Below are 57671 nucleotides of genomic sequence, written 5' to 3'. Positions count from 1 at the left end.
AGCCATTTTTGAAGATGGACTAATATCGCTCTTTCCTACCAATGCAATGCGACCACCGGAAGCCGAGATTGAATTTAATTTAGAGATTATATCCGCATCAACTTTGTCCCATTCTGCTTTTTCTCCTTTGATGGTGGCTTGAGTTAATCGCTCTTTGCTATATAAATCTAAAACGGAAGCAATTGCTCTTGCATTTAATGCGCCGCTTGTTACCGAACTCAATTTGTTTCCTTCAACAAAAATAGGTCGACCTTCTCTTGTTTTTACAAGAATACTGGCATAAACACCGTCCTGTGTATATGACGAAGCATAATAATTCGGAATGCCCGGATCAACATCTTCGGGTTTATTTAAATAAGGTATAGCTTTTCTTACAGGCGCTTCACAAGCAACCAGGGATGCCGCTGCAACGCTAAAACCCATAAGCTTAAGAAAATCCCTCCTACTTGTACCTTCTTCCTGATCTTCCTCTTTGGCAGGACCATTTTGTTCCTTTACAGGAAGGTACTCGGGAAATTCTTTATTGGCATATTGAAGGAATTCCGGATCCTGATTCAGTTCCTCAACACCTTTCCAATATTTCTTGTTGCTTCCCATATTATCTGTTTAAATATTTTTCTATTAATAATGACACTTAGAACATTCCAAACCACCAATATCTTCAACGGTCATGATACCGTCGTCCTGATTTGCTTCATGGAATTCTATTAATTTATCGTAGTATTCATTGCCCTCGTAGTTCACCGCAGTTTCCCGGTGACAATTAATACACCATCCCATTGTTAGCGGAGAGTATTGCTGAACAACTTCCATTTCTTCAATCGGGCCATGGCAAGTCTGGCATTCAAGTCCACCCACTTTCACATGCTGAGAGTGATTGAAATAGGCCAGATCCGGCAAATTGTGAATTCTTACCCATTCAATTGGCTGATCATTTTCAACAGCTTTCCAGATTTTCTGGATTTCGGGTGAGGTTGTTTTTACATGGTTATGGCAATTCATACAAATATTCGCTGAGGGAATATTCGCATTTTTACTTTTTTCTACTCCTGTATGGCAATACTGGCAGCCTATTTCATACATTCCTGCATGTAATTTGTGTGAAAATGCTATCGGTTGAGTTGGAGCATATCCTTGTTGCACACCGACAGAAAATAAGCCATCAATGACTGATCTCAATATGATGAGGGTGAATATAATTCCAACCGTATTAAGGAAAGGAGCACTTGTAAATAATTTAGACCATTGTAATTTAGGTTCTACATAAGCTTTTTCTTCTTCGGAAACACCTTCCATTTGATTTACAAATCGCTTCATTACAGAAAGCAATAGAGCGAGTGCAATAATAATTGCGAGAAGTATTACAACCAGAATTCCAATAATAGCTATCAAATATTCTTGTGGCAAAGCAGCACCGCTGGCAGCTGTACCACCTGCCCCTGCATCGGCTACCTGTGCTACCTCCTTCGCCGGAGGGTTATCCGTCATTTCAACGATATAAGCATAAAGGCCGTTTAGTTCCTCATCACTTAAAAAGTCGTGATTAGGCATGTATTGTTTGTATTGCTCGTAAAGCCCTTTTGCATATTCATCGCCTCCATCTATAACTTTCTGTGGATATTTTATAAAATACAGCATGGCTTCTTTCGATGGCCATCTTGTATGAGCACCCGTAAGATTCGGGCCTACAACCACTTTGTCAAAGGCGTGGCATTGTGTACAATTGCCTTCAAATACTGATTTTCCTAGCGAAATTAATTCTGCATCTCCACCTCCGGAGGCAGCGGCTTCAGCAGCCGGTTCAGCAGATGCATCTGCGGCAGTTGTATCCGAAGCTTCCTGACCGAAACCGGTAGAAATAGTAAATGAAAGAATAAGTGCGCCTAGTAATTTTCCTGAAGTTAAAAAGAGTCGGTTAAGCATTAGCAGTTTATGTCTAGAAACCGTCACAAATCTATTACCCATACTCAATTAATCAAATAGTATTTTTGAGCTAAATCATATTAGAAGCAAATTTCACACTTAAAAATAACCTATGATATTGATTTATAGCCTTTTAAATGTCTGTATATACTTAGGAATACTAATAATTTAGAATTGTTCTAAATTATTATCATAAATAACATTGACCAAGTCTACAAGTAGGATTTTTTCATATGGAAAGGCACGGTTACTTTAAATAATTAATGTCTTAAATATTAATGAATACAAAGATTTTGCAATTATAAATCAAGAGAACTACAATTATTAAAATATTAAACCGAGGAGGTCTCGTCCGCAGATTAATAATGAAAAAACCCCAAAGTTCCATTCGCTTTACGAACACACTTTGAGGTTTGGTTGAGGCGCTGAGCGGACTCGAACCGCTGTAAAAGGTTTTGCAGACCTCTGCCTAGCCTCTCGGCCACAGCGCCATTTGAATATCAAAAATAGGTATTTAAGAAAAAAGGAAGGCCGAAACCTTCCTAATTTTTCAATATTTAAAGACTATTTCTTTTCGGAATCTTCCTCTTCTTTCTTTGAGGCTTTTTCCTTAGTCTTTGTTTTCGCTTTGGCTTTTGGAGCTTCTTCTTTCTTAACTGCTGCTGTTTTAGCACTTGGCTTTTTTGCTGCAGCTTTAATCTTATCCTCCTTGTCCTGCTCCATTTGCTCCTTCAGTGCAGAAAGTGCTTCCAATTCACCAAGTGTTGTTTTCTCAGTTGAACTGTTCACATTTCTAACTGCCTTAGAGGTTTTTCTGGCCGGTTTTGCAGCGGGTTTCTTTTCTGTAGAACCGGCGTCCTCTTCCTTCCAGGTTTTAGTATGCGATAATGAAATTCTTCTTTCATCCTTGTTAAAATCAAGAACATTGAACTTCAATGTTTCGCCTACCTGTGCATTTGACCCGTCTTCTTTAGCCAAATGTTTTGGTAGAGCCGCACCTTCGATTCCATATTGAAGTTCAATTCTCGCACCTTTGTCATTGAGCTCAATTATTGTTCCCTGATGCTCTGAACCTCTGGTAAATACTGATTCAAATGCATCCCATGGATTTTCTTCAATATGCTTGTGGCTCAATGCAAGTCTTCTGTTTTCTACATCCAACTCCATTACTACCACCTCTAGTTCATCATTAACCTTTACGAATTCAGAAGGGTGTTTAATTTTCTTGGTCCATGACAAATCTGATACGTGAACCAAACCGTCGATTCCTTCTTCCAATTCAATAAAGAGTCCGAAATTGGTTAGGTTTCTCACCACACCAACGTGTCTTGTTCCGATGGCATATTTCTCAAGTATCTCAGCTTTTGTCCAAGGATCCTCGGTCAATTGCTTAATACCTAACGACATTTTTCTTTCTTCTCTATCAATTGTTAAAACTACTGCTTCAACTTCATCTCCTACATTGATGAAATCCTGAGGATTTCTCAAATGCTGAGACCATGACATTTCAGAAACGTGGATAAGTCCTTCCACTCCGGGCTGGATTTCAAGGAAAGCTCCGTAATCAGCAACATTTACAATTTTGCCTTTTACTTTTGATCCAACTTCGATTTCTTTTGGTAAAGAATCCCATGGGTGCTCGGAAAGTTGTTTCATTCCAAGAGAGATTCGTTTTTTACCATCGTCAAAATCAAGTACTACTACCTGAACTTTTTCATCAAGTTTTAATACTTCCTCAGGGTGATTTATTCTTCCCCATGAAATATCCGTAATGTGAAGAAGACCGTCAACGCCTCCAAGATCGATGAATACACCAAAATTGGTCATGTTTTTAACGATTCCTTCAAGCACCTGACCTTTTTCAAGGTTATTTAGAATTTCAGCTTTTTGAGCTTCTATGTCTTTTTCGATCAGGACTTTGTGAGATACAACAACGTTATCATTGGAATAATTGATCTTCACAACTTTGACTTCCATTGTTTTTCCAACAAAAACGTCAAAATCCCTGATAGGCTTTACGTCTATTTGAGATCCCGGCAAGAATGCTTCTATACCGAATATATCAACGATCAATCCACCTTTAGTCCTTCTTTTAACAAATCCTTCAATTACAGAATCTTTTTCATGAGAGTTCTGAATAGCCTCCCATGCCTTTACAATATTTGCTTTTCGTCTTGAGATGACAACCTGACCGCTTTTGTCTTCCTGTGTTTCAAGGTAAACTTCTACGTCATCGCCAACTTTGAGATCCGGTAAGTCTTTGAATTCAGACAATGAAACCAGACCATCTGATTTATATCCTATATTAAGGATCACATCTTTAGCTGTGATTCCTACCACAGAACCTGTAATTAATTGCTTTTCTTCGACCTGATTGATTGTACCTTCGTACATCTTGGCCATTTCTTCTCTTTCCTTAGCCGAATACTCCTGACCGAAACCTTCTTCGGTTAAATTGTCCCAGCTGAATGGCTCTTCAACCGTAGCTTCTTCTTTAGTACTTTCAGCTTTCGGAGTAGCAGCTTCTTTTTTGGCTGCAGGCTTAGCTTCTTCTTTTTTAGATTCGTCTTTAGCAGGCTCTTTCTTCTTTGGTTCGGCCTTAGCTTCTGCCTTTGACTCCTCCTTTTTAGTTTCTTTTTTAGGCTTTGCTTCCGCTTTTGGCTTTTCTGCCTTTGCTTCTGCCTTTACTTCAGCTTTTTTTTCTTCCGTAGCCTTTTTAGTCGTTGCTGATTTTTTTTCAGCAGCTTGCTCCTTCGTTTGGTCCGGAGCCGGGTTTTCCTTTTTGGTTTTTGTTTCTTTTACTTTTTCTTCTGACATATGTTTTTCTCCTTCTCCTTATTCGCTATTTTATTTTGATTTGCGAAAAAGGACTGCAAAAGTAGAAAATTTAATTATAGATGAAAAGCAATATGAGAATATTGTTAATCTGCCCGAAAGGAGCGAGGACAAATTAACTTGAGCAAATTCAAGGTTTTTGATTTATCCGAGTCGTCTGATCGAATGCAAATGATGTGATATTTCTCCATTATCATTCACAATACCGTTCTTATTTAATTCACTCTCCCTTACCCAGGAACTGGAATGGATGATCCTATTCTTTTCTGAAATGATACCTACATGATTTATTTTGCCTTTATTATTAGCAAAAAATGCCAGGTCGCCCTTTTTATGATCGGAATACTGATTTATTTCTTCTCCGGATTCAATTTGCATAGAAGCATCCCTTTTCAATTTGATTCCACTTAGTTTAAATACAATTTGAACGAATCCGGAACAGTCCAATCCGAAAATTGAACGGCCACCCCATAAATAAGGTGCTCCTAAAAATTTTTGAGCATCGCGTATGATTTGATCCGGATCATAACCATCAAAACCTTTGGATCGCATAAATTTTAAATCGTTATTCATCCAGGAAAGGGGCACTTCAGAGCCGGGGCTCAGACTCAGGAGACCAAATCCATCTATGCTGATTTTAATATTATGCGTAATCAGAAATGTTTTTTGAATGTGAAATTCTTTTCTGTTCTCGGCATCTAGCTCCTGGAATTGGCCTTTGTCAATAAAACCTTCATAGGCATCGTATTCCATTTTAATCTTGTACCATTTGTCATCTTCACTTATGATAGTGTAAGACTCGCCAAATAAAATCTGACTTACCATTTCGGATGTATCCGATGCTTTTGCTCTTACCGGTATGGCCGATAAGAATGCTATACCTTTTTTATCCAAATCGCTCTATTTCTCTCTTCATGTCCTTACTCTTAATATCCTGACGTTTATCGTATATCTTTTTCCCTTTAGCCAATCCTATTTCCATTTTTGCAAAGCCTCGGGAATTAATAAATAGGCGCAAAGGCACAATGGTCAGTCCTTTTTCCTCGGTTTTTTTCTGAAATTTCTCAATCTCTTTTTTCTTTAATAAGAGTTTTCTTTTTCTGGTTGGCTCGTGATTGGCATGACTGGCCTCCGTATATTCGGCAATGTGCATATTCTTAATCCACATTTCATCTTTATCGATAAAACAATATCCTTCCTGCAAACTCGCTTTACCCATGCGAATGGATTTAATTTCCGAGCCTGTCAATACTATTCCCGCTACTTCAGTATCGAGGATCTCAAATTCGTATCGCGCCTTGCGGTTTTTGATATTAATATTTTGTTGAATTGAACTGCCTTTTGACAATTTTAATCGTATTTAAATTTTTTCTCCAAAACTGATTTAGGCAATATTTTCTGACCGGTCCTTCCCGTGGCAATCAATCTGTCGCCTACTTTAATTTCAAAGCTGCAAATTAATTCGTCGTGTTCATATGAATCCACCTCGGCATTAACCACAAATTCCTCGTCCATGAAAACCGGATTGTGATGCAATATTTCAAGCATGGTGCCTATACCTTCTTCATCCTCTTTTTTTATCTTTTTTATATACTGCCGCGTGGTCCATTCAATTTCTCTTGCCAGGGCAAATGTAGAACAGACATAATGCACCTTTTCATATCTGAAATGTGCCAGATCATCCTGAGTCACTCTATGACGGTGAATTATTTTTTTAATCAATTCGGGCTGCATGCGCTGTAAATCTACAATTAAGTTTGAATGTCCGAGGCAGAAATATAGTATTAGAAATTAACACTTGGAAATTATACCTTTGCATCCCGTATGCATAAATCCTCAGAATGGCAGCGGTAAAATTTATTTTTGTAACAGGCGGAGTGACCTCCTCACTCGGTAAAGGTATCATCGCAGCTTCTTTGGCCAAACTATTACAGGCCAGGGGTTTCAAAGTTACCATCCAGAAATTCGATCCTTACATTAACATCGACCCCGGGACAATGAATCCTTATGAGCACGGTGAATGTTATGTGACCGAAGATGGCGCTGAAACTGATCTTGACTTAGGCCATTATGAGCGATTCTTAAATACACCTACTTCACAGGCCAATAATGTCACTACCGGAAGAATTTACAATACTGTTATTTCTCAGGAAAGACAGGGCGTATACCTGGGCAAAACCGTACAGGTGATTCCACATATTACTGATGAAATAAAAAGAAATTTTAATCTGCTGGCAGAAAAACACGATTACGATATTATCATCACTGAAATTGGTGGTTGTGTTGGAGATATTGAATCATTGCCATTCATTGAAGCATTGAGACAATTCAAATTTGATCAGGGGCCCTCCAATTGTGCCGTTATACATTTAACCCTTATCCCTTTTCTCAAAGCATCGGGCGAATTAAAAACAAAACCAACTCAGCATTCGGTCAAAACATTGCTGGAAGCAGGAATACAACCTGATATTTTGGTATGCCGCTCGGAGATGTCACTTCCAATGGACATCAGAAAAAAGATTGCGCTTTTCTGCAATGTCCCGATCAATTCGGTGATTGAAGCACAGGATGCGGAAAGTATTTACGATGTTCCCATCATGATGCTCAAGGAACATCTCGATGTTCGTGTAATGTCGAGGCTTGGATTAAAAAAGAATAAGAAACCGGAAATTGAAACATGGAAAGATTTTCTTGGTAAACTAAAGAATCCTACGGGCGAAGTAAGTGTAGCAATCGTTGGGAAATATGTGGAACTCCACGATGCCTATAAATCCATACACGAATCTATTATTCATGCAGGTGCGGTAAATGAATGCAAAGTCAATGTCAAATGGATTTCATCAGAGCACATTACAGACCAAAATAAACATCGTCAACTGGCAAATCTGGATGGGATTCTTGTAGCACCGGGATTTGGTGAAAGAGGTATTGAGGGTAAAATTGAAACCGTGAATTATGCCAGAACCAACGGCATCCCATTCTTTGGGGTTTGTCTTGGAATGCAATGCGCCGTAATCGAATTTGCTCGAAATGTAGCCGGATTAAAACATGCTGAATCATCCGAGGTTAATGAAAAAGCAAAGGATAAAGTCATTGATATAATGCCAGATCAGAAAAATATTGAAAATAAAGGTGGCACAATGCGATTGGGAGCCTATGTTTGCAATCTGAAAAAAGACAGCCTGGCTAATAAGCTTTATGGAAAGAAAAAAATATCTGAAAGACATAGACACCGTTATGAATTCAATAATGCTTATAAAGAAACGTTTGAAAAAAATGGAATGATAGCTTCAGGAATTAATCCGGAAAACAATCTGGTGGAAGTCGTAGAAATAACAGATCACCCATTTTTTATAGGCACGCAATTTCACCCGGAATTTAAAAGTACCGTCTTAAATCCTCACCCTTTATTTGCAGGTTTTATCAAAGCAGCTATACAATATAAAAACGAGAGTAATTAATTTTCAATGGATAGAAATCAATTAATCGGACTTGTTCTGATTTCCGCGATGCTCGTGGGATATCTTTATTTCTTCGGTGAACAGCCAAAACCCGAAGAAACTATTAGCGAAGCACCTGCTGAGCAAATAGAAAATAATACTGAAAAAAATAATTCAGGCTCAGAAGAGCGAATGCCTGAGAGCAGCCCTGTTAATGTAGGAGATAGCACTGAGCTGCAAGCCGATAGCATTTCGGTACAGGAAAAAGCGGGGAAATGGGGTGCACTCTATGCCAACACAGAGGGTAAAGAAAAGTACTATGTACTTGAAAATGAAGTATTCAAAATTAAAATCTCAAACAAGGGTGCAGGAATAAAAGAAGTTGTACTCAAAAAGCACGTTACTTACGAAAAACAAGCTCTGGTGCTTTTGGATTCGGCCAATCACCAAATGGATTGGTTATTGACATCTGTTGAGGGTAAAACACTCAATTTGAGTGACCTTTATTACAGTGGTAAACTGACGGAAAGCGAAGAGTTCAGTATACTAAGCCTGAGTGCCAGCGCATCCAAAGGTTCGATTAAGCACATTTTTAAAATCAGTCCGAAATCTTATGTGGTGGATTACAAAATTCAGGTGAATGGACTAAACGACTTAATCGCCAATAAAAATGTTCAATTCTATTGGCAGGAAGACCTCAAGCGCTTTGAAAATGTAATTGATCAAAGTCGAAACCATACCGCGGTCAATTATTACAATACCAAAGGTGATTTTGAAGAAGTCACCAATGATGCCGATGCCGAGAAGGTTATAGAAAAAGGAGTGAACGATGTGAAATGGCTCTCGATGAAACAGAAGTTTTTTAATTCGGGACTCATTTCAAGCCTTCCTATGCAAAATGGTGAATTCAGTAGTGAATTTGACCCCAATGATTCGAGCACCGTCAAATCGCAAACTGCAAGCATTGAAATTCCCTTTCAGATGTTTTCCGACGAAGAGCAATCCTTTCAGTTTTATTTTGGACCAAATAACTTTTCCATACTTAAGAAAGTTACCGAGGGCTATGGGGAAAATGTTTATCTCGGTTGGACAATTTTCGCATCGGTCAACAAATACACCGTTGTCCCCTTCTTCAATTTTCTTGAAAACTATATAAGCAATTACGGATTGATCATTCTGATCCTGGTATTTGTGGTAAAACTCATTTTGTCGCCACTCTCCTACCGCTCTTATGTTTCCATGGCCAAGATGAAAGTGCTTCGGCCGGAAATAGAGCAGATCAAGGAAAAAATCGGCGATGACCAGCAAAAAGTACAGATGGAAACCATGCAGCTGTATCAAAAATTTGGTGTAAATCCATTGAGTGGCTGCGTACCAATGATTTTACAAATTCCCGTATTATTTGCGCTCTTCAATTTCTTTCCCAATTCGGTAGAGTTAAGACAAAAAAGCTTTTTATGGGCCCATGATTTGTCGACCTATGACAGTATACTGGATCTGCCATTCAATATTCCTTTTTACGGAGACCATGTCAGTTTATTTACCTTATTGATGACCTTATCGACCTTGGCATATACCTATGTTCAAAATCAAAATAACCCGATGCAACAACAGGGGCCAATGAAAACGATGCAGTACTTCTTTCCGGTTATGATTATGTTCTTTTTGAACAATTTCTCTTCCGGATTGACTTATTACTATTTTCTTTCGAATGTAATTACAATAGCGCAGCAGCTTCTAATTGCGAGATTTATCGACGATAAAGCCATCAGAGATAAACTGGAGACTAAGAAGGAAAAGAGATCCAACAAAAAGAAATCCGGATTTTCTGCTAGACTTGAGGAGGCAATGAAAGCCCAGCAGCAAAAGCAAAAAAACAAGGGCAAAGGCGGAAGAAAAAAATAAGGAGCTTATCCACATTTTAGTATAAAGAAGCACACAATTCATCATTAATTTTTTGATTATCAATCAATTAAATGTCTTAAAAAGTGTGCATAACCTTTTGAAACAGATACTGTTGCATTGTTTATCTTTGCAATAACAATTTAATTCGACATCAGAATTTCACATGGGAAAAATCATTGCAATAGCTAATCAAAAAGGAGGAGTTGGGAAAACTACCACAGCAATCAATTTGGCTGCAAGCCTTGCTGTATTGGATTTTAAAACACTAATAGTAGATGCCGACCCTCAGGCCAATTCTACTTCAGGGACAGGACTCGATCCCAAGGAAATACAACACGGCATATACGAATGCATGGTTGATGACATCAGCCCTGTAGATTGCATTATGCAAACGGATATTCCATCGCTTGATATTCTTCCATCACACATCAATTTGGTGGGAGCAGAAGTTGAAATGATCAACCTTGAAGCCAGAGAGGAAATAATGAAGGGCGTGTTGAACGGAATTCGTGGGAATTACGATTTTATAATTATCGACTGTTCCCCCTCGCTGGGTTTAATTACCGTCAATGCCCTAACCGCTGCCGACTCGGTGATCATTCCGATACAATGCGAGTATTTTGCCTTGGAAGGATTGGGTAAGCTATTGAATACCATTAAAATTATACAAACCCGTCTAAACCCCGAGCTTGAAATTGAAGGAATGTTGCTGACCATGTACGACGTCCGTTTAAATCTTTCAAATCAGGTTGTGGAAGAAGTTAAGACCCATTTCAAACACCTTGTTTTTAAAACCATTATTCCGAGAAATATAAAATTAAGCGAAGCGCCGAGTTTCGGTTTGCCGGCCATAGTTCATGATGCAGAAAGCAAAGGAGCGATCAGCTATTTAAATCTTGCGCATGAAATGCTTCAAAGCAATGGTGTCAAAATCGGTTCAAAGAAAATGGCATGAACGAAAAGAAGACAAGGAAAACAGGTGGATTGGGAAAAGGCCTAAGTGCACTTTTACAGGGTTCTGAGGAATTTGAAAACAGAAGGGATCTTACGATTACCCGGAATCCACTGAATTTTAAAGATATTCCGCTTGATCAAATAGAGGCAAATCCATATCAGCCAAGAACGGAATTTGAAGTGGAAACATTAAATGAACTGGCTGAGTCCATAAAAGTTCAGGGTATTATTCAGCCCATAACCGTAAGAAAACTTTCGGATAAACAATATCAGTTGATATCCGGAGAGCGAAGACTAAAAGCTTCCAAAATTGCCGGGATTGATAGCGTTCCTGCTTATATACGTACTGCCAACGACCAGGAAATGCTTGAAATGGCATTAATCGAAAATATACAAAGAGAAGACCTCAATGCCATCGAGGTAGCACTCTCCTATCAGCGTTTGCTCTCGGAATGCGAATTGCGTCAGGAAGATTTGGGAACAAGGGTAGGCAAAAACAGATCTACCGTAACCAATTACCTGAGACTTTTAAAACTGCCGCCTGAGATTCAATTGGCGGTTCGAGATAAAAAGATAAGTATGGGCCATGCACGGGCATTGATTTCAATAGAAAATGTGGATCTTCAGCTGGCTATATTTAATGAAATCATTCGAAAAAATTTATCCGTCAGAAAAACCGAAGACCTTGTGCGGCACGGTTTTGAAGGAAAAAAAGACTCTGGGAAAAAAGAATTAAAGCTCAGCCCTGAGTACAAAGATTTAAAAACAAAACTATCTTCGCATTTTGGAACCAAAATATCCTTAAAGGTAGAAGATGATGAAAAAGGAGAAATTAAAATTCCTTTTGTATCCACCGAAGACCTCAACAGGATATTAGAGATTCTGGATGTCTAATGTTTGAAGTTTATTTCAGATCCTTACTGATCGTCATTGTTATAATAATCTCGGCAAATCTCAGTTTTGCTCAGGATGAGGCCTATTTTGCCAAAAAAGATTCCATTCGGGCTGAAAAGAGAGCCATGAAGGCTGAGAAATACGCTTACCTAAACCCTTCAACGGCTGCTTATCTTTCCATGGCATTACCGGGTGCGGGGCAGTTTTATGTTAAAAGTTATTGGAAAATACCATTGGTTTACGGAGGCCTGGCAGCTTTTACCGGAATTGCCATTTACAATCACGACCAGTACATACGCTACAAGCGATCATTGAACAATCTGACTGATGATGATGAGAATACCCTGGTGGATCCTGATTTTTCCAGACTTTCTGAAAATGCTTTGCGCGCTAATCGCAATCTCACTAAAAAGTATCGCGACCTCAATATAATTTTAGGCGTTTTGTTTTACGGTCTGCAAATTGCCGATGCTTATGTGGACGGACATCTCAAGGGCTTTGAAGTTACCGACGACCTGAGTATGCGTGTGGATCCTGCAATTTATATGAACGGCAATACAATGGCAGGTGGTTTAACGTTAAATTTTCAGTTTAAATGAAAATAGCATTAATCGGATACGGAAAAATGGGCAAAGCCATAGAAGCCCTTGCTGAAGCGAATGGTGATAGCATAGTCTGTAAAATAGCTCACAGCGATGATCTTCCTGAAATGAAACATCATCATCCCAATGTGGCAATTGAATTTACCAATCCCGAAAGCGCTTTTGACAATATTTTATTTTGTATCAAAAACGACATTCCCGTAGTAAGCGGAACCACCGGCTGGCTGGATAAATTCGAAGAGATAAAAGGCCTTTGCCTTGAAAACAAGGGCGCCTTCTTCTACGCTTCAAATTTTAGCTTAGGGGTAAATTTATTTTTCCATTTTAACCAGTACATCGCAAAGGTGATGTCCAAATATTCGGATTACGATGTGGAAATTGAAGAAACACATCATATCTACAAACGCGATGCTCCAAGTGGTACGGCAATAAGCCTGGCAGAAAAAATAATCAATGCCTATCCGGAAATCGGCAATTGGTCATTGGATGAAAAGGAGAAAGATAAAATTAATATTATTGCGCACCGAAAGGAGGATGTGCCCGGCACGCATGTGGTCAGATACAGTTCCAACATCGATGAGATGGAATTTACACACATAGCCAAAGGAAGAACCGGCTTTGCTCAGGGAGCCCTGGCGGCAGCCAAATGGTTAATTAGAAAAAAAGGTGTATTCGGAATGCCCGATATGATGAATTTAGAATAAATGGCAAATAAATTTTTAAAGCGATTAAAAGAGATTTTTCTTCCCGGGAAGAGCAAGGAACCACGTTCAAAAACCAGGGAATGGACCGATGCAATCATTTTTGCAGTTGTAGCCGCTACATTTATTCGCTGGATTGCAATAGAAGCCTTTACCATCCCTACTCCATCCATGGAAAAATCGCTCCTTGTAGGCGATTTTCTTTTCGTAAGCAAGCTTCATTACGGACCCAGGACTCCAAAAACACCGCTGCAATTACCACTGACACATCAAAAAATCTGGGGTACCAATATTCCTTCCTTTCTGGATTGGATTCAATTACCCCAGGCCCGGCTACCGGGATTTACTTCTGTTAAAAACAATGATGTGGTGGTATTTAATTATCCTCGTGAGCAGGAATACCCTTCAGACCTGAGGACAAATTATATCAAACGATGCATTGGGATTCCGGGAGATACCATTGAAGTGAAAGACCTGCAGGTTTTTATCAACGGGGAAGCCGTAGAAAATCCACCGAAAATGCAAAATACATATTATATCCGAACCGCTAACCGCATCAGTCAAAAGAGCTTTAGAAAATTTGACATCACCGGTGTGGATATGGTTCAGGGTGGATATGTAGTAAAGACTACGCCCGAGACCTCGGAATTATTAAAAAATCAATCCTATATCGACGAAGTGAGGTTGCTCTATGCCGAGGATGGTCTGTCAAATCCAAGGGTATATCCCTATGAAGGCAGCTACGATTGGAACGAGGATAATTATGGCCCGCTTTATATCCCAAAAGAAGGCGATCAGATGAGGGTAACAAAAGATTTCCTTATTCGATATGAAATGGTAGTCAAAGATTATGAAGGCCACGATCAGGTTTTAATACAAAATGGAGAACTGATTATTGATGGTAAGAAAATCGATACCTATACTTTTCAGCAGGATTATTATTTCATGATGGGAGATAACAGACATAACTCTGCCGACTCCAGAATTTGGGGTTTTGTACCCGAAGATCATATTGTCGGGAAAGCCCTCCTCATTTGGCTATCACTGGATCCCGAAGGTGGATTATTTGACCGTGTAAGGTGGTCGCGCTTGTTTTCATTGATCCACTAATTACCAGTTAATCGCTTTTAATCCTTTGGCTATCAAATAAGAATTGGCTCTGCTGAATGGTTTTGAACCAAAAAAACCTCTGTGTACGGAAAATGGGGAAGGATGCGCAGATTCAATCACTAAATTGTCATCCCGATTTATAAAATGGCCTTTTTTCTGCGCATATGAACCCCATAAAATATAAACAATGCCTTTTTTTTGTTCATGAATTCTTTCAATCACTGCATCGGTAAACTGTTCCCAGCCTTTATTCTGATGTGAACCCGGACTTTTGGCTCTTACCGTTAAAGTAGCATTTAATAAAAGCACACCCTGATCTGCCCAGTGTTCCAGATTTCCATGTTCCGGAATTTGTATACTAAGATCAGAATTGAGCTCTTTAAAAATATTTTGAAGAGAGGGTGGAAATTTAATCCCCTTTGGCACGGAAAAACACAATCCGTGAGCCTGTCCTTCGCCGTGGTAGGGATCCTGGCCAATGATTACCACCTTGAGCTTATCAAATGGTGTATGCTCGAAAGCGGAGAAAATTAATTTCCCGGGAGGGTAAATTTTATAACCGGAATATTCTGATTTTACAAAAGCAACGAGTTGTTCGAAATAATCCTTTTCAAACTCGTTTTGAAGCAATTTTTTCCAGCTATTTTCAATCTGAACTTCCATTTTTCAAATTCTTGATTAATATTTAACTTTTAATTAGCCAAAATAGATTGTAATTCAATAAAACTCTTGTTTAATTTAAAACGTTTCTTGAGTGCTAGAGCTTAAAAATAAATGGTAACTGCAACGACAGAAGGCATTAAGATCACAGTTGAAAACAACTTCCAATCGGAGTATTCCAGTCCGAAACACAATCACTATGTGTTTACCTATAAAATCAGGATTGAGAATTGCAGCGAATACACCATGCAATTGAAACGGCGTCACTGGCATATCCACGATGCCAACAATGTTCCAAAGGAAGTAGAAGGTGAAGGCGTCATCGGACAGCAACCTGTTTTAGAACCGGGTCAGGTGCATGAATATGTTTCGGGTTGTAATTTAAAATCGGGAATGGGAAGAATGTACGGCAGCTATGAAATGGAAAGAGCGGTAGACGGAAAGAAAATAACAGTTACGATTCCCGAATTTACACTGGTTGTTCCATTCTTACTCAATTAATTGGGAGTATTCTTATTCAGAGCATTTTCCTTTTTAAAATTCTGGCTAAGAGCGGGCAATGCCCATGGCCTGCATTCACCTTTTGTTTTTGATCTGTACACCAAAGCAATCAATAAAAAAATTTGCAATGAGGGATTTGCAAAAATCGAGACTGTAAGACAGCGTTTCAGACAAAATAGCAGGGAAATTGACATTGTAGATAAAGGAGCAGGATCCACGCTTCTCAAAAAAAGGCGAAAGATATCCGAGATTGTAAAGCACAGCATATCGGATGAAAAAAAATGCGAGTTACTATTCAGGCTTGCGCTCTATTTTAAACCCAAAAAAATTCTGGAATTAGGAACCTCCCTGGGAATCGCTACCGCTTATTTAAATCTTGGATGTCCCCGTGCTGATTTGAAGAGCATTGAGGGCGATCCGCAGCTGGCGCAACTGGCTCAATCGCATCTTGGGACCGGCATAGACATAATAAATAGTTCTTTTTCAGAGGCACTGCCAAATATCTTACCCGAGTTTGATTCGGATTTCATATACATTGACGGCGATCATAAAGCCGATTCGTTATTAAACTATGTGAAATTAATTCTGGACAAAAGTTCAGATAATTCAGATGAAAAAATATTTGTCATTGATGATATTTATTGGTCCGCAGATATGAATCGAGGCTGGAAACAGCTCATAAAAGATTCTAGGTTTGGAATATCGATTGATCTTTTTCAAATAGGGCTTCTCTTCACACGCCGGAAGCAGCCTAAGCAGCATTTTTATTTGAGGCTTTAAAACGTTTAAAACGTTTTTAAACTTTTTAAACGTTTAATTGTGCATTTATATAGAATCAAGAGGGCCATTGACATAAATGGTTATAAAGTGCATATTTATCTACCGGAATAAAATGGAGGTGGACTTTACACAGACGTTGTATGCCATAGTAAGAAACTAGAAAATCATGAATTATAATTCTTTCATTTTTTTATTTCTCTTAATTTTTCCCACACTTGGGTACGCTCAGCTTTCAACAGCAACCGAACCTGAATTGATTTTCGTGGATGGTGGTGAATTTATTATGGGCTGTAGTACTGAGCAGAATCAACAGTGTATTAGTGATGAAAAGCCTTCAGTACGAGTTCGGTTGTACGACTTTTGGATTGGGAAATATGAAGTTACAAATGCGCAGTATGCTGAATTCTTGTCGCAATTAGGAAATCAAACCGAGGGTGGTAGTGAATGGTATAGATTCGATCAATACTCATTGATTAAAAAACTGGAGGATGGTTCATTTCAACCTATCAAGGGATTCGAAGACTATCCGGTAACAAATACTAGTTGGTACGGAGCTAAAGCTTTTACGGTATGGTTATCTCAGCAAAACAATAAGTACTATCGATTGCCTACCGAAGCAGAATGGGAATACGCTGCGAGGGGTGGACAAAAGAGTCTGGGATATAGCTTCTCCGGTAGCAACACTCCAGACGAAGTCGGATGGATCAGTGATTTTGCAGCAGAGTCCAAAACCGGATGGAAATTTAAGATGGACAAAGGAGTTCACCAGGTAGGCCAAAAAAAGGCTAACGAATTAGGGATTTACGATATGAGTGGAAACGTGAGCGAATGGTGTGAGGATTTTTACCAAAATTTTTACGAGGCTGGAATAAATCCTATGGGAGCAGATAAGGGTTCCCTTCGTGTTTTAAGAGGAGGAAGCTGGGATAATAAACCTGCTGATTGTCGGGTTTCGGCCAGAAATTATGCCCAGCATGTTAGCCGATTTGCTGTCAATAAGGGATTCAGAGTTGTAATGGAGAACGACATCTCTGCTCAGGTAAATTCTTTCGTAGCTAAAAACAACTTCAACGGTACTATTCTGATAAAAAAGAAAAACAGGACTATATATCACCAAAGTTTTGGGTTAGCTAACAGGGAGGGAAATATCCCCAATACAAATAATACAAAATATGCAATTGCATCTATAACTAAACTTTTTACATCTGTGATAGTACTGCAATTAATTGAAGAGGGTAAACTCGAATTGAATAAAGAGATTTCGCACTATATCCCCAATTACAAAGGACCAGCAGCCGATAGGATCACCATTCATCATCTCCTAACTCACACCTCAGGGATTCAGAATTGTGAAGATATTAGGAAAGATAATATCGGTTTTCCTGATATATACTTAGAAAAGGTTTCAACTGACGAACTACTACATAAGTATTGCAGTGGAAAACAAATAACAGAACCAGGTTCCAGGTTCGACTATAATAATGGCGAGTACATCATTCTGGGAAAGATCATTGAGCGGATCGAGAATGACTCTTTTCAAAACATATTAAAAAGAAGAATTTTATATCCTTTGAACATGAAGAACAGTGGTTTTATCACAGCATCATCAATGACGGATGATTTGGCGCAAGGCTATAAATGGAACAGCGAAGCCAATAATTTTGAGAAGGATCCAGAAAGACTTTTACAAAATTACTTTTCGGCAGGTGCTATGTATTCTACGGCAACCGACCTGATCAAATTTTCTGATGCACTTTATGGTCGGAAGTTAACTGATGAAAAATCGTTAAAATTATTATTGACCACCTACCCTGAAACCAGGGAGTATGGATATGGTCTTTGGATTAGATACCCACAATACAATAAGACGGTTGCCAAAGTGACACAGCGATTTGGGCAAATATGGGGTATCAACACTTTAATAAGTTATTTTCAAGATCATGATATAACTGTTATAGTACTGGCCAATACAGATAAAGTTTCCGTTTCTGAATTTCAGAATATGGTTGGAGAAGAATTTCTAAATTAGAACGGCATTCAACAAACACTAAAATGAATATGCGAACTGAGCCATTTAATATGAAAGTGCTAACCAGAAACATTGGTGCTTCGAGATACTTGAGCGCATACTCATTTTAGTTGAACGTAAGCCTCAATAAATTACAAGTTATGGCAGAAGTAACAGCAGAAAAAAATGAGCAATTCGCGAAAATGAATTTCGGATCGATTTATCCGCATTACCTAAGTAGAGTAGAAAAGCACGGTAGAACCAAAGAAGAACTTGACCGTGTTATTTTGTGGTTAACAGGTTATAAACAGGATAAATTAGAATCCTTTATTGACGGCAATGGAACTTTCAGAGATTTTTTTGAAGGAGCCAAAATCCATGTAAATGCTCATATGATCAAAGGTGTAGTATGCGGATATCGTATTGAAGAAATATCAGAAGAATTTGCCTTATACCGTGATTGCAGACGAATGGAAAAGTTGATTGATGAATTGGCAAGAGGTAGGAAAATGGAAAAAATTTTACGCGAAGAAAATAAATAAATATTGGCATTCGCTGTAATGAAGGACATTTTGCTTCCAACATTTGATGATGAAAATAAAGGGGGTAAAAAACGATAAGTACTATGGATAAATTCCAATGTGAAATGATAAATTTAAATTTCCTTTTGGCGAAATAGTTAGCCCCATGCTTTGGTATTGCTTTATTTATTGAAAGAAAATTTCCAGGCTATGAACAAAGACATTGAGATTCAAAAATACCCAATTGGAAAATTTATAAACCGCTAAACATTGATGATCATCAAATACAAAATTGGATAAGTATCATCGAAAAATTTCCTGAAAAAATAAAAACAGAACTCGAAACCATAAATGATCAGGATTTTGAGAAAAAGTACCGCAGCAATGGCTGGACCATAAGACAAATCGTAAATCATTGTGCTGACAGTCATATGAACAGTTTTATACGATTTAAACTGGCCTTAACCGAAGATAAACCAAGCATCAAACCCTATTTTGAAAATTTATGGGCTGAATTATCAGATTCAAAAGATTATCCTGTAGAAAACTCTCTAAAAATTCTGGAAGGTCTTCACGAAAGATGGGTGCATTTGCTAAAAAACTTATCTGACGATGATTTACAAAGGCAATTTAAACATCCGGAAAGCAATGAAAGTGTTGATTTAAAAACAAACATTGGTATTTATGCATGGCATTGCGAACACCATTTGGCGCATATAAAAAATGCAAAAAAATCTATAATATAACTTCAAATTACTTCTTAAATAATTCCATAAATAATTCACTTCCCATCCTTTCGGGTATGCTGTTTCTACAATCTTCAAGAATTTTTATTCGGAAGAATTTGTCAAATAATGATTTGTATTCATCAATATGACCTCCAAATGGCGGATGATCCAGATACAAAGGAATATTAAAGAGCACTCCAGCCAATTTGCTATCTGAATGCATGAGATTTAGCATCTTTTTGCAATAGTTCTCCCTCAATTCCGGATTCAGTGCACAAAAAAATGTTTGCTCAATAATTAGATCATATGTATCCGAATGATCAAAAAAATCGGCATGGATTAAATGATCCTCCGGAAAGTCGGGGTTTTCCTTATTAAATTTTTTTAGAGGATAATCTGATATATCGAGGAGAAAAACATTGGTATAACCTTTCATATACAGATACTTAGCCTCATAAGCGTTGCCACATCCCGGAATTAAAATCTTTGTCGTTTTATCCTTTAATTGATCGAAGTAGTTCTTAAGGGGAGTCGAAACATAACCAATATCCCAACCGGTATTGTCAGCTTGATAGCGTTTTGTCCAGTAATCTTCTGTAGCTATCTTGTTTTTCAATTCTTCCATTCTGCAAATAATACTAAATTAACTGCTTTAAAATTCTATGGTTCTAAATTACATTTGGGTAGGCTTTTTTTTAATCTCCTTTTTACTGGGATTATTTCAATGGATTTTTCTTGGTCAGGGGGAAGTATTCCCGGAAATGCTCAATGCCACATTTGAGTATTCTAAAACGGCTTTTGAAATTTCATTAGGGTTAACCGGTGTTTTGGCATTGTGGCTGGGCTTTTTGAAAATCGCTGAAAATGCAGGCCTTATCAATGTCCTGGCAAAGGTATTAGGGCCTTTTTTATATCCATTGTTTCCTCAGATTCCAAAAGGGCATCCTGTATTTGGGACAATGGTTATGAATTTTTCTGCCAATATGCTCGGTTTGGATAATGCGGCCACGCCCATCGGTTTAAAAGCCATGGATGGACTTCAGGAATTGAATGAAGATAAAAAGGCTGCGAGCAATTCCCAGATAATGTTTCTTGTTTTGAATACCTCCGGCCTTACCATTATTCCTATTAATGTCATGGTTTATCGCGCACAGATGGGAGCAGAAAATCCGGCTGATATATTCTTGCCAATTCTGGTGGCAACTTTTGCAGCTACACTCGGAGGGATCGTATTTGTGGGTATTAAACAAAAAATCAACTTTTTAAATCCTTATCTCCTATCGGCATTAGCAGCTGTAACCGCTTTGATCGTTTTTCTGCTCTATTCTCTATCCAGTTTAAATCCCGAACAAATTGAAGCGATTTCTGGCCAGGTGAGCAGTCTCATTATTTTTAGTCTGATCGCCGTATTTATTGCCTATGGCTTTCTTAAGAAAATCAATGTTTATGAATCATTTATTGATGGTGCCAAAGAAGGATTCAAAGTGGCTATTAAAATTATCCCTTTTCTTGTAGCCATATTGGTAGCAATAGGTGTTTTCAGAGCATCAGGCGGAATGGAACTCTTAATAGGCTCGCTTCAATCGACGCTGGAATCCCTTGGATGGGCCAGCGAATTTGTTCCTTCACTCCCCACAGCCATTTTGAAACCACTCAGCGGCAGTGCAGCGAGAAGCATGATGGTGGATGCCATGAACATTCACGGAGCAGATTCCTTTACCGGAAGACTTTCATCAACGCTACAGGGTACTACGGATACCACATTCTATATCATTGCAGTGTATTTTGGAGCAGTGGGCATCCGCAATACCAGATATGCTGTAAGCGGTGGCCTTTTTGCAGATTTTGTAGGTATAGTAGCTGCCATACTCATTGCCTATTTCTTTTTTCTTTGAATATTCTTCCATTCAAGTACCTGATTATTAGTGTATTTGAAAAAATTTCAAATATTTTTAAAAAGGAGTGCAACCTTTGATCAAAAGGATGCATCTAATAATTGAAACCGAATAAAATGTTCCTCAGTAAAAAGAGGCTTTACGAAAGCGAAGAAGATGTGATTGAAGGCTGCAAAGCCGGAGAGCGTGAGGCTCAGCATAAACTTTATGCCACTTACGCTTCAACGTTTTTTGGGATTTGCCGACGCTACATGAAAGATGAAAGAGATGCTGAGGAGGTTTTAACCAATGGATTCATGAAAATATTTGAAAACATATCGAAATACAAAAGAGAAGGAAGTTTTGAAGGCTGGATGAAAAGAATTCTTATCAATGAAGCGCTGATGTACATTCGAAAAAATCGCCAGATGTTTTTAGAAGTAGATATTGATAACACCCAAATTGACAAAAATTTTTCCTGGCATCAGATTGACATGGAAACAGAGGATTTGTTGAAAATAATACGGTCTTTACCGGTCGGATACAGGACTGTATTCAACTTATACGCTGTAGAGGGATACAGCCATAAGGAAATTGCAAAACAGCTTAGTATTTCTGAAAACACATCGAAATCGCAATTGAGCCGGGCAAGGACAATATTGCAGGACAGAGTACAGAATAAAAAGCAATTCATCCAAAAAGGGAGCTGAAATGGAAAAGGATAGAAATTATTTTGAAAATAAATTTAAGGATTTTAAGTCTGCTCCTCCATTGACCGTATGGAAGGATATAGAATCAGGTCTGGTTCTAAAGGAACGCCGTAAAAAAGCAATTTTCTTTGTGCGAATAGCCGCCGGACTGTTGCTACTGATCACGGCACTCTGGTTTACATTTTCCAAATCGGGCATAAAAGAAAATAAGCTGGCCAGCGAAGAAATTAAAAATATTGAAAGAGTCGAAGGGAAATCTAATTCAGAATTACAGCCTATAATCAGAAATTCCATTGCCTCCATTGATTCCGAAAATCAGAAAAAATTGATTTGGCCTGAAAAAGAGATTAAAACAGAACAGAAAATTAATACGGATTCTAAGGCCCGAAGAAATGTAATAAATGACAGGAATGCAGATAAAACAGAATTGAGAACCATAAAAGATCTTCCATTTACTGATTCAATAAAAAATAATACACGCCCAATCGAAAAAATTCAGCAAGAAGCTGAATTGAAAAAACCGCTATTGGCCAAACTTGAAAATGACAGTCTTCAAAAGAATGAACATAAAAGAGAGGAGCTTTTGATCGCCGATGCCGATATCAAGAATAAGGCCGAAGAGGGTTCAATTGATAATGGAGATGCAAAATCCATTACCATCATTTTAAGGCCAAAAAATAGAGAGAATCTTGCTTCAAATGATAATGGCAGCGATGAAAAGTCAAAATTTGAACAATTCAGGGAATCGCTTAATAAGGATTTATATAAACAAACAATCAGGCTCGGAGAGGTCCCGGACCTGGCATTTAACAAATTAAAATTGAGGTCAAATTAAATTTAAAAACAATGAAAAAAGTAAATTTTAACTTAAAACTAATAATGGTAATTGGCATTATGGCAGGCCTGTTATTCAATCCGCAATTGTCTAATGCCGGCAATTTGGAAGAACCGGATACAGTTACAATCAAAATAGGCAAAAGTAAATTGATATTCCTCATAGAAAATGAAGAAGATCTGGAATCGCTTGAGGATTATGATGTGAATGAAATAATCAAAGGATTTAAGGCTTTACTCGATTCGACTGAATCGGGAAATACGGTAACCATAGATGAAAAGGAAAAGAACATTAAGTTTATCGAAATTCAAACGGGAAACGGAATAATTATCTCGGATAAGCATAAGAAGAAAAAAAGGATCACCAATCATTTATATATCGACTTTGGATTGAACAATATGGTGGAAAAAAATGCCCAGATAAGTTCACAACCATATCGATTAAATAATTGGTCATCGAGATATTTTGCACTTAGCTCGATGAAAAAGGTGAGATTAGGTCAAAATAAAGGACCGGCCAATTTTCAATTTGGCGCTGAAATTACCTGGAATAATTTGATGTTTGAAGACGATATTACACTCAGAAAAATGAACGGCATCAGCGAATGGGTAGATTATATGGATCCAAGCCTGCCGGGAAATTTGAGAATTACCAACGATATCCCTGCAAGAAAAGGAAAATTAGCAATAGCCACTATTGGATTACCACTGCTTATTGGTTTTGATCTTGGTAAAGACGACAATGTGAAAATCGCGGCGGGTGCTTATGTTAACTATAAACTCAGCAGCTGGACCAAAACCGTTTATTTTGAAGAAGGTGACAGAAAAAGAGTCAAAGATAGATCAGACTATAATCTTAACGACTGGAGATATGGACTGATGGCAACATTTAGTTATAAAGGCTTAAGTATCTTTGGAAAATACGATCTGAGCCCATTATTTAACACAAATCCGGAACTCAATGGTAACCCCACCGGAGACTTTAATGTCTATTCATTTGGAATAAGAATATAAATAAAATCCAACTTTATATTAGAAAACGACCTATTTATGGGTCGTTTTTTTTATTTTAAAGGTGTGGAAGATAAAAATAAAGGCAATAAGGCTTCTCATTCCGACGAAGAAAAGGAATTTCATGAGAAAATTGAAAAGGAGTCACCTGATCTTACAGAATTGGTTTTTGACTTGTTTTTCGATAAAGAATTTAAAGGCAATATTGATCTTTCGGAAGACAAAGAAAAACATAAAAAGAACTCAAAATAAGTTCTATTTTTCGCCAAAGAATATCGCTTTTTCCTCCCCTTTCATTTTCAATTGTCTGGCTACCCTCTGAAAGGTCAATCTGTTCATGGAAATGAGAACCAATAGAATTGCATAAGCAGCAATCATAGCATCAGCCTGAATAAAAAAATAAACGATGCTGATGAGAATCGACAAAGCTGTCATTTTTATAATCAAAGTTAAAAAATAGCGTTTGTAGTAATTAAGCCTATTTAATAGTGCTTCTTTGACATTTATACTTTTTAGAGATCGATGGTATTGATAATGCCAAAGTCCGACCAAAATCAAAGTTAAAAGCACAGAAAACAAACCAATTTTTAATTGGATACTTTCTGAAATAAAGACCACTTCTTCGCCATTTGATTTTGATTCAACATACATCCAGACCGGAATAAAACACAAGATGGATAAGGCAGTCAAAAGCTGAAAATGAGTATTGAGCTTATCGTAATATTTTTTGTAGTATTTCGCGTCCATTTCAATGGCGAAATAGCTTATAGATTTGGACAATTAAAAATTTGCTAACAAACGTTAGGTTGTATATCTTTGCAGTGTGAATATTGGATCAAAAATCGCGACTCGCAAGCAGCAAATAGAAAAAGAAGCTGCTGCATTATTTCACGAAAAAGGATATGCAGCCTCATCAATGCGCGATTTAGCGCAGAGGGTGGGAATAGAAGCCGGAAGTCTATATTCACATTTCAAATCAAAAGAATCGATTCTTCAAAAAATCTGTTTTGACATGGCCAATAGTTTTTTCCAAAGCCTGGATGCCATCGAGAATTTAGGTCTAGATGCAGAACTGCAATTGAGAAATGCCATAAAAGCACATTTAACAGTTCTGACAGAAGATCCGGAAGAAACCATTGTATTTCAAAACGAATGGAAACATTTGAGTGAACCTTATTTGGGTGATTTTATTTCCATGCGAAAGGAATATGAAAACAGATTTAGAAAAATTCTCGAGAAAGGTATAAAGGATGGATTATTTGAAAATCACGATTTGAAAATTTTGAGCTTAACCCTATTGTCAGCTTTAAACAATACGAGCACCTGGTATAAGAAATCAAGGGATAAATCTGAGGATATCGGCGAAAAGCTTTCCAATATATTTTTAACAGGACTTTTAAAACAAAAATAATATGTACGGAGGAGGACAGATATTTGATCAGTCAATGAATACGAATCTCGAAAATGAAGATCCGGTAAAATTACAAGAATTTGAAGCTAGAATTACAAGGGGTGAAAAGATAGAACCCAGCGATTGGATGCCTTCATTGTATCGCAAACAATTGATCAGAATGATAGAACAGCACGCTCATTCTGAAATTATCGGAGCACTTCCTGAGGGTACCTGGATTACAAGGGCTCCCGGATTTAAAAGAAAAATGGCTTTGATGGCCAAAGTACAGGATGAAGTTGGTCATGCCCAGTTATTGTATTCAGCTGCAGAAACATTAGGTAAAAATCGCGAGGACATGCTAAACGACCTTATTAACGGCAAGTCAAAATATTCCAACATTTTTAATTATCCCGCTTTTACCTGGGCCGATTCATGTTTTATCAGCTGGCTCGTGGATGCTGGTGCAATTGTAAATCAATTGGCCAATGCCAAAGGCAGTTACGGTCCATACGTAAGAGCTCTTGACAGAATCTGTAAGGAAGAGTCTTTCCATTTGAAATACGGCCACGATTGTGTAGTTGCTTTGGCTACAGGATCTGAAAAACAAAGAACAATGATGCAGGAGGCAATCAACAGATGGTGGGCGCCAATGATGATGTTTTTTGGACCCTCGGATAAAATCTCGGTTCACACAGAAATACTGATGAAATGGAAAGTTAAAATGGCTTCAAATGATGATTGCCGACAGCAATGGTTGGATATGTATGTGCCTAAAATCTGGGAACTGGGATTTAGCATTCCTGATAAGAACCTCAAGAAAAATGAAGAAACAGGCAAGTGGGAGTTTACCGAACCAGATTGGGTGGAATTCAAGAAAGTCATCAATGGCGACGGGCCTTGCAATAAAGAAAGACTGGCGGTAAGACGAACCGCAGAAGAAAGAGGAAGATGGGTTCGAGAAGCCTTGAAGACGCCGAATATTTCATATCAAACACCTTTTGCTTAATGAGTTTAGAAAGTTTAGACCCAAGAGTAAATCGATTAAACATTCCGGACCAGTTCGAAGATGAGGTTCAGAAAAAAGAACTCGATCAATTAACTACTTTTGAAGTTTTTCTTATTCCAAAAGAAGGCAAAGCACTTGAAAGCGTAGGAATAGTTCATGCCGATGATCCTGAAATGGCTTTTGTTTTTGCAAAAGAAGCATTTAGCAGAAGATTTACCTGTGTGGGAATGGCTGTTTGCCCTACGCATAAAATTTGGGCTTCTGAGGTTACTGAAGGGGAAGAAAGTGCATTTGATTTTATAGAATCTTTGGATGAACAAAATGAAGGAGAAGAAGATCAATGCGAAATCTTTTTAATGGACAAAAGAGGAAAACAACACAAACACGCAACTTCTGTATTGGCATACAGCTATATCGACGCAGCTAAAAAAGCCAAAGAGGAATTGGGCAATCCACTGACCAAAAATATCTGGGTAATACGAACCCGTGATTTTACCTTTAACGAAGAAGAGGACAGCGATTTATGGGCCACACTTCCTGAAAAAACCTATAGAGATGCCCAGGCCTATCGCGCGGCAGATAAAATCAAAAAATTCAAAGAATCTCAAACAAAGTAAGATGCAAAAAGAAGAAATTCTAAAAGACTTATTGTATAAAATAGCTGATGATCAGTTGATCATTGGCCATAGAAATAGTGAATGGACCGGTGTTGGTCCATTGTTGGAAGAAGACATTGCATTTTCATCTATGGCTCAAGACAAAGTCGGACAAAGTTGGGCCATTTATAAATTGCTTGAAGATATAGGTGAAACCGAACCGGATATTAATGCTTTTACCAGAAATGCAGAACAATTTCACAATTCTCAATTGGTTGAATTACCAAATCAAGATTATGATTTTAGTCTCATGCGTCATGTGCTATTTGATTATGCAGAATCCATTCGTTTTGAAATGTTGGCCCTATCTTCCTATGAACCGCTAGCGCAACTTGCACAAAAAATCAAAGGTGAAATTAAATACCATGTCATGCATGGAAGGTCTTTTGTACGAAAATTGGGTTCTTCTACAGAGGAAGCCATAATTAGATTGCAAAAAGCATTGGATTACAGTCTGCCATACGCATTGGGGGTATTTGAACCCTCAAAATATGAGGATGAAATGAAGGAGGCTCTCATTTTTGAAGGTGAGAAAGTTCTTGAAGAAAGATGGAAAGAACAAATTGAGACAATTCTTAAAGGAACAGAATTACAGTTGCCAAACTGGAATGATATTGAGCCCATATACGGCGGTCGTTATGGAATTCATACCGATCACCTACAACCTCTACTGGATGAGATGTCAGAAGTATTTAATGTAGATCCTACTGCAGAATGGTAGACTATACCGAAATAAATAAAGATCAAATATTAGAATGGCTCGAGGAAGTTAAAGATCCGGAAATTCCGGTTTTATCCTTAGTTGACCTCGGTGTTATCAAGAATGTTAAAATTGAAAAGAACCTCGTAGAAGTTGATATGACGCCTACATTTGTGGGATGTCCTGCCATGGATTATATGCAAAAAGATGTAGAAAAAACATTGGAGAAATACGGCATTGATAATTATCAGGTAAATATTTCGTTCAAAGAGCCATGGACATCAAAAAATATTTCAGAAAAAGGTAGAAAAGCATTAAAAGAATTTGGTCTCGCTCCACCAAGGGAAGATTTTGTTATTGTTGACATAGATTTGCTGGAACATGTTGCTTGTCCATATTGTGATAGCACAAATACTGAACTAAAAACACCTTTTGGTCCGACGTTATGTAGATCTTTACATTATTGTCATGATTGCCAACAGGCATTTGAACAATTTAAACCGGTATAAAATGAAATATCTATTTCAATTTTTTATCCTGTTTGCCTTTTTAATGGCAATCAGCACATCATGTAAAAAAGACTCTTCAAAAAGCAAGGCTGCTAAACTCGATTCTTTGAAAATTGAAATTGACAGTCTTCGATCGGCGGTAGAGAAAGCCTGGGACACTATGATTTTTGAAGACAACAAAAAATTGGATTATGTCAAAAGAATGGTGGACGAAGCCGTATATGTTTTAAACGTGAGTGAAGTAGATCAAAATAAAATTCATTCCGATATAGAGGCATTACGCAATTTCCGGTATGATCGCCAAAGCATGCGTGATTCTGAATTAATTGATGCTTACGACAATGCCACAGATTCAACACTCAGAGTTGTATTTACATTTATTGATTCCATTGAGAATTCAGACCAGGTTCCATTAATTGTGGAGTTGCGAAAAGATATCATGCAAATGGATAACATGGTTATTAACAGAAGGAGTCATTACGATGAACCGGCCATGGAAATTAATTCGATCATTAAGCACAAAAGTAAAATGCTTAGAAAATTAGGTGAGCCTTATGCTTCCATGGAACCCTACCCTCTTTTTGTATTGAATCCGGATATATAAATTATAAGCAGAGAAGTCTTAGAAGCTATTAATATTCCAATATTTTTTCCTCTACAAAGACGAATCCATTATCTGCATTTCGCTTTTCTGAGTATTTCAACATTGTTAATATAGTTTTCCAGAGTGTTTCATAAGGGATGATTTCTACCTCTGTATAAGGCTGCTCTCTTTCAGGAAATTTCATTAACAGGTTATAAAATTTATTCCCCTGTTTTTTACATTTTTCATAATCAAGATCGTAATTGATCAGAAGGCGTATGAGTCTCAAAAAATACTGTGCTCTTCGATTATCGGATTTACTGATTTGACGTATTTCATACATTCTCAATTTTTCGATATGATTATAAAGCATATCAAACTTATTATCTCGTAAAAGAATGAGTATTTGTAAAATCAGAATTTGAAGATTGAATCCAACTTTATCCTTTGAGTATTCGGGGAAATAATTAATTAAAGCGATGTCATTTGAAGAAATTTCATCGCAGTAGAAAAGGGCATATTCGCGATAAATATCCCATCTTTCTCTTGATATTTTTGGTACCAGTTCGAAATACTGGTTTTCAGTGGCCATTTTCACAATATTGAGGGCCTGCTCATAATTGCCGGCCCTCATTTGTAATAGATAGTAATCCTCCAGAATTATATAGTAATTAATGCTATCCTCTCTGTATTCATCGAGGATATCCTGGACATAAGTCAAACCTTCCTCTATGCGATTTAGAAGAATCAATGCATAAAGTTTAGATACATGGTTTGAATGTAACCGGACCGCGGCAAATTTGTCCGGATATTCTTTTGACAACTCGTCAATTTCTGTAGACAACTCCAATTGTTTTTCCCAATTAGAATTTCTTAAATAATAGGATTCTGCTATTGTATAATATTTTGCTATTAAAAATGGCGTCTCATATTTGTTTTTTAGATCTGAAATAGTCTTAAAGGCTTTTTCAGTAAATTCCAATGTCGATTTGGTTTCTTTCACCGACTTTTGAGAACGCACTCTGATTTGATTTATCAAGTCCTCTGCATGCTCTTCAGCACTTGCAATATCTCTGCATTTCAACCATTTTTTTTGGTATTCTTCATATTTTCTGACATTGCCCTCATAAACCATTTGGTTTTTAAGATTCCTATAGCATTCTTTTAGTATGTCAGTAAAATGATAAGGCTCAGCTACTCTTAATATTCGTTTAAATAACCAAACCGCATTGAATTTCTGGCCCATTCCCAAAAGGATTTTGGCCTGTTGAAGATTGGTTTCTGCCTCACTCTTCAATCGGTAATAATGTAAGAACTTACCACTTCTTAAATTAAGGTGAAAAAGATTTTTTAGAAGTTGATCTCTGAATTTTGCTTTGACTTCAAAATAATAGGGATAGTCAGGGCCTTTGTCGAATAAAGCCAGAGCTGCATCTTCATCGGTTTTAAACTTGCCTTCGGCAAAACCTTCATACATCTCTTTAAGCTTTCCGTCGAGGTTTATTTGCTCTTCCCCGTTGAATAGAACATCTTTTTTATCTATTCGTCTACTTAGTAAATCTACAATTTGATACAACTTCATATGACTCAAATATGCTTTCAGTGACCAATATAATCATTTTATTTATTTAATAAACAAATTTAGTAACATATTTTGAACTTAGTAAACTATAGTTTTTGTACTACCTTGATATATGAAAATGACCAAACTTTGCTATCACAACCAAAAACTAAACGAATATGTCATTTTTAGTAAGCCTTTTATTGTTCCTGGGAGTCATAGGTTCTGAAGCAGATTACGATGCTACTCAGGAGAGTTATTATGAAAGTACATACGCAACTGAAGAAAACGTAGATGCCTATTACAGACAAAATGATCCGTCGGATGAAGATGGCTGGTAAAAAATATTTGATTTGGATGGTTTGAGACGTGCTGGTTTCTGATCAGGGCGTCTTTCTATCCGATAAATATGGGCAATGAAAAAAGAGAATAAGCATATTGAATCAAAACCTCTTGAAAATACTCTGAGCAAGAGTATTAAGATGGTTGTAGAAAAACCCTTTTCAAAGTTCAAGGATAAACGACCATCATGGATGATTGATTTTGATGCACACTGATTAATAATTTAAAATGTAATAATTATGAAAACCATTTCAAGACAATCAGATATTCAGGAATTACACAAGATCTATATTTCTGCATTCAGAAAGGTATTCTCTTATTCTGTAAGAATTCAGGAAGACAATAAAATTAATGAAGGATTATCCGATTAAGGTTATTTGAGATCAGAGATTTTTGTTTTGCAATCAATTAGTTCAGATTGGATTGATTTAATCAATCCTGAAATGTGTTCGTCCGTGAAATTGAAATTTATTCCGGTTTCAGAATAAATTTCGGGAATCGTTTTGGTATAACCCAATGCCAAGCCCCTTTTATACTTGTTTAATCCTTCGTCTTTATTTTTCCTGTAGTTAAGCCAAATCCCAATGGCTCCTAATTGAGCTATTGCATACTCTATGTAATAGAAAGGAACTTCAAAAATATGAAGCTGTTTTTGCCAGATCATTCTTTTATAAGCATCAAGACCAGAATAGTCGATCAGTTCACTGTGAAACTCATCAAAAATTTCCAACCATTTTTGTCTTCGTTCTTCAATGCTGTGCTTTGGATTCTCATAAATCCAGTGTTGAAATTTATCAATTACCGCTACCCAGGGAAGGGTTTCAATTATTTGTTCAAGGTGCTCTTCCTTTGCTCTTAGAAATTCCTCCTCGGAACTGAAGAATATATTCCAGTGATCCATTGTTAGCAATTCCATGCTCATGCTTGCCAATTCTGCAACCTCAGCAGTAGGGTGCTTAAAGGAAAGGAAGTCATAATCGCGAACTAAAAAGGAATGAATTGCATGCCCTCCTTCATGCATCAGCGTAATCATGTCTCTGAATGTACTGGTGGCATTCATAAATATAAAAGGAACCCCGATTTCATCCAGTGGGTAATTGTAACCACCAGGCGCTTTATTTTTTCTGGACTCTAAATCCAAGTGCCCAATTTTTTTCATGGTGCTTAGACAAGAACCAAAAAATGGATCAATTTTATTAAAAAGGGTTATTGATTTTTCAATTAGATCTTCAGAACTATCAAAGGGTTTTAAAGCATCCTTACCGAACTTATCAACTTTGAGATCCCAGGGCCTTAATTGATCAATTGCAAGTCTTTCCTTTCTGTTTTTAGCAAGTTCATCCAATAAGGGTACTACTTCCTTTTTTACCGAATTGTGAAAGGTCTTGCAGTCTGCGGCCGAATAATCAAATCTGCCCTTAGCTTTAAAAATATAATCTCTGAAATTTTTAAAGCCGGCATTTTCAGCAATCTGCTGTCGTATAGGGAGCATTTCATTAAAAAGATCATCCAGTTCTTTTTCAACTGAAGCCCTGGCTTCTGAAATTTTATAGAAAACATCTTCTCTTACCTTTCTGTCGTTAGACATAAGATAATTCGAAGCCTGAGGTAAAGTGAGCTCTTGACCCTCATGCTCAATAAATAATGCCCCGGTTATCTCTCCGTATTTGCTTTGGAGCCCCTGAATTTTTGAAAACAATGAAACATTCTCTTCCCTAAATAATTCAATCTGCGTTTTTAATCCCCGAATCATTACTTCAAATCCTTGGATATCAATATCATTCAAAAAGGGACTTTCGACTATCTTTTTGTTAAGATCATTTATAACTGGCGAAACCCTTGGCTCAATTTCAGTAATCAGGAAATTAAATCGGTCCCTGTATTCCTTGTTATTGGTATAACAGGTCATTTTAATATAACTGCGGCCAAGATCCTCCTGTAGTGCTGCTTCAAGTTCATTCAAATCTTTTAACCATTGTAAAAAATCATCCTTTGACTTGAAATCCCTATTTTTTAAATCTTCGAAATACGATTTTATCGAATCCCAATCTTCAACCTTAAAGTTTTCAGGTAAATAGTTTCTTTGAACTTTTACTTCCATAAATAATGCTTTCTAAAAATATAGGATTAGGAATTAACCGATTTCAATCTTGACATCATCGGTCATTGGATGACCGACACAGCAAAGTACATATCCATCATTGATTTCTTTTTCCGAAAGGCCTTCTGATTCATCCATTTCCACTTTACCTGAAACCAATTTGCCTCTGCAAGCGGTGCATAATCCACTCTGACAGGAAAAGGGCATATCGATATCGCGATCGAGACCCGCTTCTAATATTGTTTCTTCGGACTCCACCTGAAATTGATGTTCTTCGCCATCTAAAATTATGGTGACTTCACGCGCCTCTCTTCCAAGGTCGCTTTGTTGTTCCTGGGTTGCATTGTTCAGCGGATTTGAAGATTTGCTTACAAAGCTCTCTCTGTGGATGTTTTTCTTGTCAATCTTCATTTCCTCAAGCGTATCCCGCACTATTTCCATCATGCCTGTAGGGCCGCATAAGAAAAATTCTGTGAATTCATCATCTCTTGAAGGCAATTCAGAAATAATGCTTTTTAATTTTTCCGGTGTTAATAATCCCGAATGACCATCCCAGTCATCAGCAGGTTTATCCAATATGTGCTTGATGCATAATCGATCGCCATAGTCATTCTCCAATTCATTCAGATAATTTCTAAAAATAATAGAGTCAACATCTCTATTGGCGTATATCAGGGAAACCAAACTATTAGGTTCTTTTATAAGCGCACTTCTCAAAATTGAAATCAGAGGGGTAATTCCACTACCTCCACCAATTAGTATCAAATGACGATATGTGTTTGTGCTATAATTAGTAGTAAACACGCCCATGGGTTCCATTACTTTAAGCGTATCGCCTTCTTTAAGGGTGTCATTCAAATGATTAGATACAACCCCATCCTCGATCCTTTTTACAGTAACGGCCATCTCTTTATCGGCGAAGGGGGTTGTGCAAAGAGAGTAAGAACGTCGAAGTTCGCTCCCTCCAACGGGAACCACCAGTGTTAAAAACTGGCCTGATTTATATTCAGGCAATCCCGATTCCGGGTTTTCAAAATATATTGTTATTGCATCTTTTGTTTCTCTGTTGATTTTAGAAACTTTCAAATCATAATACCTTGCCGAGGATTTTGACTCCTCTTTCTTATCTTCTTTTTTATTTTTAAATATCTTCTTAAACATTAAACCAATAAGTTAATTTAAAAACTAGTGCTCTGCTTTTAGCTTTAAACGAATCGCTAAAGTAATTCTCTGTATATACAATGAAAAAATCGGAAACAGGTTTGAATCTCCATTGAAATCTGCTATTGATATTGAAATTGTTGATCTGCTCATTGTACTGTACAAAAGTAGTGAGGAATATTTTATCGCTCAAAGTTAAGTCCAGCCTTGGACTTACCAATAAATTACCGCCGTCTTTTCCTTCACCACTTAAGTCAAGATAGTTATAATCTAAATCTACACCAAAGGAGCCGTAAGGTTGAAAACGCCAATTGATATATCCTCTTGCATTATAACGTGTAGAACTGAAAAAACCTCCATATTGAAGTGCAATTCCACCATTTATTTTCTTTCGGACATCCGTACTGTATGCAAAACTGTATTCATCCCAATTATAATCCTCTCCCGTGACAAGCGTATCTCTGAAATTTTCATTAAACCCTACTAAGAAGGTATCCTGTAACAGTATATAGGTATTATTATAATTCAAAGCTATTTCACTGGTATTCAATAACCTTACTGAATATCCCAGATTAGTAAACTGATCGGTTCTTTCCCATTGCTGATTTGTGAATATTTCAAAGCTCGCATCAGGGCCATGCCTGATAACTCCGTATTTATTGGGATAAAAAGTGTATCTGAAATTGGGACCAAACTTATAATATCCGGTCCTTGGAAGAAAGCCTAAATCGAGTTGATAGTTTTCCCCAATCATTTCCTGACCCCAGCCAATAAATAAATTTCTACTATTGTATCCTATAAACCCTGAGTGTCCAAAATTATTGGTGTTTTTATTCGGGCTATTAGATCTGTAAATTGAAATATCACCTATCCATTGATTATCCGATGAAAGTAAATTGTATTCAAATCCATAAGCGCGGTTATAATCATTGGCTAAAAAACCCTCATTTGAAAGACTATCGGAAAAAGGCCTGTAACCTTGCCGGTTTGTAAATACTGCAGTGATATTGGAACGGTCAAATAATTTTCGCTGTAATATGGCGACTGTAGAATTATTCAAGGTATCTTGATTTGAATTTCCACCCTCCTGCACATTAAACAAACCAATCCGAAGATTATCTGATGCTTTTCCGGTAAGACGCGCACCATAAATGATTGGTCTTCGTAAACCAATTCGTCTGGAAAAGAATACCCTGGTTCTTGGAAAACCCAGTCTTCCAAAAAGATCATCATTCTCCAGGAAAAATTGTCTCCTTTCAGGGAAAAACAACTCGAAGCGGTCCAGATTGGTCACCTGCCGATCCACTTCTACCTGTGAAAAGTCCGGATTAAATGTGAGATCGAGGTTGAGCGATGGCGTTATTCCAACCTTTACATCTCCACCGATTTCAATTTCACTTAAACTATTGGATTCGTTATAATTTCTGACATCCCTTCCTGCTACAAAAGGAATTAAAGTAATATTCGGCCCTGGTTTTGGCAGGGAATCAACAAAAATTACCGAACCTGAATATCCAAGATTTGATCCATTGAATTGTTGGGGAACAGGTGTCCAGGTTGAAACTTCATTGTATTTTAAATCATTTCTCAGAAATATGATATTCCAGAATTCGCTTTCATTATTGTATCTCAGGGTTTTAAAAGGAATTTTAATCTCTGCGGTCCAGTAATTATCGTAGCGCTTTACTTCAGAATACCAAACATTATCCCAGTCGGTGCTCACGTTTTGCCCCTCAAAGATCAAACCTTCTCTTTGAGCGCCATAAGGACTAAGTCCAAATGAGAACCCCGTAGTTTTATCGTTAAATGGATCGATGTAAATACTTAAATTATCTGTTCTCTGAAATCCCCAATCTCTTCTAAGACTTTCAATGGTATAGGGTTTTGTCGAACTATCCTGCATTATTGCAAAGAAATAAATGGCTTTGTCATCAAAAAGCATTCGAATTTCCGTTTGAGATGAAGGAGCAGCCGTATCGTTGGGGGAATTGAGGTAAAAATTATTTGCTACTTCAGCAATATTCCAGCTTTCTTCTATCATTTCTCCATCGAGTTTTATCTCATCAATGGCTCGTTTGGCTTTGAACTCCCGCAAACCCTGCGATTTCAGGTCATCGACCAAAAAGAAAGTCAATAAAGAAAAGAAAACTATTATTCTCAACATAAATGAATCTAAAATCAAGCGCAAATATTCAAAAAACTATTGTAGATGAGCCCCGAAATATTTCTATTGGCTAAAAAACGGGTTAAAATGGTTTTTGTAGATCAGTTTTACCTTAATATATATTGAAATTGAGGTAATTGTTCTGAAATTGCGAAATTCGCATTTTATTAAATACCAGGAATGTCAGCAGAATCACTAAAGGCAATATCACCGGTTGATGGGCGGTACTTTGAAAAAGTTAAAGAACTTTCCACTTACTTTTCAGAATACGCGCTTATAAAATACCGCATACGTGTTGAAATTGAATATTTGATCGCCCTTGCCGAAGGACCCTTAAATGACAGGATTGGTGATATTCAATCCAAAAAAAATCACCTTAGAGCTGTATACGAAAATTTCAGTCTGGAAAATGCATCCCGTGTTAAAGCCATTGAATCTGAAATTAATCACGATGTAAAAGCTGTTGAGTATTTTATTAAGGAAAAACTTGAAGAACTCGGCCTTAGCCAAAATAAAGAGTTTGTTCATTTCGGACTTACTTCCCAGGATATTAATAATACGTCAATTCCATTAAGTATTAAGGATTGCCTGGATCAGGTTATTTATCCCGAATTGCAAACATTAATTGACAAACTCAAAGAACTTTCAAAAAGATGGAAAGATGTTACTATGCTTGCCAGAACTCATGGCCAGGCGGCCAGTCCTACCAATTTGGGTAAAGAATTCGCCGTTTTTATTGAAAGGATAGAAGTACAATTTGAAAATCTTAAGTCCATTGAAAACAGAGTCAAATTTGGAGGAGCAACCGGCAATTTTAATGCACATCATGTAGCTTTTCCTGATGTGAAATGGCCGGAATTCGGAAATACATTTGCCGAAAATTATTTGGGATTAAAACGAAGTCAGTTTACCACACAAATTGAACACTACGATCAATTAGCAGCACTATTTGATAATTTCAGTCGCATTAATACAATACTTATCGATCTTGATCGTGATGTTTGGCAATATATTTCAATGGGCTATTTCACTCAGAAAGTAAATAAAGGAGAAGTGGGCTCCTCCGCCATGCCGCATAAGGTAAATCCCATTGATTTTGAAAACTCAGAAGGTAATTTAGGTATAGCCAATTCAGTTTTTAATCATTTATCTTCAAAACTTCCAATTTCCAGATTACAAAGAGATCTCACTGATTCGACAGTTTTGAGAAATATCGGTGTTCCAATGGCCCATTCTTTACTCGCATGGAAATCTCTAAAAAAAGGATTAGACAAAATCGAAATCAACAGGGAAAACATTTCAGCTGATCTTGAAGCCAATTGGGCTGTGGTAGCCGAGGCTATTCAAACTATTTTGCGAAGGGAAAATTATCCCAATCCTTATGAGAGTCTCAAAGACCTAACCAGGGGAAGTAAGGAAATTAATAAGAAAACCATTCACCGTTTTATAGATACACTGAAAATCAGCGAAGAAATAAAGAAAGAATTGAAAAAAATTAATCCGGAAAATTATTCAGGAGTATATCCTGACTTCTAGGCTACAAAATCACCGGACATTTGTCTGCAGAATTTAATGGCCCTTTTCAACTTTCTCTTATAAAAGGGGCCGTTTTTTTTCATCAATTTAAAATGGGCTTTAAGATTATGCCAGAAAGGTTCTTCATCGGTATAGCCTTCTGCTGAAGTTTTGGGAATCAAAAGATATTCAAAACCCATTTCGTCGGCAATCTCTTCCATGCACGGATTTCCGTAGAGAACTTTTTCCGGTTTTCTTACGATTATATAAATTTTAGATTTTGGGAAATTAGGGGTTTTACTTCCATTGAAATTTTTATTTTGCTTTATATCTATTGCAGTAGAAGGCAAATCCTCGTTCACATCACTTCTTGCCTCAAGTTCTTGCGCTAATGTTGATTGTGACAACAATATAATCATCAAAGTGATCGATATGTATAAATGCTTTTTGATATTCACCTTAAAAACCTCCATGCAAAAGTGAGAAAAAAACATCAGAATCGTACAAATTGGCTTTGAGGCATTAAAAAAGCCCCGAAATTCGGGGCTAAGATTTATTTCTTGAAAAAGTTTTCTGTTCGATTATCTATTACCAGATAATAAACCTGACCTGTTTTCAGATCGCTGACATCGATTTCTGTTGCCCTGCCCTTTTTAATTTCATTGCCGAAATGATCCAAAATTTCATAATCTGTTTCGCGCGATAAGGTTAATTTATCCTTTGGTTTCGGTGGGTTAAAGGTTACAGGTGGTAGATCAGAAGTGAACTCCTTAATTCTAGTATTGTAAACCTGCCCGGTTCTTTCTTCATATTTGATTCTGTACTTATTGTTACCACTGTGGTGATAAGTTTTCAAAGAATAGGAATTGGTCCCCGGTCTTCCCTGTGAAGATACCTCGCCAACTACTTTCCATGTATTATTTACAAAATGCTCTACTTTATAAGTGTTTTGTGGTTTTTCGCCAATTGAGGACCAATTTACCCCATCGCCGCTCACATCAAATGATTCAAATTTAAAAGCTTTGTTTGTGACGAAAACATTGGGATTAAGAATTTTAGGCGTACATCCATCTTTGTGAACTATCCGAATTTCAATGGCTTCATCCATTTTCAAATAGTTAAGCGAAATAATAAATGCTCCCTGATTTTTATGCGGCTTCAACTTACCATTAATGTAGACTTCATCTACACAATATTCAGAAGTGGAAGAACCATTGAATGGGTTCTGCACATACAAATCCTTGCCGTGATATTGTCCAACAAGTGTTATCTCTCCGCCAAGGGCTATTTGAGAGATTAATAAGGAAAGTACTGCCAGGTATGATTTCAAATTCATGAGAATTCGACAATTAAAAGTTCGGATAATACAATTTCAAATTTATATATTTTTCTAAAATATACCCTATGTAATGAATTATTTAGAAATAGTTCGCATTATTCATGCCTTAAAGCTTCAATAGGATCTAGCCTGGAAGCCTTTCCGGCAGGATAAAAACCGGATATAACTCCTACTACTAAACAAATAACTATTCCAACAAACATCCATAGCCAAGGTACAACAAAAACTCTGCTTCCAATAGTAACTGCAATAATGTTGCCAATTCCCAATCCTAAAACTACGCCAGCAATGCCACCAAGCTGACAGATTACGATTGCTTCTATCAAAAATTGCTCTCGAATGGTGCCCGGTTTAGCACCTAATGCTTTTCTTACCCCGATTTCTCTTGTTCTTTCGGTTACAGATACCAGCATAATATTCATCAATCCTATTGACGCGCCTAATAAAGTAATAAAACCAATAATAAAACCACCCATTTTTAAATTTCCAGATATTTCATCCAAGGTGGAGCTTATCGAATCGCTTCTTTCTATTGTAAAGGAATCCTCTTTATTCAAAGGATCTTTGCGGATCTGTCGCATTAAGCCCGTAGCCATTCCCATGGCGTAGTTCAAATCCTGATCGGTATTTATGCCTACTGTAATTCCAAAACTTGGTTCATTTAAAAAAGGCAGTGATGCTACAAGTGGGATCAGAATATTTCTATTGGTGCCACTTCCTCCAAATACGCCGCCGGTGCTTTCAATGACTCCAATTATTTTAAAATATTTACCCAATACTAAAATTTCTTCATTGAGCGGGTTTTCCTCACCAAAGAGAGTTTCTACAATCTCTTCGCCGATTATAGCAACATTTAGTCCACGCATTAACTCCTGACTGGAAAAACCTCTGCCCTTTATTAGATTATAACCTTCATTGTTTAAGTAATTCTCATCAATTGCGATGACTTCCGAATTTGGATTCGTTTTTTTAGAATGGCGCTTGGCTTCGGCCAATCCACTGACCCATTCATATATACCCACGCTATTGCTATAATTGTATTCTTTTTTGAATTTTAAAGCTTGTCTGTAAGTGATTCTGGGATAAACTTTTCGCTGCTCACCGCGTCTTCTACCTGTTCTTTTTTGATATATTTCAAAACTATTGGCACCCAAAGTGCTTAAACTTTCGGTAATTGAAGCTTTCATTCCGTCTATTGCCGTAAGAATTCCGACCAAAGACATTATTCCTATGGCAATTATCGTTGCAGTAAGTATAGTCCTTAAAAGATTATCCTTTATGGATTTAAAACTTTCCGAAATATTATTCCGTAGATTCATTAAGGAGAACTATTTTAGCTCTGTTTTTCTTGTATAACAAGATTACTAATTATATCACAATTTAAATAGTCATGATAAAGAAGCTTAGCTTTTTAATCCTTTTTTCCCTTTCCATTGTAATCAGTGCTTTTAGCTCGAAGATTTTAATCCCAATGGACGAAGCCCAGTCCAATCATTTGAAAGCCTATGGAATCTCCTATTGGGTTCTCGCACAGGAGCAAGAGGTGGAGTGGCTATTAAATTACCGCGGTGGAAGTTTTTTATTTCAAAATGCTCAGCTTTTTCAAAATGAACTAATCATTCGAGGCGTGAGCTATGAGGTTATTTCAGATGCCGAAGCCAATCAAATCGTAGAACTCATCGCCAGTCCAAATAAAAATATGGATGTGATGAAACTTGAGGTTGCACCTAAAATTGCAGTTTATTCTCCTAAAACGGCCCAACCATGGGATGATGCGGTAACTCTGGTTTTGACTTATGCTGAAATTCCCTACGATGTAGTTTTTGATGATGAAGTGATGAAAGGGGATTTGAGCAAATACGACTGGCTGCATTTACACCATGAAGACTTTACCGGACAATACGGTAAATTTTACAGCATTCACAGAAATAAAAAATGGTATCAGGATCAGGTTCAGGAATTTGAGGAGACGGCTGCAAAACATGGCTTCACAAAGGTTTCACAATTAAAATTAGAGATTGTAAAAAGAATAAAAGCCTATACGCTGGGTGGTGGTTTCTTGTTCGCAATGTGTTCCGCTACCGATACCTATGATATCGCGCTTTCTGCCGATGGTGTGGATATTTGTGAACACATGTTTGATGGTGACCCTGCTGATCCAAGGGCCAATTCCAAGCTCAATTATGAGCCTACACTTGCATTTAAGGATTTTCAATTGCGAATGAATCCCATGGAATACGAATATTCCAACATCGATAATGAGTCCAGAGAAAGAGGTCTCAATGAAAACAACGACTTTTTCTCTCTTTTTGAATTCTCAGCAAAATGGGATCCGATCCCAACCATGTTGACTCAAAATCATGAAAGTACCGTCAAAGGATTTATGGGGCAAACCACAGCTTACAAGAAAAGACTGATCAAGCCCGATGTTATAATAATGGGTGAGACAAAAAGTATTGATGAGGCCAGATATATACATGGAACTATAGGCAAAGGCTTCTGGACTTTTTACGGAGGTCATGACCCCGAAGATTATCAGCATTTTGTGGGAGAAGAACCAACAGATCTAACCCTGCATCCAAACTCACCGGGATACAGATTAATTCTGAATAATATATTATTCCCGGCTGCAAAGAAGAAAAAGCAAAAGACCTAATATTTAAATAAAAACCCGTTAGGTCCAATACCCACAGAATAACTTTCTACAATTTTTCCCGGATTATTTCCATTAGTTTTTACAACTCTACCACTTCTGGTAAAATCAAGATGGTCTGCAATCCATAGATCTCCGGAATTGTCAATTCCTATGCCGTAAATCGAACCCAGTTCAGATGAAAAATCAGCAAGTTTATTTTCAGATATGCTAAATCGATTGGAAGGATCAAATGTAAAAACACTTGTTCCCCCATAAAACAAAAAACCACCTTTAGAAGAAATTGAATTGAATTCTAATTGATCACCAGGCTTAATTCCAAGCTGAACGGAATCTAATTTTTGATAACCTTCAATCCCTATTTTGTAAATATATCCATTTGATCCACCAAAGGTATCCTGGCATAACACAAATAATTCATCAGCTTGAAGACTGTTTATTCCATTAGGAGCATAACCAACTTGAATTGTTTCTTTTATTTCATTTTTACCAAATTCAAATACCTGAATTGTATTACTGAAATTATTGCTTACCCAAAATTCCTGACCATCATTTGTAAATATTTTTTCAGTCCCGGGGTCTGTTGAAATTTTATAATTAAATGAAAGGTCACTTTCACTAAATACCGAAACAAAGGAGTTTACAAAATCTGATCCCCAGTTAGTAACAAAAATTTTACCCCTGGTAATATTGATGTAACGTGGATTTTCAAGATTGCTTTCGATTACATCGACTTGTTGAAATGTCTTAGAATTTATAACAAGAATTCTATTTTCAACATTAGAAACGATATAGATTAACCCATTTGAATAATAAACAGACTGAACAACATCACCTGTTGTAATCCCATTATTGGCCTCAGCAATTAAATCATTGCTAATTACAAGTTTTCCCTCTTCTATAAGACTTAATGAAGCATTTCCCTGGCCAAAATTTCCCTCATTGACAACAAGTATTTGTTGAGAATTAGAAACTTGAGTTGGCCTTACATTATCATCATCATTTGAATTGCATGCGTTCAAAAAGAAAAGAAAATAAATTAAAATCGATCTAGTTAAAATTCTCATTAAGATTAAGTTTATAGCGTATGGATATTAGATAATTCCTTCCCGGCATTGCGCGGTTTATAAATGTTTGATAAGTCTGATCAAGGGCATTGTTGATTTGAAATGCCAGATTTATATGATGCTTCTTGAATTTGAAATCTCTGGAAATGGATAGATTCAATAGATCATAGGGATCAAGAACACCGACCGATACATTTCTCTCCGAAACAAACTGGTATGAGCTTTTGAAAGAATATTTTTTCAAGGCTAGTCCTGCAAATACCGCCAGACTGTGATATGGTGTATACAATCTCTGTCCTGAACGCTCTTCATCCCTGGCTTTTGTATAATTATAGGCGATACACGAATTCAATGTAAAGCTTCCTACCTGTATTTTTTCCAGGGATAGTCTGCTATTAATCCCTTCTGTCTGCACCTTATTGATATTTTCAGGACTGTAGATATCTGTATACAAAAGTTTTATTATTCCGGGTCCTGACCATACACTGTCTTTTAAAATCCATTGAACGGCATTTGAAATATCCATATGGAAATAAGAAAGCTCCATTTTTAACAGACCTTTTCCTGTCTCCATACCAAATTCGTATTGTGTACTGCTTTCAGGTAATATATCCGGATTTCCTCCCGGCACCCAATAGCGCTCATTCAGTGTGGGTAGTCTGAAATTTTCGGAATAAGATGCCTTAAGTCTCAACAGCTTTTCATCTCTGTTTACCAATACATAATCCACAGACGCATTCGGTGTAAAGGGGACCTTATAACCTTCAATAAGAGTATATCGGAGATTTATTTTCGCGGTTAATTTTCCAAAAGTCACCGTATTGAATGAATAAAATGACAATCTGGATTCATCGGTCTTTTCGGGGAAATTGGCATAATCAGGAAGGAAATATTCATAATTAATCCCAATACCTGAATTCAAAAAGTTTGTTAATTTTTTGTTCAAACTACTTCTGAGACCGTATCTCTGAATACCCGAATAAGCACCATTAAATTCGATATCGTCTGAAGTGTAGAATAAGTCAGTCTGCAGAAGCCCAGTCCTGCTGTCGTATAAATGGGAGAATTTGTATCTGTGAAAATGATCCCTCTGGCTGTCTTCCGAATTTCGGTTGCTCATCGTGGGCTGTACTTCAGTATATCCGTCATGGATCCAGGAGTGAAATCGGATCTGATGCTTATTATTTAATCTTTGTGCAAAATTGGCCTGAATGCCATTTTGTAAAAAGGCCGAATTGTTTTGTCTTACCGTCGGTCTTCTAAAATCACTCGTGTTGACATATTCAAAATTATTGTCTGACTGAACCCGGTAAATATTTACTCTTAAGGAATTTCTGGAGTCTGATTTTTTAAAGCCTGCCTGAGATGAGATGGTGTTAAAACTTCCATAGGATGCTGAAAGGCATAATTCATTCTTCTCCTTAAAACTCAAATCATCATTTAAAAGGATTGAAGCTGCAATCGCTGAAGAACCGAAAGGCACCGAACCTCCGCCGTAAGCCAGTTGAAGGTTTTGTCCTTGAACCAGCGGAATATTGAAACCATTGCTTTGACCAAGTCCGGCATGATTAATATTGATTCCATTCCAAACCAGAGCGGTATGTTCGGGATTGGTTCCTCTGATTCTCGGGGCAATAATTCCACTGCTTCCGTAATTCAGTGAATTAAGTCCGAATTGTGTTTGAAGTGCATTATAGGAATTGGGAACTGAAGGATTTATGGAAAAGTTTTCCTTGAAATCATAAACCAGTAAGGAGGTATTCTGATCCGACCATTGCGGTGATTCAATGATAACCTCTTTAAGCGTGTCCGACCACTGAGCTCGTGATATCGACGGAATCAAGCACACACATACATACATTAAAATCCCAGCTCTCAATTTTTATTCATTAGATAATAAAAATCTCAAAGCCTTTGGATTGGAAGAATAAATGAAAAAACAACAAGTGTTTATCACCTATGCCTTTCACCCGAAAGCATTGATATTGTGTATTATGGCAGGTCTCCTGGCTCACCCGTTTTTACCGCCTTCCCGTCTAGCGACAGTGGCTGTAGTGTAAAAACATGTTACTTTCCAAAATGGAAAGGGGGCTTACAGTTGCGGGGACAGCTCCGGGATTACACCGGATTCCCTATTAAGTTTCGTTTTTAGAGAAACACCTATAATACCACAACAAAGGTCTGGGAAATTGTTGGATTGGCAAAATGATAGACTCCGGTTTCAAGTAATCGAATGACGAAAACATAATTTTTTCAACTTAGAATTCGTCATTCCAAGGCTTGCTTGCCCTGAAGTCAAAAAGTGTATTTTATGGGTCCTTGGAATCTGAATTTCTATTTCAATGAAACAAGCGTAATCCCATCTCCTCCCCTTTCTACATGTTCACTTTCAAAGTTTTTAACTTGTGAGTATGCTTTAAGTTGCTCGCGAATCACTTTTCTCAAAATGCCATCGCCTTTGCCATGTAGGATTGACAATTCTTTTATTCCTGCCATTATTGCCCTATCGATAAACCTTTCCAGTTCGTCGATGGCATCGTTCGCCCGCTTTCCGCGAACATCTAAATTGGGTGAAAAGGATACAGGATCGATTTTGGTAAAAGAAGAATATCCGGCTGATTCATTTTTTGATTTCACAGGACCGGAGAGTTTTTTAAGCTTTTTCAGTTTTACATAGGAACGTATATTCCCAATTGCGATCTCTGCTTCCTTGCCCTTAATATTAATGACTTCTCCTTTAGCTCCTGAGTCAATAAGCTCCACTTCGTCGCCAATCCCTATTGGTCCACTTGGTACATCCACCTTTTCTTTCTTCTCCTTTTCAGGCACCTTTTTGAAATTGGAAAGCGATTCCTCGGTATTATCGAGATACTTATTAAGGTTTTCTCTTAACTCTTTAGTCTTACTTTTATCCGCCTGAATTTCGCGTATTTCCCTGATTGTTTTTTCAATACGCTTGTTTGCACCTTTTACAATCCCAGCTGCTTCTTTTTTTGCCTGCTCAATCAATTCTTTTCTCTCCGATTGTAGTTTTTCTTTCATGGCGCGATATTGAGAGGCCACTTTATCAAGGTTTGCATCTTTCTTACTCATATTTCTATTGAGTTCTTCAAGCTCCTTTTTTTCCGCCTCCAATTCATTTAGCATTCTATCGTATTCGATCTGACTATAACCAATATTGCCTTTTGCTTTATCCAAAATATGTTGAGGTAGACCTATTTTTTCAGCTACTTCAAATGCAAATGAGCTTCCGGGCTTGCCCATTTCAAGTTTGTACAAGGGCTCCATATTTTCAAGGTCAAATAGCATAGCGCCATTGATCAGTCCTTCCGTTTTATCTGCAAAGGCTTTAAGATTTGAATAATGGGTGTTAATCAATCCTTTGCACTTTTTATTATTCAATTCCTCGAGTATCACCTCTGCAATTGCACCGCCAAACTGGGGATCGGTACCGGTTCCAAACTCGTCGAGAAGAATGAGTGATTTACCTCCCGCATATTTCAGCATTTCCCGCATATTGGTCAAGTGTGAACTGTATGTACTCAGATCATTTTCAATGGACTGCTCATCGCCGATATCGATAAAAATATCATTGAAAATGACCATCTCGGATTTTTCAGAAAGCGATACAGGAAGACCGCATTGATACATATAAACAAGAATTCCCAAACTTGTTAAGGCCACTGATTTCCCGCCTGCATTGGGGCCTGAAATAAGTAAAATCCTGTTTTTCTCGTTGATTTCCAGATCAAGTGGAATTACTTCCTTATTTAGCTCTTTGTGATGTACAAATAGCAAGGGATGCCTGGCATCGATCAATTTGAGTTGGCCTGATTTAGATAATTGAGGGAATTTGGCGTTTATCCTCACAGCCAGCTTTGCTCTTGAACGAATTATGTCGAGGTCTGCCAGAAAATGCATTGAAACTTCGATTTCATTGATATGCGTTCTGATGTCTTTAGTAACTTCAGTTAAAATCCTAATTATTTCACGGCGTTCCTCGGTAATTAAATCCTGCAATTCGTTATTCATCTCAAAAACCTCCGAAGGTTCCACAAAGGCAGTCTGTCCGGTAGATGAATGTGCGTGTACATAACCACGAATCGCTCTTTTATTTTCAACTGCCATAGGAATAACAAGGCGGCCATTTCTAATAGTAATTTCAGTCTGTTCAGCCAGATAGCCTTTCTCTTTGGCGCTTTGATAGGTATCGTTCATCGAACGTCTGACACGGCTTTCGATAACCCGAATATCCGAGCGTATTTCTCTGAGTTTTTCGGAAGCATCATCCCTAATTTCTCCTTTGGAATCTATAACCTCAATTATCAGCGAAATGATGATATCTCTAGATTCAAGAGAGGGTGAAGCTACGTTCAGGCTTGAATAAATACCACTCTCATCATCCTCAAAAAATTCCAACCATTGGTCGCTGAGTTGAAGAAGTTGTCGAATTTGAAGTAGTTCTTCGGGTTCAAGAAAGGAATTTGCCACTTTTGCCTTTTGAAGATGCGGGCGTATATCTTCGAAATATATTTTGGGATAAAGTGCATCTTCATCAATCAGATGTTTGAAAATTTCATTTTGTTGTTGCCATATTTTAATCCGATCCGGATTATTGGAAAAAGAAATATCTTTAACTTTTTCTTTTCCCATATTTGTCAAACAGTCTTCTTCAAGCCATTTTCTTATTTCTGGAAAATTGAGTTTAGACTCAAATTGTATTTCGGGATAGAGCATATATTGCAAAACTAAAAACTGAATAATTGTTTTTGAGTTTTATTTACATTACCATGTTTTTTTTATGCAACCTAAAACAGTATTCAGAATTTTGATAATTTTTCTAACAGCAATTGCAATTTTCATTTCTGCGGTCTTTCTGATTGGCTATGTTGTATCAGCTCCTGTGTACAAGGGAGAAGCATTGGCGCATTTTGATGGTAAACAGTTCAAAAATTCAAGCGGTATTGAAGCCAAAGGTTTTGGCGATGTGTTCAAATTTTTGCTCAACAGACAAAGAGAGCCATGGGCAAAGAACATGGACCTAGCCATCGGACCCGCTCCGGAATCTAACCCCGACCCTGATAAAATTAAAATCACTTTTGTAAACCATTCTACATTTTTAATTCAATATAAGGGCCTCAATATCCTAACAGACCCTGTTTGGAGTCAAAGAACAAGTCCTTTTCAGTTTGCAGGGCCTGAAAGAATGCGCCCGCCTGGAATAAAATTTGAAGACCTTCCGAAAATCGATCTCATTATAATCTCGCACAATCATTATGATCATCTCGATGCCAATACCATGAAAAAATTGGCTGTAAAATTCAATCCTAAAGTGATTTCTCCATTGGGTGTTTCGGCTTTTATCAAAAAACTGGGTTTTGATAATACAATTGATCTGGATTGGTGGGAAATGTCAGTTTTTCAGGATTTGAAAATTACCGCGGTGCCCGCGCAGCATTTCTCAGGCAGAGGCATGTTCGATAGAAATGCTACCCTATGGGCTGGTTATGTTATACATAGCGCAGACAAAAAAATCTATTTTGCAGGCGATTCAGGCTATGATAAAAATATATTCATAGAGATAGGAAGACATTTTGATTCGATGGATGTTTCAATGATTCCTATTGGAGCTTATAAACCGCGTTGGTTTATGTCCGCCATCCATGTAGATCCAAAAGAAGCCTTGCTTATTCATAAGGATGTAAATAGTAAAAAAAGTATCGCCATGCATTTTGGTACCTTCCCGCTCGCTGATGATGGGCAGAATGATCCAATAAAAGAGCTTAATGAAGAATTATCAGAATCAAATATTGAAAAGGAGAATTTTATCATCCCAAAGGAGGGAGAAGGAAAGTATTATTAAGCAATAGAGTTGATTTTTTGTCAAAAATCTATTATTTGAAATAGTTTTTTATTACTTGCTCTGATTTTTTTCTCTGAGGGGTAAAAGTAGAAGTTTGAGGCCCTCCAAAACGATGGTAGGGGCTTTTCCAGTTCCAGATAAATACACCTTCACACCAATCTTCTTTCCATACCGTTTCAAAAAAAACCTTGAAACACTGCGCTTGCATATCTTCAGATGCTGATTGATTTTTTCCCTTCCTTCCCCAATGTTCATCCCAAAGCCATGGTTCCACACCCGCATTGACAGAGCTTCTATAACCCAGTTCAGTTATAAGTACCGGTTTGTTAAATTTCTCACTAAGCTTTTTAATGTTTTCACAGTATTTCAGCCATTGTGCTTCCATGTAGGTATAATTGGATGAATCCAGACTTGAAATTGGAAAATAAGCCTGAATTCCTATGTAATCCAATTCATTCCAAAATGTGATCTTTTCGTATTCATCATACCAATTAGCCGCATAGCACAATTTCCCCGAGTAAACATTTCGAACATTCTTTATTATGCTTTTCCAGAATTCGGGTTTGGCCAAAACAAGTTGCTTTAGTTCCGTACCAATGCAGAGCATAGCAATACTCTCCTCTTGACAAATTTCTGCATAATTCAAGATTGCTTTTTCATATGACCTTGCCCAACCATGCCAATTATTGCTGTCAGGTTCAATAGCTTCTCTCCATTCTCCATTTTTAACACCCACCGGCCATATATGAGGTTTTAGAATTAGATCAAGTCCATTTTTCCGACAAATCCGAGCCATTTGGATAATCCCCTCTTCGCGCTCTGTCCATTCATAGCTATTCTTTCCCGGAGATATGACCGTATCGGTATTCAATCCTCTTTGATAAAGAAATGGAACAAGAACAATTGAATTAATATTTAAATCTTTTAACCGTTCCAATTCCAGCGAATCAATTTCTTCTCTGGCAAAAAGGTGGATGGATTTGAATCTATTCCTATTTGAAAGATTATCGCGGGAGTATTCACCCGGATATTGCTGACAAGCACTTAAAATAAGCAGTACAAATAAATTGATAATAAATAAGCCTCTATCTGATATGCAAGGTGATATAATTATGGACTTATATGAGTATTTTGTTAATTTCAAAACTCTTTACAATTAGAACAGAACCCAATCTTCAATTTTATAATGAAAAATTTATCAATCATTTTATCCTTCTTTTTTCTAATTGGCTGTGCTAAAAAAGAAGAAAAACAGATCGAAATCCCCAAAGTAGAAAGCTACACAATTGAACAGTTTTTTGATAATCTCAGTGTTGGCGGAGGATATTTTTCTCCGGACGAAAGTAAATTGTTGATTCATCACAATAAAACCGGCATTTACAATATTTACGAAATGTCTGTGGGGAGCGGAGAAGAAAGTCCGATCACGGAATCCGATAGCAGCTCAATTTTCGCCATTTCCTATTTCCCAAATGATGAGCGCATTCTCTTTTCGATGGACAATAATGGCGATGAAATTAGCCATATTTATATGCGCGACCTGGATGGCACAATTACAGATCTGACACCTGCTGAAGGAGCAAAAGCAAGTTTTGCCGGTTGGGCCTACGACTTAAAAAGTTTTTTCTATCTGACCAATGAAAGGGACCCCAAATATTTCGATCTCTATGATCTTCAATTGAGTGATTTGAGCAGTAAAAAGATTTACGAGAATAAAGACGGAATGAGTTTTTCAGGTATTTCTGATAATAAAAAATTCATAACACTTCAAAAAAGCAATACCACAAGCGATAATGACCTCTATTTATACGATCTCAGCAAAAAAGAATTAACCCATATCTCTGAACATGAGGGTTCTGCCACCTACTCCGCTGCTGAATTTAGCAGAGACAATCAAAAGCTTTATTATTTAACCGATGAAGGCGCAGAGTTTACCTATTTAATGGCTTACGATATAAATACCGGTGAAAAAACCAAAATTATGGATTCAGATTGGGATATCTCATATGCCTATTTTTCATATTCTGGCAAATACAGAGTTGTAGGAAAAAATGAAGATGCCAAAACTACGATTACAATTACAAATATGGAGAGCGGGGAAAAAGTAGAACTCCCGGATTTTGGCAACATTGATATCAAGGGTGTAAACATTAGCCGAAGTGAAAAAGCGATGCGAATGACAGTTGGAAGTTCGAAATCGCCAAATGACCTGTATTACTACAATTTTGAATCAGGAGAATTTACAAGATTGACCAATTCGCTCAATCCTGAAATCGAAGAAAATAATCTGGTAGAAGCGGAAGTGGTTCGATACGAATCTTTTGACGGCACACAGATTCCTGCTATCTATTATAAACCAATTCAGGCTACTTCAGACAATAAAGTGCCGGCCCTTGTTTGGGTTCATGGCGGGCCCGGAGGACAAAGTCGAACAGGTTTTTCTTCACTTATTCAATACCTTGTCAATCACGGCTATGCCATCATTGCAGTCAATAACAGAGGTAGCAGTGGCTATGGAAAGACTTTTTATCAAATGGATGACCAAAATCACGGTGAAGGCGATTTGATGGATTGTATTAAAGCCAAAGATTTTCTGGCCCAACAGAACTACATCGACACAAGTAAAATTGGGATAATTGGCGGCTCCTATGGCGGTTATATGGTTATGGCAGCATTGACTTTAGAACCTGAGGCTTTTGATGTAGGTGTCAATATTTTTGGCGTTACAAATTGGTTAAGAACACTCAAGTCCATTCCACCATATTGGGAAAGTTTCAGGGAAGCCCTGTATGCTGAAATGGGTAATCCTTTTACAGAAGATTCAATTCGGTTAAGAAAAATTTCACCTCTCTTTAATGCGGAAAATATTGTTAAACCGCTAATGGTATTGCAGGGTGCTAATGACCCGAGAGTATTGCAGGTGGAGTCAGATGAAATAGTGCAAGCCGCGAGAGCCAATGAAGTTCCTGTTGAGTATGTTCTTTTTGAAGATGAAGGTCATGGCTTTCTGAAAAAAGAAAATCAAATCGAAGCCTATGGGAAAATTCTTGAGTTTCTGGATCAATACTTGTCTAAAAAAGAAGATTACAATAAAAACAACATAAAAAACAGTTAGATGAAAAGGGTAACAGGACTCGGCGGGATATTTTTTAAATCTGAGGATCCCGATAAATCAAAAGAATGGTATAAAAAACACCTGGGATTAAATACGAATCAATACGGCGCTACTTTTCACTGGCGTCATGCTGATGAACCCGATAAAAAGGGGCGGACAGAATGGGGGCCTTTTGATAAAAATACCGAATACATGAATCCCTCAAAAAAAGATTTTATGATCAATTACAGGGTAGATAATTTGGAAAAACTTCTTGAGGCACTCAAAAAAGAAGGCGTACAAATCGTAGGTGAAATGGAAACCTATGAATACGGCAAATTTGGCTGGATCATGGATCCGGACGGTGTTAAAATAGAGCTTTGGGAACCTCTGGATGAATCGGTACTTTAATTATTCATCAAGACGGATAGCTCTTATCTGATGTAAAGCCTTCTCCACTTCGGTTACCGGCAGATCACATACTTTGTTTTTACAAACAAATAGTGTTGTTTGCCCCGCTATATATTTGTTTTTGAGTAAAGGAAGTTCACTTTCTTTTGCCGAGCCCATTTTAATGGTCAAAGGCAAATAATTAAGATCAATTTTCTGTCTGTATTCACTGTATTTTTTTCCCGAAATGGCCAATTCAATGACCGGATAATTAAATCTGATTAGAAGTGCAGACCATTTTGAATAATACAATCCGTATTTCTCAAGGTCATCCCTGACAAAAGATAACATCTCTTCGGCTTTTTCCATGTAGAACTCTTCATCGTACATTTTTGCCAAATTGAAAAGGTTATGAGCCATTACAGAATTCGAAGCCGGGATGACATTGTCTGTCACTTCCTTTTTTCTTGCAATTAAAGCCTGATCTTCAGAAGAAGTATAAAAGAGCATCGCATTGCCGGAGTCAGAGAAATTCTTTATTGCATAATCCGTTAGAAGCTTTGATTTTTCCAACCACTTTACTTCAAAAGTTACCTGGTATAAAGAAAAGTAGGCAGAAGAAAGCAAGGCGTAATCATCGAGAAAAGCATTGATAACTGACTTTCCATCTTTATGGTTTCTCAATAATTTTCCATTTGCACTGAGCATATGCTTATCCAGAAATTCGGCATTTCTAATTGCTGCATTTAAAAAATTTTGATCAGAAAATGCTTTGTAGGCGTCTATATAGCCCTCTATCATTAAAGCATTCCAGGATGTGAGCGCTTTATCGTCCAATCCGGGACGGGTTCTCTTATCTCTTACCTCTAAAAGTTTGGATTTGGCATTTTCCCATTTACTTAGCAATTCTTCGCGACTCAGATTTTCGTCTTTAGCCAGTTCTTCCCAGGATTTTTCCCGAATCAATACATTATTTCCATGCTCCCAGTTTCCCGCATCAGTGATGTTAAAAACTTTATTAAAAATAGTTTTATCCGCAGCCAATACTTCTTCAAATTCATCTTTACTCCATACATAGAATTTACCTTCCTCCCCTTCGCTATCGGCATCAATGGCAGAATAAAATTGTCCGGCCTCACCAGTCATTTCCCGTTCAATAAATTCCAGACTTTCGTATACCACTTCTTTATATAAAGGTTTTTTAAACACCTGATAGGCTTGGCTGTATAATGAAACCAATTGGGCATTATCGTAAAGCATTTTTTCAAAATGGGGCACTTTCCAGTATCTGTCGGTGCTGTAACGGGCAAAACCACCGCCAACGGCATCGTAAATTCCTCCCATAGCCATTTTATCCAGGCTCAGTTCCAAAATTTGACGTACTTCCAGGTCACCTTCTAGGTATTGATATTGCAATAAAAAATCCAAACCTACCGGCATTGGAAATTTTGGTGCTTTATCCTGACCACCCCATTTATTATCCATTTTTGGCATCCAGGCTGCCACAATTTTTCTCAATTCCTCCTTTTCATAATCCCCGCTTTGTGAAGGATCGAGATTAGATTCAACCATGCGAATACCTTCTGTCAGTTTCTGCGCTTGCTCCAATGCTTTCGCGGGCTCCTGAGTGTAAAATTTCTGTACATTTTGCAAGAGTTGCATCCATTGTGTTTTTGGGAAATAAGTGCCAGCGAAAATGGGTCTGCCATCGGGCAGGGCAATTGCATTCAGTGGCCAACCTCCACTGCCTGATATCAATTGAGCCGCTTCCATATAAATCTGATCAATGTCAGGACGTTCTTCCCTATCCACCTTAATGGATACAAAATGTTCATTCATCAGCTGAGCAACTGCAGAATCTTCAAATGATTCATGCTCCATTACATGACACCAATGGCAGGAAGAATAGCCAATCGATATAATTAATAATTTATTTTCGCTTTTGGCTTTTTTCAACGCCTCTTCTCCCCAGGGATACCAATCCACAGGATTATGGGCATGTTGTAAGAGATATGGACTGGATTCATTGATAAGTTTATTGGTATGCATTTTTTCCTGACTTTGAGCGCATGAAAACAAAATGGTCAGCAAGATAAATATCCTGAGAGTGATTTTTGATATCTTTAAAAGGTCCATTTTGTTTTTGAAATAAATCATTTTGTCTTTGCAAAGGTTTAAATAAAAAAAAGAATTATGGCAGAGTTTAAGCTAATTCACAAAATCCTTCCGGCACACCCTGTAGATATGGGCGGCTTTCCCGTACTGCAGCCTATTCCTACACAAAATGTAGAGCAAATAGATCCTTTTCTTCTTTTGCATCATGCCAGAGTAAAAGTGCCACAAAATAGAAGAGCCAATGATGTAGGTATTGGCCCCCATCCACATCGGGGCTTTAGCCCGGTTACTTTTATTTTTGAAGGCGATGTTCACCATAGAGATTCACTTGGAAATAGCAGCATTATTAAGGAAGGTGGTACCCAATGGGTCGACGCGGGTCAGGGAATAATTCATAGCGAAAGACCGTCCAAAGCTCTGATTGAAAAAGGTGGGTACCAGGAAATAATTCAACTCTGGATCAATGTAAGGGCCGATAAAAAAATGAATCCTGCCAATTATCAGGCGCTGGACGAAGCTTCAACACCATTGACAGATTCAAGTGCCGAGGGAAAATCGGTAAGAGTAGTTTCAGGAGAATTCGAGGGCATAAAAGGCCCTGTTCAGAGCAATTCGGAAATTATTGCTTTACGTTTAAACTTTAAAAAAGATAAAGAATACCTATTTAGAATTCCCGATGGTTATAACTCATTTATTTACCTATTGGATGGAGCTGTAGAATTCAATAAGAAATTTCCTGTTGAGGGAAAAAATCTTGTTTGGTTTAAAAATGATGGAGATACCATTCATCTAAAGACCGAATCGGATTTTCGCGGCATTTTGCTGGCAGGCAAACCTTTGAACGAACCATTGGAAACTTATGGACCATTTGTAATGAATACTCAAAGCCAAATCATGCAGGCCATGCGAGATTATCAAATGGGTAAAATGGGAGTTTTAATAGAAGAATTTGATGAATGATGCCAGGGAAAAACTTGCCAACTTAATTAAAAAGTCTGTTGAGCTAAATGAAATAGAACTAGCTCATTTTCTGAATAAATGGCAGCCTTTTTCAATGCAATCGGGTGAATTTTTGGTAAAAGCCGGTGCCATAGACCCCTATTTCTATTTTGTGATACAGGGTGTGCAAAAATTATATTTTATTGACAAGAAAGGCGAAGAACATATTTTGGGTTTTTCTTTTGAAGGAAGTTTCTCCGGTGATTTTCAATCTTTTCTGTATCTGGAAAAGTCTGAATTCTATGTTGAAAGCATTAGTCCTTCAAGTTTTTTAAGAATCAATTATGAGGACTGGCAAAGTAGTTTTGAACAAATTCCAATGCTATTTCAATGGTATTCTGAGTTTTTAAAAGACATTCTCTTTGGCCGGATTAAAAGAGAAATAGAAATGCAAAGCTGCACTGCCGAAGAGCGCTTTAAAGCCTTTATGAAACGAGCTCCAAAACCATTATTGCAAATTCCTCAAAAATACCTCGCTTCCTATTTGGGCATGAGCCCTGAAACATTTAGCCGGATGCGAGCCAAACGTATTTCTTGATTTGGATCAAGAGAGATATTGAATGTGATTTGTTGATTTGTAAAAATTATAAAAATGGAAATCCAATTGTATTTCTCCGAATTAGAAAAAAACTGGGAAGAGGTAAATAGCATTTTAAAAAAATGGCAGCAATTGGATGCTCATCTGCTCAAGAAAAAGCCCTCTGCTGAAAAGTGGAGCGCATTGGAATGCATTGATCATTTAAATCAAACCTACCAGGTCTATATTCCCAATTTGAATAAGGCATTAAATGATGTACCTAAAAACCCTCAAAAAAAATATAAAGCAGGACTATTTGGAGATATAATGGTCAGCTCAGTCGGTTTAAAATCAAACGGAAAAGCAAAAATGCCGATGAAAACGTTTGACTTTTTCGAACCCGGTAAATTGGATAATCTCAATAAAGAAGAGGTGTTTGATCGTTTTTTTGAATTCCATGAAAAGTTAAGGGGCTTTATTCAAAATTCTAAAGACCTGGATATCAACAAAATAAAAGTACAAAGTGCTTTATCCTGGCTAAAATTGAGATTGGGGGTTTGTTTTTTATTTCTGTTAAACCATGAATTAAGACATATCGCTCAAGCTAAAAGGGCAATGAATAATTCTTAAATAGGAATGCTTTTTATAAATTGAATCCATAAGCCTGTATATGAGATTCAATGCAATTCTGTCAACGCTTCTTTTATTTCCTTTGCTGCCTTTATTTGGACAAGAGAATATCAGTGAATTAGAATCCAATCCCAACATCGATTCATTGCTTAAAATTTTGGATGTAACACAAGAAGACAGCAATACGGTAAATCATTTGCATGACCTGGCCTATGAATACAAATTCATTGGAGAAATAGAAGAATCTCAAATTTACGCCGATAAAACGCTTGCCTTATCTCAAAATATAAACTGGCACAAAGGCCGTGGGAAAGCATACAATATTATGGGTACCATTGGCCTGGCAAAGTCGCAATACGATTCCTCTATTGCATTTTTTGAGCGGGCCCTTGAAATTGCCGACTCCTTTGATCTGGAATCGTTAAAGGGTACAGTTTTGGTAAATCAAAGTAATGTTTACTCAGAGCGTTCGGATTATTCAAAAGCGTTGGAATTGTTGCACGAAGGCTTAAAAGTATTGGAAAAATTGAATGATGATCAACGCATCGGTGGCGCCCTGACCAATATTGGAATCATTTATTATTATCAGCAGGAATTTGATACTGCCTTACATTATTATGAGCGTGCCATACATATTTTTAAAAAGCTCAATGATATTAAGAGTTTATCCTACGGCTATACCAATATTGGTGGGATTTACGCCAACCAGGGAAAATTTACCAAATCCCTGTATTTTTTTAAGAAATCGGCCGAATACAAATTACAATACAAAGACTATAACGGGCTTAGCATTATCTACCAAAACATTGCCGAAATCTTAAATCATCTTTATAGCTTTCCCCTTGATTCTCTTAATACATTTCACGATTTATATCAATATGCCAATATTGATGATGTAAAAAACAGTCTTCAGGATTCAGCCAAATACTACCTGAAAAAAGGCATAAAAATAGCCAGACAAATAAACAGTCCCTACAATATTATGCAATCCTATAGCACTCTTGGAGCTATCTATTTTACTAATCAGGAATACCGCAAAGCGATTAATGCTTTTTTGCAGGCACTTAAGATGTCTCAGGAAATCGGCGCGAAGCAAAATCAATTGTACCATTACAATCATTTGTATGACACATACAAATCCATTAAGAAATACGACAGCGCTTTGGTCTATCACGAATTATATACCAATCTGAAAGACAGTATTTTTTCACAGGAAAAACAACAGGAAATAGGCCGCCAGGAAGCAAAATACGAATATGAAAAAAAGCAGGCTTTGCAAGATGCTGAATATCAAAAACAATTGGCCCTAGATCAGGAGGAAT

53 protein-coding genes, 1 tRNA gene, 1 pseudogene and 1 riboswitch (2 of these 56 running past the window's edge) are annotated in these 57671 nt (G+C 37.4%); of the genes and pseudogenes, 33 read left to right on the top strand and 22 right to left on the bottom strand.

Translation table 11 applies throughout. The features are described 5' to 3' along the window. The 7 genes from HZR84_12985 to HZR84_12955 form a co-directional block, all read right to left on the bottom strand. On the bottom strand, positions 1-597 hold the 5' portion of the coding sequence (locus HZR84_12985) for a TAT-variant-translocated molybdopterin oxidoreductase (GenBank protein ID QNL22813.1). Its footprint begins 2484 nt before the window's first position; the window shows 597 of its 3081 coding nt (coding positions 1-597); the start codon lies at positions 595-597; its stop codon lies beyond the left edge, outside the window. A 24-nt stretch (positions 598-621) separates the two neighbouring features. Then, positions 622-1923 (bottom strand): c-type cytochrome, encoded by a 1302-nt coding sequence (locus HZR84_12980; protein QNL23265.1) that lies wholly within the window; start codon positions 1921-1923, stop codon positions 622-624. 420 nt (positions 1924-2343) lie between these two features. Then, positions 2344-2414 (bottom strand) — tRNA-Cys (locus HZR84_12975). Positions 2415-2487: 73 nt separating this feature from the next. Beyond that, entirely contained in the window at positions 2488-4740 is a 2253-nt protein-coding gene (rpsA, locus tag HZR84_12970; protein QNL22812.1) for a 30S ribosomal protein S1, read from the bottom strand. A 162-nt stretch (positions 4741-4902) separates the two neighbouring features. Further along, complete coding sequence (locus HZR84_12965) at positions 4903-5652, bottom strand: C40 family peptidase (GenBank protein QNL22811.1); 750 nt, start codon at positions 5650-5652, stop codon at positions 4903-4905. After that, complete coding sequence (gene smpB, locus HZR84_12960) at positions 5645-6088, bottom strand: SsrA-binding protein SmpB (GenBank protein QNL23264.1); 444 nt, start codon at positions 6086-6088, stop codon at positions 5645-5647. Before smpB ends, HZR84_12965 begins: the two co-directional genes overlap by 8 nt. Positions 6089-6108: 20 nt before the next feature. Beyond that, entirely contained in the window at positions 6109-6492 is a 384-nt protein-coding gene (locus HZR84_12955) for a hypothetical protein (GenBank protein QNL22810.1), read from the bottom strand. Between the two features lie 107 nt (positions 6493-6599). Here HZR84_12955 and HZR84_12950 point away from each other — a divergent pair, with 107 nt between their 5' ends. The 7 genes from HZR84_12950 to lepB all read left to right on the top strand — a co-directional run bounded on the left by HZR84_12950 (position 6600) and on the right by lepB (position 14364). Beyond that, entirely contained in the window at positions 6600-8219 is a 1620-nt protein-coding gene (locus tag HZR84_12950) for a CTP synthase (GenBank protein QNL22809.1), read from the top strand. Between the two features lie 6 nt (positions 8220-8225). Next, positions 8226-10103: a membrane protein insertase YidC gene (yidC, locus tag HZR84_12945; protein QNL22808.1), complete on the top strand. Its 1878-nt coding sequence runs from the start codon at positions 8226-8228 to the stop codon at positions 10101-10103. A gap of 163 nt (positions 10104-10266) precedes the next feature. Continuing rightward, positions 10267-11058, top strand: a complete 792-nt coding sequence (locus tag HZR84_12940) for a ParA family protein (protein ID QNL22807.1) — start codon at positions 10267-10269, stop codon at positions 11056-11058. Continuing rightward, positions 11055-11951: a ParB/RepB/Spo0J family partition protein gene (locus tag HZR84_12935; GenBank protein ID QNL22806.1), complete on the top strand. Its 897-nt coding sequence runs from the start codon at positions 11055-11057 to the stop codon at positions 11949-11951. The genes HZR84_12940 and HZR84_12935 overlap by 4 nt, the downstream gene beginning before the upstream one ends. Then, positions 11951-12550 (top strand): hypothetical protein, encoded by a 600-nt coding sequence (locus HZR84_12930; protein ID QNL22805.1) that lies wholly within the window; start codon positions 11951-11953, stop codon positions 12548-12550. Before HZR84_12935 ends, HZR84_12930 begins: the two co-directional genes overlap by 1 nt. Further along, a complete protein-coding gene (dapB, locus tag HZR84_12925) occupies positions 12547-13257 on the top strand; it encodes a 4-hydroxy-tetrahydrodipicolinate reductase (GenBank protein QNL22804.1) in 711 nt (236 codons plus the stop codon). Before HZR84_12930 ends, dapB begins: the two co-directional genes overlap by 4 nt. Beyond that, positions 13258-14364: a signal peptidase I gene (gene lepB / locus HZR84_12920; GenBank protein QNL22803.1), complete on the top strand. Its 1107-nt coding sequence runs from the start codon at positions 13258-13260 to the stop codon at positions 14362-14364. Here lepB and HZR84_12915 read toward each other — a convergent pair whose 3' ends face one another. Further along, entirely contained in the window at positions 14365-15027 is a 663-nt protein-coding gene (locus HZR84_12915; protein ID QNL22802.1) for a uracil-DNA glycosylase, read from the bottom strand. A 111-nt stretch (positions 15028-15138) separates the two neighbouring features. Here HZR84_12915 and apaG point away from each other — a divergent pair, with 111 nt between their 5' ends. The 5 genes and pseudogenes from apaG (at position 15139) to HZR84_12890 (ending at position 19580) form a co-directional block, all read left to right on the top strand. Then, entirely contained in the window at positions 15139-15525 is a 387-nt protein-coding gene (gene apaG, locus HZR84_12910; protein QNL22801.1) for a Co2+/Mg2+ efflux protein ApaG, read from the top strand. Continuing rightward, positions 15526-16305 (top strand): class I SAM-dependent methyltransferase, encoded by a 780-nt coding sequence (locus HZR84_12905; GenBank protein QNL22800.1) that lies wholly within the window; start codon positions 15526-15528, stop codon positions 16303-16305. 166 nt (positions 16306-16471) lie between these two features. Beyond that, positions 16472-18334, top strand: coding sequence for an SUMF1/EgtB/PvdO family nonheme iron enzyme (locus HZR84_12900; GenBank protein ID QNL22799.1), 1863 nt, complete (start codon positions 16472-16474; stop codon positions 18332-18334). Positions 18335-18474: 140 nt separating this feature from the next. Beyond that, positions 18475-18855: a DUF2200 domain-containing protein gene (locus HZR84_12895; protein ID QNL22798.1), complete on the top strand. Its 381-nt coding sequence runs from the start codon at positions 18475-18477 to the stop codon at positions 18853-18855. Positions 18856-19044: 189 nt separating this feature from the next. Then, positions 19045-19580: pseudogene (locus HZR84_12890) on the top strand (putative metal-dependent hydrolase). Between the two features lie 7 nt (positions 19581-19587). On the opposite strand, the gene HZR84_12885 reads toward HZR84_12890, so the two are convergent. Further along, positions 19588-20187, bottom strand: a complete 600-nt coding sequence (locus HZR84_12885) for an SAM-dependent methyltransferase (GenBank protein ID QNL22797.1) — start codon at positions 20185-20187, stop codon at positions 19588-19590. 37 nt (positions 20188-20224) lie between these two features. On the opposite strand from HZR84_12885, the gene HZR84_12880 reads away from it, so the two are divergent. The 5 genes from HZR84_12880 to HZR84_12860 all read left to right on the top strand — a co-directional run bounded on the left by HZR84_12880 (position 20225) and on the right by HZR84_12860 (position 24243). After that, the gene (locus tag HZR84_12880) at positions 20225-21457 is read left to right on the top strand and encodes a spore maturation protein (GenBank protein ID QNL22796.1); all 1233 of its coding nucleotides are present in this window, start codon (positions 20225-20227) and stop codon (positions 21455-21457) included. Between the two features lie 116 nt (positions 21458-21573). Beyond that, on the top strand, positions 21574-22146 hold the full coding sequence (locus HZR84_12875; GenBank protein QNL22795.1) for a sigma-70 family RNA polymerase sigma factor: 573 nt from the start codon (positions 21574-21576) through the stop codon (positions 22144-22146). 1 nt (position 22147) lies between these two features. Beyond that, positions 22148-22981, top strand: coding sequence for a hypothetical protein (locus tag HZR84_12870; GenBank protein QNL22794.1), 834 nt, complete (start codon positions 22148-22150; stop codon positions 22979-22981). Between the two features lie 11 nt (positions 22982-22992). Next, complete coding sequence (locus HZR84_12865) at positions 22993-23994, top strand: outer membrane beta-barrel protein (protein QNL22793.1); 1002 nt, start codon at positions 22993-22995, stop codon at positions 23992-23994. Between the two features lie 36 nt (positions 23995-24030). Next, entirely contained in the window at positions 24031-24243 is a 213-nt protein-coding gene (locus HZR84_12860) for a hypothetical protein (protein ID QNL22792.1), read from the top strand. Positions 24244-24246: 3 nt separating this feature from the next. On the opposite strand, the gene HZR84_12855 is transcribed toward HZR84_12860, so the two are convergent. Further along, positions 24247-24771, bottom strand: coding sequence for a hypothetical protein (locus tag HZR84_12855; GenBank protein ID QNL22791.1), 525 nt, complete (start codon positions 24769-24771; stop codon positions 24247-24249). 136 nt (positions 24772-24907) lie between these two features. On the opposite strand from HZR84_12855, the gene HZR84_12850 reads away from it, so the two are divergent. From HZR84_12850 to HZR84_12825, 6 genes are read left to right on the top strand one after another with little or no spacing between them, the layout of a single operon-like run. Beyond that, on the top strand, positions 24908-25402 hold the full coding sequence (locus HZR84_12850) for a TetR/AcrR family transcriptional regulator (protein ID QNL23263.1): 495 nt from the start codon (positions 24908-24910) through the stop codon (positions 25400-25402). A gap of 1 nt (position 25403) precedes the next feature. Next, on the top strand, positions 25404-26390 hold the full coding sequence (gene paaA, locus HZR84_12845; protein QNL22790.1) for a 1,2-phenylacetyl-CoA epoxidase subunit A: 987 nt from the start codon (positions 25404-25406) through the stop codon (positions 26388-26390). Continuing rightward, positions 26390-27007: a phenylacetic acid degradation b gene (locus HZR84_12840; GenBank protein QNL22789.1), complete on the top strand. Its 618-nt coding sequence runs from the start codon at positions 26390-26392 to the stop codon at positions 27005-27007. The genes paaA and HZR84_12840 overlap by 1 nt, the downstream gene beginning before the upstream one ends. 1 nt (position 27008) lies before the next feature. Beyond that, positions 27009-27767, top strand: coding sequence for a phenylacetate-CoA oxygenase subunit PaaC (gene paaC / locus HZR84_12835; GenBank protein ID QNL22788.1), 759 nt, complete (start codon positions 27009-27011; stop codon positions 27765-27767). Next, positions 27761-28255 (top strand): phenylacetate-CoA oxygenase subunit PaaJ, encoded by a 495-nt coding sequence (paaJ, locus tag HZR84_12830; protein QNL22787.1) that lies wholly within the window; start codon positions 27761-27763, stop codon positions 28253-28255. The genes paaC and paaJ overlap by 7 nt, the downstream gene beginning before the upstream one ends. Position 28256: 1 nt before the next feature. Further along, positions 28257-28859 (top strand): hypothetical protein, encoded by a 603-nt coding sequence (locus HZR84_12825; GenBank protein QNL22786.1) that lies wholly within the window; start codon positions 28257-28259, stop codon positions 28857-28859. 28 nt (positions 28860-28887) lie between these two features. Here HZR84_12825 and HZR84_12820 read toward each other — a convergent pair whose 3' ends face one another. Beyond that, on the bottom strand, positions 28888-30420 hold the full coding sequence (locus tag HZR84_12820) for a hypothetical protein (protein ID QNL22785.1): 1533 nt from the start codon (positions 30418-30420) through the stop codon (positions 28888-28890). A gap of 158 nt (positions 30421-30578) precedes the next feature. On the opposite strand from HZR84_12820, the gene HZR84_12815 reads away from it, so the two are divergent. After that, positions 30579-30740: a hypothetical protein gene (locus tag HZR84_12815; protein ID QNL22784.1), complete on the top strand. Its 162-nt coding sequence runs from the start codon at positions 30579-30581 to the stop codon at positions 30738-30740. Positions 30741-31114: 374 nt separating this feature from the next. On the opposite strand, the gene HZR84_12810 is transcribed toward HZR84_12815, so the two are convergent. Genes HZR84_12810 through HZR84_12800 form a run of 3 tightly spaced genes read right to left on the bottom strand, consistent with a single transcriptional unit; the run spans position 31115 to position 36167 of the window. Beyond that, a complete protein-coding gene (locus tag HZR84_12810; protein QNL22783.1) occupies positions 31115-32842 on the bottom strand; it encodes a M3 family oligoendopeptidase in 1728 nt (575 codons plus the stop codon). A gap of 33 nt (positions 32843-32875) precedes the next feature. After that, entirely contained in the window at positions 32876-34003 is a 1128-nt protein-coding gene (locus HZR84_12805) for a ferredoxin--NADP reductase (GenBank protein QNL22782.1), read from the bottom strand. Beyond that, positions 33996-36167, bottom strand: coding sequence for a carbohydrate binding family 9 domain-containing protein (locus HZR84_12800; protein ID QNL22781.1), 2172 nt, complete (start codon positions 36165-36167; stop codon positions 33996-33998). The genes HZR84_12805 and HZR84_12800 overlap by 8 nt, the downstream gene beginning before the upstream one ends. Before the next feature lie 180 nt (positions 36168-36347). On the opposite strand from HZR84_12800, the gene purB reads away from it, so the two are divergent. Beyond that, a complete protein-coding gene (purB, locus tag HZR84_12795; GenBank protein QNL22780.1) occupies positions 36348-37703 on the top strand; it encodes an adenylosuccinate lyase in 1356 nt (451 codons plus the stop codon). On the opposite strand, the gene HZR84_12790 is transcribed toward purB, so the two are convergent. From HZR84_12790 to HZR84_12780, 3 genes are all read right to left on the bottom strand, one after another. Then, the gene (locus HZR84_12790) at positions 37700-38089 is read right to left on the bottom strand and encodes a hypothetical protein (GenBank protein QNL22779.1); all 390 of its coding nucleotides are present in this window, start codon (positions 38087-38089) and stop codon (positions 37700-37702) included. The two genes, purB and HZR84_12790, sit on opposite strands and share 4 nt — an antisense overlap. Before the next feature lie 146 nt (positions 38090-38235). Continuing rightward, complete coding sequence (locus HZR84_12785; protein ID QNL22778.1) at positions 38236-39018, bottom strand: hypothetical protein; 783 nt, start codon at positions 39016-39018, stop codon at positions 38236-38238. Between the two features lie 98 nt (positions 39019-39116). Beyond that, on the bottom strand, positions 39117-40340 hold the full coding sequence (locus tag HZR84_12780; protein ID QNL22777.1) for an ABC transporter permease: 1224 nt from the start codon (positions 40338-40340) through the stop codon (positions 39117-39119). A gap of 71 nt (positions 40341-40411) precedes the next feature. On the opposite strand from HZR84_12780, the gene HZR84_12775 reads away from it, so the two are divergent. Then, positions 40412-41677, top strand: a complete 1266-nt coding sequence (locus HZR84_12775; protein ID QNL22776.1) for an asparagine synthetase B — start codon at positions 40412-40414, stop codon at positions 41675-41677. On the opposite strand, the gene HZR84_12770 is transcribed toward HZR84_12775, so the two are convergent. The 3 genes from HZR84_12770 to HZR84_12760 all read right to left on the bottom strand — a co-directional run bounded on the left by HZR84_12770 (position 41674) and on the right by HZR84_12760 (position 47478). Beyond that, positions 41674-42741, bottom strand: coding sequence for a hypothetical protein (locus HZR84_12770; GenBank protein QNL22775.1), 1068 nt, complete (start codon positions 42739-42741; stop codon positions 41674-41676). The genes HZR84_12775 and HZR84_12770 overlap by 4 nt on opposite strands. After that, positions 42725-44590: a TonB-dependent receptor gene (locus HZR84_12765; GenBank protein QNL22774.1), complete on the bottom strand. Its 1866-nt coding sequence runs from the start codon at positions 44588-44590 to the stop codon at positions 42725-42727. Before HZR84_12765 ends, HZR84_12770 begins: the two co-directional genes overlap by 17 nt. A 129-nt stretch (positions 44591-44719) precedes the next feature. Continuing rightward, positions 44720-44920, bottom strand: a riboswitch (cobalamin riboswitch). 155 nt (positions 44921-45075) lie between these two features. After that, on the bottom strand, positions 45076-47478 hold the full coding sequence (locus HZR84_12760) for an endonuclease MutS2 (GenBank protein QNL22773.1): 2403 nt from the start codon (positions 47476-47478) through the stop codon (positions 45076-45078). A gap of 64 nt (positions 47479-47542) precedes the next feature. Here HZR84_12760 and HZR84_12755 point away from each other — a divergent pair, with 64 nt between their 5' ends. Continuing rightward, a complete protein-coding gene (locus HZR84_12755) occupies positions 47543-48604 on the top strand; it encodes an MBL fold metallo-hydrolase (protein ID QNL22772.1) in 1062 nt (353 codons plus the stop codon). Between the two features lie 31 nt (positions 48605-48635). Here HZR84_12755 and HZR84_12750 read toward each other — a convergent pair whose 3' ends face one another. Continuing rightward, positions 48636-49748 (bottom strand): hypothetical protein, encoded by a 1113-nt coding sequence (locus HZR84_12750; protein ID QNL22771.1) that lies wholly within the window; start codon positions 49746-49748, stop codon positions 48636-48638. A gap of 42 nt (positions 49749-49790) precedes the next feature. Here HZR84_12750 and HZR84_12745 point away from each other — a divergent pair, with 42 nt between their 5' ends. After that, entirely contained in the window at positions 49791-51719 is a 1929-nt protein-coding gene (locus tag HZR84_12745) for an alpha/beta fold hydrolase (GenBank protein ID QNL22770.1), read from the top strand. Beyond that, the gene (locus HZR84_12740; GenBank protein ID QNL22769.1) at positions 51720-52109 is read left to right on the top strand and encodes a VOC family protein; all 390 of its coding nucleotides are present in this window, start codon (positions 51720-51722) and stop codon (positions 52107-52109) included. Here the strand turns inward: HZR84_12740 and HZR84_12735 are convergent, their stop codons facing one another. Further along, positions 52110-54137, bottom strand: coding sequence for a thioredoxin domain-containing protein (locus HZR84_12735; GenBank protein ID QNL23262.1), 2028 nt, complete (start codon positions 54135-54137; stop codon positions 52110-52112). It abuts the gene before it with no gap. 144 nt (positions 54138-54281) lie between these two features. On the opposite strand from HZR84_12735, the gene HZR84_12730 reads away from it, so the two are divergent. The 4 genes in view from HZR84_12730 to HZR84_12715 are tightly spaced (at most 54 nt apart) and all read left to right on the top strand, a layout consistent with a single transcriptional unit that may run on beyond the window. Next, positions 54282-55163: a pirin family protein gene (locus HZR84_12730; protein QNL22768.1), complete on the top strand. Its 882-nt coding sequence runs from the start codon at positions 54282-54284 to the stop codon at positions 55161-55163. After that, positions 55156-55740, top strand: a complete 585-nt coding sequence (locus HZR84_12725) for a Crp/Fnr family transcriptional regulator (GenBank protein QNL22767.1) — start codon at positions 55156-55158, stop codon at positions 55738-55740. Before HZR84_12730 ends, HZR84_12725 begins: the two co-directional genes overlap by 8 nt. A 54-nt stretch (positions 55741-55794) precedes the next feature. Beyond that, positions 55795-56349, top strand: coding sequence for a DinB family protein (locus tag HZR84_12720; GenBank protein QNL22766.1), 555 nt, complete (start codon positions 55795-55797; stop codon positions 56347-56349). 40 nt (positions 56350-56389) lie between these two features. Then, positions 56390-57671: the 5' portion of a tetratricopeptide repeat protein gene (locus HZR84_12715; GenBank protein ID QNL22765.1), read on the top strand. Its footprint extends 941 nt past the window's final position; only the first 1282 of its 2223 coding nucleotides appear in the window; it begins with the start codon at positions 56390-56392; the stop codon falls past the right edge of the window.

The sequence above is a fragment of the Hyphobacterium sp. CCMP332 genome (assembly GCA_014323545.1).
Classification (GTDB): domain Bacteria; phylum Bacteroidota; class Bacteroidia; order Cytophagales; family CCMP332; genus CCMP332.
The sequence above is the reverse complement of the archived record's forward strand: the minus strand, read 5'-3'. Positions and strand labels throughout refer to the sequence as shown.

Excerpts from the sequence above, each read along its gene's own strand:
- paaA (QNL22790.1), top strand. The coding sequence starts at position 25,404 with ATGTACGGAGGAGGACAGATATTTGATCAGTCAATGAATACGAATCTC.
- HZR84_12805 (QNL22782.1), bottom strand. The coding sequence starts at position 34,003 with ATGTTTAAGAAGATATTTAAAAATAAAAAAGAAGATAAGAAAGAGGAG.
- HZR84_12720 (QNL22766.1), top strand. The coding sequence starts at position 55,795 with ATGGAAATCCAATTGTATTTCTCCGAATTAGAAAAAAACTGGGAAGAG.
- yidC (QNL22808.1), top strand. The coding sequence starts at position 8,226 with ATGGATAGAAATCAATTAATCGGACTTGTTCTGATTTCCGCGATGCTC.
- rpsA (QNL22812.1), bottom strand. The coding sequence starts at position 4,740 with ATGTCAGAAGAAAAAGTAAAAGAAACAAAAACCAAAAAGGAAAACCCG.
- HZR84_12880 (QNL22796.1), top strand. The coding sequence starts at position 20,225 with ATGGTTCTAAATTACATTTGGGTAGGCTTTTTTTTAATCTCCTTTTTA.
- lepB (QNL22803.1), top strand. The coding sequence starts at position 13,258 with ATGGCAAATAAATTTTTAAAGCGATTAAAAGAGATTTTTCTTCCCGGG.
- HZR84_12870 (QNL22794.1), top strand. The coding sequence starts at position 22,148 with ATGGAAAAGGATAGAAATTATTTTGAAAATAAATTTAAGGATTTTAAG.
- HZR84_12735 (QNL23262.1), bottom strand. The coding sequence starts at position 54,137 with ATGCATACCAATAAACTTATCAATGAATCCAGTCCATATCTCTTACAA.
- HZR84_12875 (QNL22795.1), top strand. The coding sequence starts at position 21,574 with ATGTTCCTCAGTAAAAAGAGGCTTTACGAAAGCGAAGAAGATGTGATT.
- HZR84_12950 (QNL22809.1), top strand. The coding sequence starts at position 6,600 with ATGGCAGCGGTAAAATTTATTTTTGTAACAGGCGGAGTGACCTCCTCA.
- HZR84_12775 (QNL22776.1), top strand. The coding sequence starts at position 40,412 with ATGATAAAGAAGCTTAGCTTTTTAATCCTTTTTTCCCTTTCCATTGTA.
- purB (QNL22780.1), top strand. The coding sequence starts at position 36,348 with ATGTCAGCAGAATCACTAAAGGCAATATCACCGGTTGATGGGCGGTAC.
- HZR84_12895 (QNL22798.1), top strand. The coding sequence starts at position 18,475 with ATGGCAGAAGTAACAGCAGAAAAAAATGAGCAATTCGCGAAAATGAAT.
- HZR84_12940 (QNL22807.1), top strand. The coding sequence starts at position 10,267 with ATGGGAAAAATCATTGCAATAGCTAATCAAAAAGGAGGAGTTGGGAAA.
- HZR84_12840 (QNL22789.1), top strand. The coding sequence starts at position 26,390 with ATGAGTTTAGAAAGTTTAGACCCAAGAGTAAATCGATTAAACATTCCG.
- HZR84_12725 (QNL22767.1), top strand. The coding sequence starts at position 55,156 with ATGAATGATGCCAGGGAAAAACTTGCCAACTTAATTAAAAAGTCTGTT.
- paaC (QNL22788.1), top strand. The coding sequence starts at position 27,009 with ATGCAAAAAGAAGAAATTCTAAAAGACTTATTGTATAAAATAGCTGAT.
- HZR84_12935 (QNL22806.1), top strand. The coding sequence starts at position 11,055 with ATGAACGAAAAGAAGACAAGGAAAACAGGTGGATTGGGAAAAGGCCTA.
- HZR84_12740 (QNL22769.1), top strand. The coding sequence starts at position 51,720 with ATGAAAAGGGTAACAGGACTCGGCGGGATATTTTTTAAATCTGAGGAT.
- HZR84_12860 (QNL22792.1), top strand. The coding sequence starts at position 24,031 with ATGGGTCGTTTTTTTTATTTTAAAGGTGTGGAAGATAAAAATAAAGGC.
- HZR84_12755 (QNL22772.1), top strand. The coding sequence starts at position 47,543 with ATGCAACCTAAAACAGTATTCAGAATTTTGATAATTTTTCTAACAGCA.
- HZR84_12730 (QNL22768.1), top strand. The coding sequence starts at position 54,282 with ATGGCAGAGTTTAAGCTAATTCACAAAATCCTTCCGGCACACCCTGTA.
- HZR84_12780 (QNL22777.1), bottom strand. The coding sequence starts at position 40,340 with ATGAATCTACGGAATAATATTTCGGAAAGTTTTAAATCCATAAAGGAT.
- HZR84_12930 (QNL22805.1), top strand. The coding sequence starts at position 11,951 with ATGTTTGAAGTTTATTTCAGATCCTTACTGATCGTCATTGTTATAATA.
- HZR84_12915 (QNL22802.1), bottom strand. The coding sequence starts at position 15,027 with ATGGAAGTTCAGATTGAAAATAGCTGGAAAAAATTGCTTCAAAACGAG.
- HZR84_12900 (QNL22799.1), top strand. The coding sequence starts at position 16,472 with ATGAATTATAATTCTTTCATTTTTTTATTTCTCTTAATTTTTCCCACA.
- apaG (QNL22801.1), top strand. The coding sequence starts at position 15,139 with ATGGTAACTGCAACGACAGAAGGCATTAAGATCACAGTTGAAAACAAC.
- HZR84_12980 (QNL23265.1), bottom strand. The coding sequence starts at position 1,923 with ATGCTTAACCGACTCTTTTTAACTTCAGGAAAATTACTAGGCGCACTT.
- HZR84_12785 (QNL22778.1), bottom strand. The coding sequence starts at position 39,018 with ATGAATTTGAAATCATACCTGGCAGTACTTTCCTTATTAATCTCTCAA.
- HZR84_12745 (QNL22770.1), top strand. The coding sequence starts at position 49,791 with ATGAAAAATTTATCAATCATTTTATCCTTCTTTTTTCTAATTGGCTGT.
- HZR84_12820 (QNL22785.1), bottom strand. The coding sequence starts at position 30,420 with ATGAAGTTGTATCAAATTGTAGATTTACTAAGTAGACGAATAGATAAA.
- HZR84_12865 (QNL22793.1), top strand. The coding sequence starts at position 22,993 with ATGAAAAAAGTAAATTTTAACTTAAAACTAATAATGGTAATTGGCATT.
- paaJ (QNL22787.1), top strand. The coding sequence starts at position 27,761 with ATGGTAGACTATACCGAAATAAATAAAGATCAAATATTAGAATGGCTC.
- HZR84_12760 (QNL22773.1), bottom strand. The coding sequence starts at position 47,478 with ATGCTCTATCCCGAAATACAATTTGAGTCTAAACTCAATTTTCCAGAA.
- HZR84_12810 (QNL22783.1), bottom strand. The coding sequence starts at position 32,842 with ATGGAAGTAAAAGTTCAAAGAAACTATTTACCTGAAAACTTTAAGGTT.
- dapB (QNL22804.1), top strand. The coding sequence starts at position 12,547 with ATGAAAATAGCATTAATCGGATACGGAAAAATGGGCAAAGCCATAGAA.
- HZR84_12800 (QNL22781.1), bottom strand. The coding sequence starts at position 36,167 with ATGTTGAGAATAATAGTTTTCTTTTCTTTATTGACTTTCTTTTTGGTC.
- HZR84_12770 (QNL22775.1), bottom strand. The coding sequence starts at position 42,741 with ATGAGAATTTTAACTAGATCGATTTTAATTTATTTTCTTTTCTTTTTG.
- HZR84_12850 (QNL23263.1), top strand. The coding sequence starts at position 24,908 with ATGCGCGATTTAGCGCAGAGGGTGGGAATAGAAGCCGGAAGTCTATAT.
- HZR84_12815 (QNL22784.1), top strand. The coding sequence starts at position 30,579 with ATGTCATTTTTAGTAAGCCTTTTATTGTTCCTGGGAGTCATAGGTTCT.
- HZR84_12825 (QNL22786.1), top strand. The coding sequence starts at position 28,257 with ATGAAATATCTATTTCAATTTTTTATCCTGTTTGCCTTTTTAATGGCA.
- HZR84_12955 (QNL22810.1), bottom strand. The coding sequence starts at position 6,492 with ATGCAGCCCGAATTGATTAAAAAAATAATTCACCGTCATAGAGTGACT.
- HZR84_12885 (QNL22797.1), bottom strand. The coding sequence starts at position 20,187 with ATGGAAGAATTGAAAAACAAGATAGCTACAGAAGATTACTGGACAAAA.